This window comes from Paenibacillus sp. GCM10023252, assembly GCF_042653305.1.
Lineage (GTDB): Bacteria > Bacillota > Bacilli > Paenibacillales > Paenibacillaceae > Pristimantibacillus.
Window position 1 is genome coordinate 1 of sequence record NZ_JBHSHW010000010.1, and the last position, 57,671, is coordinate 57,671.

The window sequence follows — 57,671 nt, forward strand, 5'->3', positions numbered from 1 at the left end:
GCGGAGCGAAGGCTCGCGCGGCGGCAGTGAGCAGCGCGGGGAGCGGAGCGAAGGCTCGCGCGGCGGCAGTGAGCAGCGCGGGGAGCGGAGCGAAGGCTCGCGCGGCGACCGTGGTCCGCGTAATCGCAGGCCGAATCACCATGACCGCGAACGCAGCAAGAAGGCGGCGAGGTTGGCAGCTAATCAAGCTGCTGCAGCATCGGAATCTAACCAGCCAAATAGTGACAAAGGACGTTCCAACTAGGAACGTCTTTTTTTTATAAGTAGTTAGAGTGGTGATTGGAGCTGCATAGCACCAGAAACCTGATATCGCCAAAATGAGATGGCGATGATTGAAATGTGCTAGGATTGAGCGTTCTCTAGTCTGCCAGGTATCCCTACTGATTCGTATACTTAACCTATACCGAAGCGGGAGGATGAGAGGGATATGATTACTCAAGGAACAGCATTTTCACTGGAGCAGTATCAAGAGGAAGGGTATTGCGGACCGATACAAGGATTCACTCTGGAGGAGGCAGAGCAGGGGTACAAGAGGTTTTTTGAAGCGGTTGGTCAGTCGCCATTCGAGCCGGGACCGACTGATGCGAATCTGTCTGCTTGGCATCATGACAAGCGCTGGGCCTATGATCTTGCAACACACCCAAGCATTATCAAGGCGATGCAGCAGATTCTAGGCGATGACCTGGTGTTATGGGCCATGCACTTCTGGTACAAGCATCCTGGCAGCGAGAAGTACATTCCCTGGCATCAGGACATCAACTATTGGCCAATGGAGCCAGCCATCAATGCTACGGCGTGGGTTAGCCTCGGCTGGTCCATTGAGGAGAACGGCTGTCTTAAGGTCATTCCGGGCACACATCAGTTAGCCGTAGAGCATGTACAGACAGGTGACGAGGACAGTGCATTTGCTGAAGGCTTGTCAGCGGATCAAGTAGATGAGGCGAAGGCAGTAGCGCTGGAGATGTCGCCTGGTCAGATGGCTTTTTTCAACGAAGCGACGTTCCACGGATCAGGGCCTAACTTCTCGAACATTCCGCGTGTTGCCTTCTCGGTTCGCTATACGACGCCTGAGGTTAAGTTCAAGATAGAGGAATGGTCTGGCGATACGAGCCGCATCAAGACATTCCTCGTACATGGCGAGGATCGTCTGCATCTCAATGATGCGATTGCAGGCTTACCGCCGGAGGAGCGCACTTGATTAGTCAGGCGGAGCTGGATGTGCAGATGTCCTGGTGGGCGATGAGCGGACTTGGCAAGGAGGGTCGTGAGTGGACGATAGAGGAACGATTCGAGAAGCTGGCGGAAGCCGGCTTCTCCGGCATTCTAGCTCCCATGCCACAGGCTGGCTATGATGCCGTGAAGTGGTGCCGACTATTAGACCACTATCGGTTCAGCTATGGTGTCCAGCTCGTTCCCTTCCCGAAGGAAGGCGATGATCTAACCGACCAGCTGCGCCTGGCCAAATCGCTGGGAGCTTGCTATGTCAATGCCCAGGTGATGGGGGCTTATCTGCCTGCGGAACGGGCCTGCCGAATGATCATCTCCTATATCGAGCAGGCAGGAGCGGCTGATATCCCGATCTACTTCGAGACGCATCGCGGACGGGTAACACAGGATCTACTGCGAACGACAGCCCTAGTAGAGGCAGTCCCAGCACTTCGGCTTACGCAGGACCTGTCGCATTATGCCGCTGCATCCGCTATGGAGAAGGAAGGCTGCGAAGTGAGCGAGCCGTTATTGCGGCAGCTGCTAGCTCGGACGTCCTGCATCCATGCCCGTGTCTCGAATGGCCACCAGATACAGATCGACATCGGCGGTCAAGGCGATCACCCGATGGTGCAGCTATATGCCGAATGGTGGGCGTACGGGATGCGCGCCTGGCTGAAGGAGCAGAGGCGCAAGCATAGCCGGGAAGCAGGATGTGGTCCTGCTCCCTTGGCGGCACCGGACACCTCAACCTTGAAGGGGGACCGCTTCCCATTCGTATGCGAGCTCGGGCCAGCGCCATATGCGATAACTTGTACTGATGGCCGGGAGATATCTGATCGGTGGCAGCAATCACTTGTCTTGAAGGAGATTGGGGAGCGTCTGTGGAACCGTATAGCCAGAGAAGACTACTAAGGAGCCGATTAATCCATGCGTCCTCATTCCTTATTCTTAGAATCACTGCAGGTACGATATATCCATATTCAGCCCTATGAATTAGATTATAGATGGAAGCTGTCAGGGCATAGGCTTAAGCACACGGTGCTATGGCATGTACAGGAAGGTCAATTCGTCATGCAAGTTGATGGAACGGGGTACACTTGCCATGCTGGTCAGCTCGCGTTGATTCCCGCCGGAAGTATCCTTACCACCCAAGCTTCAACCGATCGAGTTCGGTTGACCAGCCTTAATCTTGAGGCAACTATTACCTTCCTCGAGACCCGGAGCTGGGCACAAGTCCTTGGTCTGCCTGTGTTGTTCCAAGACCCGTCTGCTCGCATGCAGACGGTTGTTCAAGAGATGCTCGCTCTCTCGAACGGTGAAGCGGGGCTAGACGTGCTGCTGCCCATGCGCATGCAAGCTGAGCTGCTTCGATTAATTGTGCTGCTGCTGGAGGAGTCCAATATTGCCGAGATTGGGTCTAGTTCCGCCGCCGCTTCCTACAACGAAGGCGCTGCCGCTGCGCCGGGCGTCAAGGATAATGCCGCACTCGACCCGCGAGTGCTTACGGTTATTGACTATCTGCTCTGTCATTCGGACTGGATGCCTAAGGTGAGCGAGCTGGCCGAACTGGCGGAGCTGAGCGAATCGCAGCTGCGCAAGCTGTTCATTCGACATACGGGGCAATCTCCGCTCCAGTTCGTTCATCGGCTGAAGATGGAGCTCGCCAAGAAGCTGCTTATACGGACGAGCAAGCCGGTGGCTCAGATTGCCTGCGAGCTGGGACTTGCTGACGCGAACTACTTCACAAGGCTCTTCCGTATGCAGACGAACCTCGCCCCTCTGCATTACCGCAGGCAGTTCCAGCTGTGGGGCGGGGAATAAGCGGGCAATAAGTTAGGGCAATATTCGTCAATCCTTGCTATAATGTGAGTTGCCTCTTACTGGCAAGAGGTATCTATCATATGACGGGGTGATGAGTTGCGGTTGATATGGTTTCCTTCCTCTCTGCGTTATCGATTGTTCGTCAGCTTCCTCTTATTAATCCTTATTCCGTTCTCAATCATTAACTATTCCAACTATCGTACGACGCAGGATCTGCTCCGCGAGAAGATCAGCGAGCAGGATACTCAGACGATGACCTCATTCCGAAGCTCCCTTGAGGACCTCATGGGCATTGCCTCCAAGGCATTGGTCCTATTGGAACGGGATTCGACCGTGCTGGACATGCTGCAGCGGCCGGATACCTATTCCTTCCTGGAGCGTAAGGCAGAGCTGGAGAACAAGGTGCTCAGTATTAGCCACAGCTTCTTGCTGTCCAGTCCGCCCGTCTACTTCACCTTGATGGACATGAGACAGAATGTGTATGCGACCTTTATCCCAAGAGAGCGATTCAATCATGCAGCTCTTCTGGCTGAGCCGTGGTCCATTCGTCTTCAGCAGCAAGAACCAAGTGGGTTCTGGGAAGCGGATACAGTCAACTATTTGTCCAAGGAGACCTCTCGTTCTCCGATTCTCACAACCTTGTATGGCAGTATTCGTGATCACCAGCTGAATGTTGCCGGACTATACCGCGCTAGCATCGATATGCAGGCATGGTTCCATACACTGACTGCCAGCAAGGGACTGCCGCGAACCTCTTATATGCTTCTTGACCGTGAAGGCCGCGTGCTGCTCGCCTCTAATGAGCTGAGAGAGACGGATTCCCAGATTACGACACGTATTGTTGAGTCCGGTCTGGAGAGAGAGTCTTTTACGGATAATAAGGGTTCGAACCTGCTGCATTACACGGTAGTGCCCTCACTCGGCATTTATATTGTCAAGTCCGTGCCTAATGAGGTGCTCTTTGCGGAGCTGAATGAGCTGCAGCAGTCCTCGATTATCACGTTTCTGCTCTTGACCCTGTCATTTGTACTGATTACCTTCTTCTTATCCTCAACGATGACCAAGCCGCTTCAGCTGCTGGAGAGGAAGATGAGCCAGGCAGGGAATAACAACTTGCTGGTGTCCTTGAACGAGGAAGTGTTCAGAGGTGAGCTGCGATCGCTTGCCCGAAGCTTCAATGGAATGATCCAAGATATTCAACATCTGCTGCAGCGATTGAAGCGGGAGGCCAAGGAACGTGAAGCGGTGCGATTCCAGGTGCTGCTTGCGCAGATGAACCCTCACTTCCTGCTGAATACACTGAATACGATCAAAAGCATCTCGGTCCGTCGCAGCGCTCCGGAAATCCATGATATCTGTCTATCACTCGGCCGAGTGCTGGAGGTCAGCCTGAATACGGAGAAGGACATGATCCATCTGCGCAAGGAGATAGAGGTTGTTAAGGCCTATCTCAATATTCAAGCCTTCCGATTCGAGCACGATATTGGGGTGTTCTACGATTATGATGAGGAGCTAGCGTATGCGCTTGTACCGAAGTTCAGCCTTCAGCCGCTGATTGAGAATGCGCTAGTCCATGGCTTCAAGCAGATGACGAGCTCTGGCATCATCCATGTGCGAGCCTACCAGGAAGAGCAGATGCTGGTGCTTGAGGTTGCAGACAATGGTGTTGGGTGGGAAGCGGCCCATTCCAATCGGATGAGAAGGTCCCGTGCCGGCATTAGTCACCAGAACATTCAAGAGCGGTTGAAGCTTATCTTCAAGGAAGATGGGATAATGTCTATTCATCATCTGGAGCAGGGACTGGCTGTCCGGCTGAAGTTCCCGCTGCTGCTCTCTGCACCGCATTAACGAGGAGGCTGGACCATGTGGACGGTATTATTGGTTGAAGACGAGCGCGAGGCGCTCCAATATATTAGGGGTATCATTAACTGGAAGGATTATGGCTTCGTCGTCGTGGACGAGGCGCGCAACGGCGCGGAGGCCCTTCAGAAGATCCGCGACATTCAGCCTCATGTCGTGTTCACAGACATCATCATGCCGGAGATGGACGGTGTCGAGCTGCTGAAGCAAGCGCGCTCGACGGGCTATGAAGGACGATTCGTCATGCTGACCTGCATGAATGAATTCGAGTATGCCCGTCAGGCATTGGAGTACGGGGCAAGCAGTTATATGCTCAAGCTGTCAATGGATCAGCTGACGCTGGTTGATGTGCTGGCCAAGATCACTAGAGAGCTGCAGGAGCAGCACCGTCACCAACAAGCACTGAGCATTATGAAGCATGCTGGCCCGCAGCCGAACGGGCGAATGACGGATCATTCGGGAATTAATCGAATTATCCAGTATGTGCAGCAGCATTACCCGGAAGTGATTACCCTTCAATTAATGGCTGAACTCGTCGTGATGGACGCAAGCTATCTGAGTGATCTGTTTAAGAAAAAAACAGGGGTGTCCCTTATCCATTTCGTCCAGCAGACCCGAGTGGACGCAGCTAAGCTGCTGCTGCAGACGACAGACCTAACGATGCGGGAGATTAGTGAACAGGTCGGATTCGCCAACGAGAACTACTTCAACAAAATATTCAAGCGATGGACCGGTGATACCCCGACTGTCTATAAGCGCAATGGCTAGAGGCAGCCTGATGAACATCCACAACATCCAAAAATCGTTCTAATAAGCCTAAAAACCGTTGAGCCTCTTACCCGATAAGACTTGCTATAATGACATCAGACCAAACAGGGAGGGTTACAACAGATGAAGAACAGGCTCTTGACTCTAGTCGCAATGATGATGATTGTAAGCGTATTTATGACCGCTTGCGGCGGCAGCAACAATGGCGGCCAAGCTACTGGCAACGGGAACAAGGAAGCGGATACGGCAACGAACAAGCAAGAAGATACAAAAGAGCCGGTGAAGCTCGTTATGTGGGGTGCTGTTCCGGAGGAAGCGGGACCGAAGGCTGTTGTCGATGCGTGGAATGCAGCCAATCCTAATATTCAAGTGGAATACGTTCGATACGTGAACGATGATGCGGGCAATCTGAAGCTGGATACGGCTCTCATGACGGGACAGGATGTAGACCTATACGTCAACTACAATATGCAGCTGCTGGAGAAGCGCGCTAACGCCGGCACGGCGCTTGATCTTGGAACCTTCGGCGACTATGACATTGCAGGTAAGATGGGGGAGTTCGCAGGCAGCTGGAAGATCAAGGATAAGTTCCATGCCTTGCCGACAACGGCCAACAAAAACTTCATCTGGCTGAACAAAAACGCATTAGACGAAGCCGGTCTGGAAGTGCCTAAGGAGTGGACGCTAGAGAAGCTTCGTGAATATGCAAAAGCATTGACCAAAGAAGGGCGTTACGGGTATGTAGCGTATGACTGGACAATGTTCCACCAGATGGACGGCGTGTTGCAAGGTAATTATGTAAAAGACGGAAAATCCCAGTTGGACAACGCAGCTGTTAAGCAGTCCCTGCAGACGTACCATGACATGATGCATGTAGACAAATCGATGCCGGCACTTGGCGAGCAGCTGGCTACGAAGATGGACGTATCGACGATGTTCCTCAAAGGCGAGGCAGCTATGCTGGGCGCTGGCAGCTGGATCTTCCGGAGTGCAAGCAATCTGAAGGACTTCCCACGTGACTTCGTCGTTGCAACGGCTCCGATTCCAAGCTTGGCTGGTCAAGAAGCTAACTTCGCTGTCGAGGGTGGTCTAGGGGATGGGGTGTCCATCAACGCCAAGTCCAAGCATACAAAAGAAGCATGGGAGTTCCTGAAATGGTATGCTGACGGAGGGATGCTGCCATTAGTAGCCGGTGGCCGAGTTCCTGCCTCCAATATCGTCGATAAGCAAGCGGCTGTATCCGAGATGATCAAGGGTGTAGAGACTCTCTACGACAAGCCGTCCATTGAGAACACGCTGTTCGTTGAGCGCAAGCAGTTCCAGAATGCGATTGAGAAGAAATTAGCTGATGCACGCAAGGAAGAAGTGGAGAAGTACTTCCTGAAGGATCAGAACGCGGATCAATTCGTAACGAATCTGGTTAAACGACACAACGAGCTGCTGAAACCATAATCGGATGCATGATGATGGAGGAAGTTACCTGTAACTTCCTCCATCTCGTTAGGAGGAACCTATATGAGTATGAATTGGTCCAAGCGGCAGCGGCTGCTCGGTTACGTGTTTGTCGGACCCAGCATGATCGGCGTCCTGTTGTTTTACTTGTTCCCCGCCCTCTATTCCTTTTATTTGATGTTTACGGATTGGGTTTTCTTCAGCGGAGAGTCCCCGACCTTCATCGGTCTGGATAACCTGAAGCGTCTATTCGACGATCCGCTGTTCTACACATCGCTCGGCAATACGCTCTTGTTCGTAACCACGGTTCCGGTCTTTATCGGAATTGCCTTTGTACTGGCGATTGTGCTGAACAACAACGTGTACTTCAAGAATGCGCTGAGATCGATGTTTTTCATCCCCTACGTCATGAACGGTGTTGCCATTGCCTTCGTCTGGATGCTGTTGTTCAAGCCGAATGGCGGACCGATTAACAAGGCCATTGAATGGTTCGGCTTCACAGGCCCGGGCTGGCTGTCTTCAACTGAGACCGCGATGTATGCCATCAACATCATCTACATCTGGTTCCACATCGGCTATGCGTTGATTATTTACCTGGCGGCCTTGCAGGAGATTCCTTCGGAGCTGCTCGAAGCAGCCAAGATAGATGGTGCCAAGTACGGACAGGTCATTCGTCATATTACGCTGCCGCTGGTCAGTCCGACTACGCTTCTGCTGTTCATAACGGGCTTCATATCAACCATCAAGACCTTCGGGCTCATACAGGCGGTAACCGGCGGCGGTCCGGGCGACAGCACAACGTTATTGTCCATCTTCGTATACAAAACGGCATTCCGTTACTACGAGATGGGTTACGCGTCTACCATCTCTTGGGTACTGTTCAGCTGCATCCTTATTATTACGTCGGTTCAGTGGTATGCCCAGAAAAAGTGGGTCCATTATTAGGATGCCAGTATAGGAGTGAACAAGATGCAAACAAATACACATACACAGAGAATAAAACAACCAACCGTCCGTCTCAGAGCCAAGCGTGCCCGACTCAGCGTTAGAAAATGGTTCTTCACCGCTATCATGCTCAGTCTTGGCATCTTGACCGTGCTTCCCTTCTTCTGGATGGTAAGCACATCGTTCAAGACCCCGACAGAAGTATTCGTCTATCCCATCCAGTGGATTCCCGATCAGCCTGTGCTCGAGCATCACATCAGGGTGTGGACGGGCGAGAATAGCTTCGTTAAGTATTACTACAACTCGCTTAAGATCTCAATAATTGGAACGATTGGCGCCGTACTGCTAGCTGCTCTTGCCGCGTATGGCTTCTCGAAGATGGAATTCAGAGGCAGCAAGGCCATGTTCATGGTCTATCTATCGATGATGATGATTCCGCCTCAGATTCTGTTCGTTCCCAAGTTCATCATGTTCAACTGGATGGGCATTTACAATACGCATTGGGCTCTCATTCTGCCCGGTATGATTACCATCTTCGGCGTATTTCTGCTTCGTCAGTTTTTTATGAGAATTCCGCATGAGATTACAGAGTCGGCCTTCATAGACGGAGCGGGACACTTCCGCATCTTCGGGCAGATCATGGTGCCTCTGGCCAAGCCAGCGATTGCCACGCTCGCTATTCTCGACTTCTCCTGGCACTGGAACAACTACGAGGATGCACTGATCTTCCTCATCAGTGAAGAGCTGTACACGGTACCGCTAGGTATGCAGAACTTCGTGATGGAGTTCAATGTCGACTATAACGGTATGATGGCTGCAGCGACGGCCGGTCTCGTGCCGATGATTATTGTATTTCTGATTGGACAGCGATTCATTATTGAGGGCATCTCAAGCTCAGCTGTTAAGGGGTAGTTAGAAGGGCTGTTTTCCTAGCGCAGATCGAATGATCTGAATGCCTGGGGAAGCAGCCTTTTGCAGCCAAAAATCGTACCAATATATCAAAAGAATGTTCCTTACAGAACATTATGAAAGGGCTTACAATTGAGAGGCAGGCTAAGGAAGGAGGCGAATCGTACGAGATGGCGCACAGACCTGCGATCATATATCTTATTAAACAGAGGTGGGAACTTATGAAGCTATCTATGGTGAATCGTAGAAGGATGAGTCTTAGGTATATGGTTGTCGTGTGCATCTGTCTGCTCCTTGCAAGTACAGTGGCCTTGCAGCCAGCGGAGCAGGTGCATGCCGCCGGAACGATCTATTATGTAGATGATGTGGGCGGTAATGACGGCAACAGCGGTACGAGCACAGGAAGTGCTTGGAAGACAATCAGCAAGGTGAATAGTATCACGAGCTTCCAGCCAGGTGATCAGATTCTGTTCAAGCGCGGAGGCACCTTCGCAGGCGCGCTGCAGCCTAAGGGCTCAGGCAGCAGCGGCAGTCCGATCAAGATCGGCGCCTATGGCTCAGGCAGCCTGCCGCTCATCGACGGAAGCGGCGGCACCTTCGGAGTGAAGCTGCTGAACCAGCAATATTGGGAGATCGCCAGCATTGAGGTTAAGGGCGGGAGTGAGTATGGGATCGTCGTCACGTCGGATCTCAACAACCAGACGTATACCTACTTCCGGATTAACAATGTAGTCGTACGGGATGTCACGGGAACGTCTAATGATCCCTATATGGGCGGCATTATATTCAGGCTCTTCAATATTACCGGATCGAAGCTGAACGACGTGATTGTAGACGGGGCTACCGTCTATAACATCAAGCAAGCCCAAGGGATTGCGCTTCGAGGCGCGAACGAGACGAAGAGCAGCGGCATCATCGTCCGCAACAGCACAGCTCACAATACGTACGGCAATGGCATTCTCATTGCTTGTGCAGAGAACGTGCTCATCGAGAACAACGTTGCCTACGAGACAGGCAAGGCAACGACCCCGGGCACTGGCTGGCCGACGCCGAACGGCATCTGGACATGGTGGACGAATAATGCCGTCGTTCAGAACAATGAATCGTATCTTGCTCATTCCTGGGGCGTTGACGGGGGCGGCTTCGATATTGATTATTACAATCAGAATAATACGTATCAGTATAATTACGCCCATGATAATGACGGTTATGGCATCTCTGTATTCGCCGCTAATTCGAAGGGACTTACTAGCAGTGACGCGGTAACAGATCAAGCCATCGTTCGATACAATGTCCTTGCCTATAACGGGCGCGAAGCAGGAGCGAACGGAGCCGGACAAGGCTCCATCTACATTAGTCAATGGGACAATGGCACATTCGGTTCGGTCCGTATCTACAATAATACCGTCTACCATAGCCCGAATACAGGCGGCGCTTACGGCGAAGCATTCGTCGAGAAGAACCCAAGTTACTTAACTGGCAGCTACACCCGGCTGTTCAAGAACAATCTGATCTACTCCACAGTCAGCGGCATGGTGTCCAATCAGAGCAATGTGTACGATAACAATAACAATCTCTATTACTCAACGACGGGAAGCCACAGCTTCCGCTACAACGGCATAAGCTATACTAGCTTCTCGGCTTACAAGTCGGGTAGCGGTAAGGACGGCAGCAGTCTGACGGCGAACCCTCAGCTGAACAATCCGACCTATCACGGCGTAGGGCTCCCGACGACTTCCTTCACGCTGCAATCAGCCTCACCGGCTATCAATGCTGGCGCGAACGTAGGAACGATGGGCAGCCAGGACTTCTTCGGCAATTCCTTGCCAACTGGGAGCGGCTATGACATTGGAGCGCATGAGTTCAGCGGTGCAGTAAGCCTATTGGCGGAAGCCGAGCAGCTGAGCTATACGAATTCAGGTGATTATACAGCGAACTATTCAGACAGCAATGCAAGCGGGGGTTCCTTCAGCGGTTACGATGCTAACGTGGCAGGCGATTACATCGAGTATACGATCCCTGTTAGTGAGACAGGCACCTATGCGCTGGTCGTGGGCAACAAGAATAATTATAATCGAGGCACCTATCAGGTATCGGTAGACGGAGTCAATGTCGGATCCCCGTTCGACCAGTACGGGGCCAGCGCTTCGTATCCGGTGACTGCGGTTGGCAACGTTACCTTCAGCACGACAGGTAATCATACGGTTCGCTTCACCGTGACTGGCAAGCATGCCTCCAGCAGCGATTATGAGCTCGGTATCGACTATATCCGATTAACCAAGTAATAGACTAATAAGGCCTCTCCAGTGATGGGGAGGCCGAATGCTTAGGAGGAACAAGTGATGCAGTTGAGAGGAATAGCCGTACTGCTGTTACTGCTGCTGCTTGGAGAGATAACGAGCGGCTGTGTGCAGAAGGAGTCAAGCAAGCTGCCGGATGCCGGGTCAACTGCGCCAAGCTTCCTGCTCGAGTCCACTCGAGGGGACAAGGTGGATAATCAGACGTATACGGGTAAGCATGTGCTGCTTGCATTCTTAGGAGCGGATAGTCATGATCCGCAATTAGACGCTCCGTCCCGAGCACAGGTCAATCAGTTGAAGAGTGTTCAATTGCAGTATGGAGTGAGAGGAATGCAATCGGTCATCATTGGTGAGCCGTCTGCCGGAGCATCGGCTGCGCAATCAAGAGAAGCCTGGACCAACTTCGAGTATGACTGGAGACTGGCGCCGATCCCTGTACTGGTGGATGAGGGATCGAAGGTCAGGCTTGATTACGGGGCTCGGCAGCTTCCTCATCTGTTCCTGCTAGATGAGAAGGGGGATGTCGTACAGCAGTGGAGAGGACTGCAGCCGTCTCATGTGCTGGCTCAGGCGCTCGAGATGCGGCTTGGAGCGCCTGAGTTCCGTCAGCCTTGAAGGCTGGGTCATTCGGGTCTACTCAGCCCCTTACTTCACTTCCCATCATAATCCAGGAACGCCTCGCGGACGCGGTTCCAGAATGGGAAGGGGCGGTAGCGGGCGAAGCAGATCTTGCGAGTAGCGACACTGCAGCGAATGGAGCGGATATCGCTCCGCTGGATGTTCAAGTGGTCAATCGTCAGCAGCATCCGCTGATCCTTGCTGGACATGATGTCCACATGGTGATGCTGAGGCAGCAGCACGGATGAGCCCAGCGTTCGATAGACGCGGTTGTTAATTGAAGCAATCTCTGCGATCTGCAGTGACTCAATGGAAGGATGCACGACGGCTCCGCCTAGACTCTTATTGTAAGCCGTGCTGCCCGAAGGGGTAGAGATGACGATGCCGTCGCCCCGGAACATCTCGAACAGCTCATCATTAATATTGATCTGAGCGACGAGTGTACCGTCGACGCCCTTCAGCGTGAATTCGTTCACGGCCAGATAGTGCTTCGTGCCCTCCGGTGTCTCCACCTGAATCTCGGCCAGCGGGTAGCGGACCATGCGCGGCTCGTGATCGGTCATCATGCGCACCAATTCCTCCAGCTCATCCGCCTTCCAATCGGCGTAGAACCCGAGATGCCCCGTGTGCACGCCAACGAAGGCGACATCGGTAATCTGATCCACATACGTGTGAAAAGCCTTCAGCAGCGTCCCATCGCCGCCTATAGAAATAACAATCGTAGGCGCATCATCGTTGCGGGATAGTCCCCGTTCAGCAGCAAGCAGGTGGAACTGCTCAGCGAGCTGCTTGGACAACGGATCGCCTCGGTCAATAATGACGTAATTCAAGGAACAAGCCCCTTCCGGTATCATAGCTACCTAAGATGATATCGGAATTCCCTTCGAAATACAATCGACAAAGACAGGTTGTCACGGAGCAGTCACCGGAGCAGTCACTGTGCTGTCACGGAGCAAGCCAGCCCCACAGCACATACACCAAGGCCATAGCCAAGAAGGCATGGACGAGCCTCGCGATCAGCAGCGGCTTGTACCGCAGGTCCGTCCGGCTGAGCAGACTAGCCACTTGGGCGTGAACCGACAAGCCCCCCCATGACAGCACCCATGCGGCAATGGCTGCCTGATGCATTAACCCGGTCCCCGCCTCCCCCGCTGCTCTTGCCCCGAGCGTCACCTCGAACAGTCCGAATACCGCCGCATCCCCAAGCTGCCCCGGCAATCCGAATATCCCGAACACGAGCCGTACCACCTCAGCCAGCCCCTCCACGAACCCAACACGCGTCAGCATCTCCATCACGACAGAGAAGAACACGACAAGTCCGCCTACCACCATCATGAGACGAAGGGCCGATTGGATCGAATCCTGCAGCAGCTTGCCTAAGCCTCGGCCGTCCAGCAGTCTCGCTTCATGCATCGCCTTAATCGCCTCATACAGACGGCTCCGCCTCCGGCTGCCTGCAAGCGCGCCTGTCCCACTAACCCCGTCAGCATGCGGCGGTGGGGTGATTAGCCTCCCCCTAACTCCCTCGCTCGCAGGGGCATGCGGATCATGGAAACGCATGAGCAGGCCGAGCAGGAAGGCACCCCCATAATGGGCTGCCGCGAGCAGCGGAGCGAGCGCCACGTTGTGGAAGAAGCCGACCGAGACGGCGCCAATGAGGAAGATGGGGTCAGAGGTTGTTGTGAAGGCAACTAGGCGCTCCCCCTCCGCCCGGTTGACGAGCTTCTGCTCCCACAGCTGAGCCGTTAGCCTGGCACCGACAGGGTAGCCGGATACATAACCCATCGTCACGACGAACCCGCCGATGCCCGGCAGTCGGAAGAGAGGGCGCATGAGCGGATCGAGGATTCGCCCGAAGAAGTGCACGATACCGAAGCCGAGCAGCAGCTCGGACAGGACGAAGAAGGGGAATAAGGCGGGGAACAGCACTTCCCACCAGATCGACAGGCCTCTTGCAGCGGAAGCCAAGGCTTGTCCAGGATAGAGGGCCATGAGCACAGCAATCAGCAGAGCGCCGAGGCCGGTTACGGAAGCGGGATGAATGAGCACTCTCAACATGACGTCAACCAACCTCCCTAAGCTATGTAGAAAATAGCAGAATAACGAGTCCATGCAGCCGTTCTCTCCCACTATATGCGACAAGCTCTCTATCCATCACTGCCCCTTCGGAGGCTACCCATTAATTGGGATAATTCTCATCCTTCAGGGGCAATCTATGAGTTAGACAGAGGCATCACTTATGGCGGAAGGAGAACCAGCTATGCTCAACCATGTGATTAAGAGAGTAAGGCAAGGGAAGCAAGCCCGCAGCCAGCTGCTGCTGCTCCTCACGATTGCAGCAGTCCTGGCAGCGCTGACGACAGGCTGCGGAGCGAAGAATAATGAAGATGGCGTATCCGCAAGCCAGCAGCAGCTCGACACCATCCAAGACAACGGCAAGATTAGGATTGGGACGGAAGGCACTTACGCGCCTTTTTCCTTCCATGACAGCAATGGAGCTCTTACCGGCTTCGATGTAGAGATCGCCAGCGAGATCGCGAAGCGGATGGGCGTGAAGGCGGAGTTCATCGAGACGAAGTGGGACGGCATGATTGCCGGCCTCGATGCCAATCGATTCGATGCGGTAGCGAACCAGGTATCTATTAATGAAGACAGGCTGAAGAAGTATGACTTCTCCGATCCGTATATCGTCTCCAAGGCTGTGCTCATCGTGCATGAGAGCAATGGCGACATCAAGTCGCTGGCAGATCTCAAGGGGAAGAAGTCCGGGCAGTCGCTGACGAGCAACCTGACGCAGATTGCCAAGGCGAATGGGGCAGAGATCGTGCAGGTGGAAGGGTTCAATCAAGCGATTGACCTGCTGCTCTCGAAGCGCATCGACGCCACCATCAATGATCATCTCTCGTTCCTCGACTTCAAGAAGCAGCGGCCAGACGCGCAGATCAAGGTCGTCGATGAGACGGATGAAGGCAGCACGAGTGCAATCCTGGTACGTAAGGGAAGCAAGGAGCTGGTCGAAGCCATGAATGAAGCCTTAGCTGATATGAAGTCGGACGGAATGTACAACACCATCTCGCAGAAATATTTCGGAGCCGATGTCTCCAAGTAGACGTCGCCATTCTCTCCAATTCATGAAGCAAGGGGATGCCTCCATCCATGAGTGAGCGTACCGAGCATCTTCTCACCATCTTCCTAGATTCCCTGCTGCCGCTGCTAAGAGCAGGAATGGCCTTCACGATTCCGCTCACGATCATCTCCTTCGTGCTCGGGTTCGCTCTGGCCTTCCTGACGGCTGTCGCACAGCTCTCCTCCTGGAGAGTTCTTCATGCGATTGCTCGCTTCTATGTGTGGATCGTTCGAGGAACACCGCTGATCGTTCAGTTGTTTATTATTTTCTACGGATTGCCTAGCTTGGGACTGACCATCGACGCCTTCCCGGCTGCCGTCATCGGATTCTCCATCAGTGTGGGTGCGTACGGCTCCGAGATTATGCGCGCAGCTATTCTCTCCATCCACAAGGGGCAGTGGGAAGCGGCATATGCGATCGGCATGACGAGGACGCAAGCATTGAGACGAATTATATTGCCTCAGGCCGCACGCGTGTCCGTCCCTCCGCTGGCGAATTCCTTCATTAGTCTACTCAAGGATACATCGCTCGCCGCGACACTTACGATGACCGAGCTGTTCCAGAAGGGGCAGCAGATTACTGCCGTCGTCTACGAACCGCTCCTCATCTATTGCGAAGTGGCGCTGATCTACTTGCTGTTCAGCAGCGTACTATCGGTACTGCAGCAGCAGCTAGAGCGGCGGTTCGAACGGTATGCAGGAGGAAGGGGGTAGCGGAGGATGACCATACAGTTCGAGATGCGCAATATCCGCCTAAGCTATGGGAGCAATGAAGTGCTGAAGGGGATCGACCTGAGCGCGGCGAAGGGGGAAGTCATTGTCATCATCGGCCCGTCCGGATCAGGTAAGACGACATTGCTAAGGAGCATTAACCTCCTTGCGAAGCCTACCGAAGGCTCTCTTCGTCTACCTGGCTCCGAGATCCGGTTCACAGAGGGCCAGCCGCCAAGCTCAGCCGAGATCTTGGCCTTCCGCAGAAGGACCGGCATGGTGTTCCAGTCCTATCATCTGTTCCCGCATCTGACCGCGCTGCAGAATGTGATGGAAGGGCAAGTCGTCGTCCAGCGGCGAAGCAAGGCAGAGGCAAGGAGCCGATCGATGGAGCTGCTGACTAAGGTGGGCCTGGGAGAGAAGGCAGACTCCTATCCTCACCAGCTGTCCGGAGGCCAGCAGCAGCGAGTGGGTATTGCCAGAGCGATGGGAACGAGTCCGGAGCTGCTGCTGTTCGATGAGCCGACTTCGGCACTGGATCCCGAGCTGGTCGGCGATGTGCTTGGGGTCATGAAGGCGCTCGCTAGCGAGGGCATGACGATGATCGTCGTTACTCATGAGATGAGGTTCGCGAGCGAGGCGGCGGACCGGGTTATCCTCATCGATAATGGGGTTAAGATAGAGGAAGGGCCTCCTGAGCAAGTGCTTCGTCATCCGCAGCAGGAGCGGACACGGTCGTTCCTATCCCGCATACACCTCCTATGAATGTCATGGGAGGACAAGACTTCTGTAATATAATTGTAAAGAAAACGTTTGCAAAAAAAGCTGGCTTTCGGCATACCTTATGGTACAATAGAATCAATCTAGAATGCTTGGAGTGATGAGAATGAGTATAATCGCCGGCATCCTCGTATGCGCTTTCGTCTATGTTATACGCGAATCTCTTATGGCACCAGGGGAAGAGGACTACGAAGGATAAGAGAAGCCCTATAGGCTCTTGGTCCTAGATGACCAACTATATATGACCACTATTTTTTGTGCGGCTTTCCAGCGGTGTCCACCGTCGGAGGCCGCTTTTATTGTTCACGGGAAGACAAGCTGTCACAATTAATTGTTGACGCTTACATTCCCAGCGCCTATACTATGGGCAAGAGGACGGTGGACCGTCCACTAGAATGCCGTCACTTAGGAGTGTCTGTATGAGAATGGATAACACCATGCTGTATCAGAAGATTAAGCTTCATCTTAGAGAGGAGGTCTTGAAGAAGGCTGAGCTCGGTACCGAGATTCGCTTGGATGCTGAACGCAAGATGGCAGAGGATATGGGGGTTAGCCGCTCCAGTATTAACAAGGCTATATCCGAGCTCACAGCCGAAGGTTATCTCATTAAGAAGCGGGGAATCGGAGTGTACATCCCTTCCAAGGAATATCTCCAGACGAGGGAGTCACAGCTGAATACAATAGCCCTCATACTCCCGAATACGAATGACTACTATTATGCAGAGATTGCAAGGGAGATTGAGAAGATTGCCTTCGAGAGCAATATCCAACTCATCCTCTCTCTCACAGGCAACGATGCCTCCAAGGAGAAGGCTCTGCTCGAAGGTATTACAGCGAATCGTATGGTGAAGGGTGTCATTGCTGTCCCGGTTCTAAGTGATCCGAACACTTCTGCCTATCGGAGGCTGCATCTCTCAGGAATCCCAGTCGTGCTCATTAATCGTATTCATGAATCGATGCTGGATATCCCCTATATCATCTACAATCAAGGAGAAGGCAGTGAACTAGCGGTACAACATCTGGCAGAGCAAGGCAGGAACAATATGCTATTCGTCGGGGATGAACAAGACGGCTATCATGCCCGGCTGCGCAAGCAAGGATTCGATCGAGCGGCAGAGCGGCTAGCAGACATTCATACCTGCCAGTTGTATGACAATGATTCGAATTACGAGCACAAGCTGACTGAGATGGTAGCCCAGCACTCCATTAATGGAATTGTGGCCTTCAATGACATCATTGCAATTAGAGCTATGAACATCTTAATTAATAATGGCTGCTCTATACCCGACCAGGTTGCGATTATCGGTCATGATGATTCTTCCCTATGTGATATTGCCCTCTCGCCGCTAACTTCCGTTAGATTCCCTAAGAAGATGCTGGCCGCTCAGTCATTCGACTTACTATTCAACCTGGTACAGAAGAAGCCATGCAATCCGCAACTGACAATTCCTTCTTCGCTTGAGGTTAGGCAATCCAGCAGCGCAAGGCTGCCCATCTAACTAGCTAAGGGTTACGTGGACAGTCCACCTGCCACGCCTAACCCTGACCTCTGGCAGGTCCATCTCCTCATTATTCCACCCACCCGTCTCACTACTAATCCTCCCAATTGAGCAAGCCAGTCTATCAACCCTTGTAAGCAAGTGTCTGCATGTCTCGTGTCTCAATTAACCTTAAGGGGTGCCTATGATGAGAATACGGATGATGAAGCTTCACACCATCATTGCTCTGTTCATCTGTCTAGTCCTGAGCGCTTGTTCGAATGGAGCTGGCAACTCCTCCAATCAGGTGACCCTCACCTATTGGGGCTCAGCCGACCCGGAATATCAGCAATTCGTCGAGAGCAGAGTATCAGAGCTATACCCGAACATCAAGCTTAAGATCTCAGGCTTCCCTTCCGTCACAGGCGGAGGAGATGCCATCATCAACGCTGCGGCTGCGGGGACGCTGCCTGATCTGTTCGATTCCAACCCGGTCCAAGGAACCTCCTACTCGGATATTGGCATCACGCAACCTCTCAGTACCTTCGATGACTTCGATAAGCTCGTGAAGGATCTGGATCAGACGATTGTAGAGGCTGGCAAGATGGGAGACGGCGAGGTTCATAACTTAATTATATACGGATCGAATCCATCAGCCGTCTATTATAACAAGAAGCTATGGAAGGAAGCAGGGCTTACTGATCAGGATATTCCTAAGACGTGGGACCAACTAGTGGAGGCAGCCAAGAAGCTGACGAAGGATACGAACGGTGACGGCCAAGCTGATCAGTATGGCATTGAAGTGGCAACCTCGGGCAGAGGCGGCTACTTCAACTACAACTTCGGTTATGGACTATACTGGTCGATTACCGGCAATCCCAAGGAAGGCTTCATCTCTGAGGATGGCAAGCAAGTGATTGTAGACAAGGAAGCCTACGCGAAGACCATTGGACTAATTAGCGAGCTTATCCTGAAGCATAAGGTTGCTCCTCCTGAGCGGACACAGGATATCTTCCCAACGGGGACGACGGCCATGATGTTGAACGGTCCTTATATGGCTAAGATTCTGGATGACCCGAACAAGAGCAAGGTCGTGAACGAATGGGGCATCTTCCCGTTCCCTACGCTCGGTCTGGGCAAGGCAACGACGAACTACATGCCGATTGGCGGGCGCACGATCATGATGGCGAAGAATACCGAGCATTCAGAAGAGGCTTGGAAGGTGATTAAGTTCCTCCTATCCGCTGAAGCGCAGCTTAAGATCTATCAGGAGCTCGGGGAGCTGCCGGCACTTAAGTCTGTCTATGATTCGCCGGAGCTGAAGGAAGACAAGGTAGCTGCCATCTATAACAACCTTGAGAATACAGAGATCTACACGAGAGACCCTTACTATTACTCAGCGGTCAATGAGAATCTGTCCCCTGCACTCGATACCGTACTTGCTGGAAGAGCAACTCCGATTGAAGCGGTTACGGAAGCTGTGGATAAGCTTAAGCAGATTGTAGCCGAGGATCAGGTGTCCAAGGAGACGATGTACCAGAAGTAGAGGTGAACATGGATGAATTCGAATCTTGTTAGAAGGTTCAGGAAGCATTGGATTGGCTACGTGTTCGTCTCCCCCTGGTGTATTCTGTTCGCTGTCTTCGGATTGTGGCCAATCCTGTATGCCCTGTATCTATCGCTTCATAATACTAGACTTATGCAGCGGACGAGTGAGTCAGGACTAACTCTCTATAACTACACTTATCTGTTCACAGACTCCTCCAGCGACCTGCTGCTAACGATTCGTAATACGTTAATCTACGTACTCTTCCACATTCCTACTCTATTCCTAACCGCTCTGCTGCTCGCTTATCTATTGAACCGCAAGCTGCGATTCGAGGCAGTGTGGAAGACGATGATCTTCTTGCCTATCGTTACTGCTGGCGTGGTGTATGCCATGATGTGGAAGAGCATCCTCGGATACAATGGGCTGCTGAACGAAGGTCTCCGCTTCCTAGGCTTAGGCAGCTTGAACCTGCTTAGTCATATTCATACCGCGATGCCGACAGTTGCCATTGTGGATGCGCTTAAGCAGGCACCTTACTGGACGATTATTCTTATATCCGCTCTCACCTCTGTCTCTGCTGAGCTGTACGATTCGGCTACGATTGATGGTGCAACGAGTCTGCAGAAGTTCACACGCATTACACTGCCTATGATTGCTCCAGTCATCTTCTTCATGCTGTTCATGCTCAGCATCGGGGCATGGAATGCCTTCGAGCAGGTATTCGTTCTAACCCAAGGCGGACCGGACAATGCCTCGCTGACCATTACCTATTACTTGTACAGCTTATTCTCAAGAGGGAGGATCGGCATGGCAGCAGCAGTTGGCATAGTGATCGGCTTGCTCGTTATGCTGACTACGATACTGGTAAGGCGGTTAGTGAAGACGGAAGACCATTACCAATAAGGATGCGAATGCATATGCCGATGAAGCGGTTCCTGTCACAGAGCTTGCTCTATATGCTGCTCGCGATGATTGCTTTTCTATTTCTCCTCCCCTTCCTATGGATGCTCATCAACACATTCAAGCCATCGATTGAGATTATTGAGATGCGTATTCTGCCATCCAGATTAACGTTGGAGCACTTCGAGCGGCTGACAAGCACGATGCCAATCTGGAGGAATACGATGAACAGCCTGGTTACGGCATGCTCGATAACGGCAGGCACGCTGCTGTTCTCTACGTTGGTGGCTTATGGGATTGCTAAGATTCCTTTTCCCGGAAGGGGGGTTCTGTTCCAATTCATTACGCTTACGTTAATCGTTCCAGGATCGCTAACGCTCATCCCGAGAATTATGATTGTCAATGAATTGGGCTGGATCAACACGTATTACGCCTTAATTGTTCCATCTCTAGTCAGCACGTATAATGTATTCTTCTTCCGACAGTTCTTCATGGGAATTCCAATGGAGCTTAACTATTCTGCTCATATTGACGGGGCCAGTGAGTTCCAGATCTATTATCGCATTGTTCTGCCCCTCGCTAAGCCGGCACTGATTACTCTTGGCATATTCAGCTTCCTGGCTGCTTGGGACGACTTCATGTGGCCGCTGATGGTGACGAATTCGGATGAGATGCGTACGCTGCCGATTGTGGTTGCTCTGTTCGCGCAGCAGTTCGATGTGAATCTAGGCGAGGTCATGACGATTGGCAGCATTACCGCCCTTCCTATGATTGTGGTGTACCTTGCCTTCCAGAAGCACTTCGTTAACGGATTAGTGACAACCGGGTTGAAGATGTAATTCCACAGAATCGAGGGTATCATGTCATGAAAATAGGCATTGCCGATTACGGACTAAACGTATGGGACGGAGGCTGTTACGACTCGGAGGAACGATGGCTTAAGCTGAAGAGGATAGGATATGCCGGCATAGAGCGGCTATCCGTATGGGGGGCGGAGGAAGCGCTGAGAGGAGCTTCCCTGCTTCGCCGAATGGGAATGGACTATGCGACGGTTCGCTGCCCTAGCCCGGAGCTGTCTATCCAATGGACAGCTGCGCTAGGCAAGGGGTACGTATGGACAGCAGCTGCTGCCGATTGGGATATGGATACTGTATGCAGGCAGATTAATAGACAGGCAGAGGCTTGCAAGCGCTGGGGAATTCGAGTGGCTCATCATAATCATATGGGAACAAGTGTGGAGACGGAGGAGCAGCTGGAGCAGCTGTTAGAGCGAAGTCCAGCGTGTAAGTTAATATTGGATGTGGCCCATCTGGCAGCGGCGGGCGGAGATTGCGTGGAGATTGTGAAGAAGTATGGGGATCGAATAGAAGTCATTCATGTGAAGGACTGGTTCTCCGTGTCGGAATCTGAGCCGGTCTGGAGCGAGCGGGGGAGGTTCTGCATCTTAGGAGAAGGCAACATCGGACTTGATGTTGTTGAAGTTCTGAGACAGGCCGAGATGGCGGGGTTCGATGGATGGGTGTTCGTAGAGCAGGATGAGCATCAGGCAGATCCATTCCAGGAGCTTGCTGCAAGCAGAGCGTATCTCAGGCGGGCCGGGTACTGATCATAGGGATGCATCGCTTCGCTGGAAGCGAGCATCCCTATTAGGCTGTGATAGGCGATATGGTATAATACTTATTACCTAACTTATGGAGTTGATTATGACGATGAATCAGTATAACACAATTTATGAAGCAATAGGCGGGGCGGAGACGGTGAGACGCATGGTGGAGGCGTTCTATCCGAAGGTTCAGCAGAATGAGCTGCTTGGGCCGCTTTTTCCCCAGGATATAGATCCCGTGATGGACAAGCAGTACCAGTTCCTGACTCAATTCCTAGGAGGACCTTCCTTGTACTCGGATGCCTATGGCCACCCGATGATGCGTGCGCGGCATCTTCCCTTCCCGATAACTCCGGAGCGGGCGGAAGCTTGGCTCGGCTGTATGAGAAGTGCGCTCGTGGAGATTGGCATGCCTGCCGAGCTCAGAGACCTATTAATTGATCGGCTGTCCGGACCTGCCCATCACTTCGTGAACACACCAGCAGACTAGGAGACGTGAACCGAAGATGGAACCGCTATATGAGACTAATCAGAATTGCCTCTGCTGCAGCAGAGCCTATACGACGTCCAAGGTTAGACCAAGCTTCAAGAAGCCGAAGAGGGTGGATGCTGACTTCTGCGGGCATTACAAGCCAGAGGTTAACCCCGACTATTATGTCGTGAAGGTATGCCCCTATTGCGGCTTCGCCTCGACTGAGAACGGGATGGCAGCGATCAGCGAGCAGCAGAAGCAGGCGTATATGGCTCGGATCGGCTCGCGGTGGACGGCAGGAAGAGAGTATGGCGGAGAGAGAAGTCTGGAGCAGGCGCTGGAGTGTTACAAGCTGGCCTTGCTGACCGCTCAGGCCATAGGGGAGAAGGAGCGGATCATCGCAGGCATCCTTCACCATCTCGGCTGGCTCTATCGGTATGATGAGAATGGGCAGCAGGAGGCAAGGTTCCTGCAGTACGCGATGGAATCGTACATAGAAGTGTTCGAGAATGAAGCGGATTCGCTGAATGATGCGAAGCTGATGTTCCTGATCGGGGAGCTGAACCGCAGGCTGGACAAGCCGAATGAGGCGGTTCGCTGGTTCTCGCGGGTAGTTAATGATAAGCGAATCACGGACGCTGGGATGATTCGAGCGTCCCGGGAGCAGTGGACGGTCATTCGTGAGGAGCAGGAGGCGAAGGCGGCCGCGGAGCTGGCCGCCTTGACCGCGCTCGCCGGCGAGGCTGGCGGGGCGCCCAAGCAGGGGCGAAACTGGCTTAGCTCGCGGAATGGGTAAGGAGTGGAGGAGCTGTATGGCGGGCATGGTGCCCGCTTGCAGCTCCTCTTGGTATGTGGATTAGCTGCTCTGTGGGCGTGACGCCTCTTGCAGCTGTTAGAGTAAATCGAATTAGCAGCTGTAAGGGTCGTGACGCCCCTTGCAGCCCTCCAAGTAACCCAAATCTGTGGCTCTAAGGGTCGAGACGCCCCTTGCAGCACCTCAAGTAACCCAAATCAGTGGCTGTAAGGGTCGCGACGCCCCTTACAGCACCTCAAGTAACCCAAATCAGTGGCTGTAAGGGTCGCGACGCCCCTTACAGCACCTCAAGTAACCCAAATCAGTGGCTGTAAGGGTCGAGACGCCCCTTGCAGCACCTCAAGTAACCCAAATCAGTGGCTCTAAGGGTCGAGACGCCCCTTACAGCACCTCAAGTAACCCAAATCAGTGGCTCTAAGGGTCTTGACGCCCCTTGCAGCACCTCAAGTAACCCAAATCAGTGGCTGTAAGGGTCGCGACGCCCCTTACAGCACCTCAAGTAACCCAAATCAGTGGCTGTAAGGGTCGCGACGCCCCTTACAGCACCTCAAGTAACCCAAATCAGTAGCTGTAAGGGTCGCGACGCCCCTTACAGCACCTCAAGTAACCCAAATCAGTAGCTGTAAGGGTCGCGACGCCCCTTGCAGCTCTCCAACTAACCAAAATCAGTAGTTGCAGGCGTCGGAGGAGGTTAGTTAGGAGCATTAGCGCCAAAATTTGGCGTTGCAGGCATCAGAGTAGGTTAGTTTGGAGCAATAGCGCCAAAATTTGGCGTTGCAGGCGTCAGAGGAGGTTAGTTAGGAGCAATAGCGCCAGAATCTGGCGTTGCAGGCGTCGGAGGAGGTTAGTTAGGAGCAATAACGCCAGAATCTGGCGTTATTGCTCAGGAGTAAGTTAGTTGGGAGCAATAGCGCCAGAATCTGGCGTTGCAGGCGTCAGAGTAGGTTAGTTTGGAGCAATAGCGCCAAAATCTGGCGTTGCAGCGTCTGAAGGAGGCTTCACCGAAGACGTAGCATCAGGATGTGATGCTACAGCCCCAGCGTCAGACCCCCCTCCGCCGCAAAGCCTCACTGTCCCAGCTTGCGCAGTGTCTGCGTAGTCAGCAGGTAATCGCGGTCGGCATCGACAAGTGTGACCTTGTTGCGGCAGCACGGGAAGATGAGCAGCCGCTTCTTGCCCTCCTGAACTTCCTTAATCTCTTCCGGACGCAGTGCGACGAGCACATTGTCCTCCCCACAGAAGGGGCAATTCGGAATGTACACATCATTCATAATGAGATCATAAGGCCAGGCTCGCTCGAATGGAATCATGATTCAGCAGAGCCTTTTGCAGCGTCTGGACCTGTCGATTCACCCGCGGCGGCTGCATCGGCATCGGCCTTGGCCAATGCAGTAAGCTTCTCGAACAGAATATGCTTAGGCATATGCATCAGGTGCTCCACGGGCACATTCAACTGCTTGGACAGCTTAAGCGCGGTCTCTGCAGATATTTGTAATGGTAGTGTCATTGGTGATTTCCCTCCGCTATCGATATAATTAAGTTATACACCGCCCGCGAGGATTGCGCAAATTAACCTCACAATAGACGAATCCTGGTCGTCTTCCTCACATGGAAGACCTGCCCTGGGCGGCACTTATAGCATGCAATTATGGAAGGGAGATTACATAAGATGACCAATCAAGCACAGAAGTACCCGCAGGTATGGAATCTGGAATCTATCTACTCAGGAGGCTCCACCTCACAAGCTCTCTCAGATGAACTGAAGGGGCTCCATACGGATGTAACGAAGCTCGAAGAGCTTATTCATACAGCTGCTGGTGATGCGAATAACGAAGCGCTGGAAGGTCAGCTAACCGAGATGACCGAGCTGCTGCAATCTATCCTGCTCCGTCTGCGCGAGGCTGAATCGTTCATCGCCTGCTTGATGGCGCAGAATATGCGCGATACAGCGGCAAGCAGCTGGAATGGCAAGGCCAAGACGCTCTCTGCGAAGTTCCTCGGCGTACTGACGAAGTATGATGACTTGCTGCGTAAGATTGATGATGAACGATGGGAGCGGTGGATTAGCAAGGGAGCTCCTTCAACAGTAGCCTTCAATCTCAGCGAGCGCAGAGAGCAGGCGAAGGAGAAGCTAGCTCCAGAGCTTGAAGCTCTAGCAGGCGATCTGGCAGTCGATGGCTATCATGGCTGGGGAGATCTATACAATGTGATCGTGTCTCGTGCCAAGTTCAATTGGCAGGGGGAGCAGTTGTCTGCAGGGCAGATGTACAACAAGCTGTCCGAAGCGAGCCGCGAGGAGCGCACAGCAGCCTTCGCAGAGTGGGAGCGCGAGTGGAGTGAGCAGGCCGACCTAGCCGCCGACACGCTGAACCGGATTGCTGGATTCCGTCTGAAGCTGTATGAGAAGAGAGGCTGGACTTCCCCGCTGAAGGAGCCGCTGCAGATCAACCGAATGAGTGAAGCGACCTTGGATGCGATGTGGTCCGCGATTGAGGAAGGCAAGCCTGCGTTGGTGCAGTACCTCGAGCGCAAGGCGAAGCTGCTCGGCGTTGACCAGCTTGACTGGCATGATGTAGAGGCACCACTAGGAGCATCTGCACGAATTATGCCATACGATGAAGCTGCTGACTTCATTGTGGAGCAGTTCCGGAGCTTCAGCCCAGACCTGGCTGAATTCTCGGAGATGGCCTTCCGCGAAGGCTGGATAGAGGCCGAAGACCGTTCAGGCAAGCGGCCTGGAGGGTTCTGTACGTCGCTGCCTAAGAGCGAGCAGACGAGGATTTTCATGACCTATTCGGGTACAGCCTCTAACGTGTCGACGCTTGCGCATGAGCTGGGTCACGCCTACCACCAGCATGTGATGAACGATATGCCGGCGCTCTCGCAGGAATATGCGATGAATGTTGCGGAGACGGCGTCCACATTCGCAGAGCTCATCGTGTCTGATTCGGCTATGCGCACAGCGACGGACAAGGAAGAGAAGCTGGCTCTCCTGGAGAGCAAGATTCAGAATTCTGTCGCGTTCTTCATGAACATCCGTGCCAGATTCCTCTTCGAGACCCGATTCTACGAGCAGCGCCGCGATGGAATGGTGACGACGGAGCAGCTGAACGAGCTGATGGTTGAAGCACAGCGTGAGGCGTACAGCGGCGTACTTGGCGAGCTGCACCCACACTTCTGGGCGGCTAAGCTGCACTTCTACCTGACGGATGTGCCATTCTACAACTTCCCATATACCTTCGGCTACCTGTTCAGTGCTGGAATCTACGCTCGTGCGCTGAAGGAAGGCCCGGCCTTCGCTGAGAAGTATGTTGGCTTGCTTCGAGATACGGGAAGTATGACGGTGGAGCAGCTGGCGGAGAAGCATCTCGGCGTTAAGCTCGACGGCCCAGACTTCTGGCGTGATGCGGTGGCGTTAACGGCTGAGGATGTGAAGCTGTTCTTGGAGATGACGGAATAGCGTATATTCGTTAGTGTATAAAAAAAAAAGTAACCGCTTGGGGCTTACCCAAGCGGTTACTTCGTGTGCTGTAAGGAGCATCGCTACCCACATCCAGTATCCCCATAGCTCAGCTAGCAGCGCTGCTCATTGTCTGCATCGCTACCCACATCCAGTATCCCCTTAGCTCAGTTAGCATCGCTCCTCATAGCTACCATCCCCTACCCTATCTCTACTCCTCATCCTCATCCAGCAGGACAATATCCAATCGTGTAACGCCATCTACGACGATCTGAGGGCGACCGAGCACGGGGATCTTGTTCGGGAAGGAGAAGTACGCAGGCAGGATGCCCGCTGGCAGATTGGTCACCGCATAATTGCCCGCTTGATCTGAGATGACCGCTCTGAGGAGCGGGGATTCAGACCTTGCCGCTCCGTTCACGGTAGTAGTGCTGAGCGCTGCCGCCTCACGGGCAGTACTCTTGCGACTCCTCTGGCGCACGCGACTAGGGGAGGCAGGGCTAACGCCTGCTTGATCGGCAGGGGCAGCAATCGGCTGGAACACCTCGACGAGAGCTTTGCGAATTGGTATTCCTCGAGCATCTGTAATGACGCCGATGAGGGTACCGAATCCGGGGTTCAAGGCGATAGGGATAGCGGTCTGCGCATCCCCATCTGCAACCGATATACGGGCGGACGACGAAGCGTAGAAGGGATTCGAGACGATGACCGTGTATGTCCCGCTTGAGAATCCTCTTAGCAGGAACACCCCGGATGCATTCGTCAGATGAGTGGCGACGAGTACATCGTTGACGTCAAGCACATGGACAGTTACCCCAGGGACTGGGGAACCTGTCACCTCATCGGTCATCTGCCCGGTGAAGGTCTTCGGTCCCGGAGGCAGGGACAGGTTCAGACGACTGGGCAGCCCTGGTCGCACAGTGACCGGTTCCGTTGCAATCTGCTGAACAGGAGTGATAGCGGTCACGAAGGTCTCACCTGCACTGCTGCTCTCCACCCGGTACTCCCCAGCTGGATTGGTAATGACCGATTGAATCAGCACCTTGTTCGCATCCGATACGATGATGACGGCTCCTGGAACGGGGAGAGGATTCGGCAAGGTCGTGACGACTTGACCCTCGATGACGGTATTCACCTTGACCAGCGCCACATCCAGAGTGACCGTCTGTCCGGCTCCTACTAGTGCGGAGGACTGCTCGGCTACGTAGCCTGGCTGGGTAATGGACAAGGCGTAGTTGCCAGGCGAGAGGTCGAGCAGCTCGTAGACACCGGCAGCATCCGTCTCGATCGTAGAGAGAGGAGGGCCGAAGTTGTTGAACTGTCTCACCTCTACGGTTGCTCCTGCTACCGGCGACCCGCTGCCCTGCTCACGAATCGTTCCGACAATGGAGCCTGGCAGAGGCTGCAGCGCGAAGCTGTAGCGGGAAGTCTGATTCGGCAGGATGATGAATCCTCCCAGGCTCGCAGCATACTTATCGAGCGTCGCGATGATGACATAGACGCCGGCCGTTAATCCCTCGAAGGAATAGGAGCCATCGCTTCCGCTGACTGCAGTGCCGATCAAGGCGACCTTGGAATCCAGGATTCGAATATTGGCGCCGGATAGAGCCGTGCTCGTAGAGAGATCCGTTACCGTACCAACCAATCGTCCGGGCTGAGGAATGAGCTTGAGCGAAGTCTGGGCACTCTCCCCGGCACGAAGGACGACTCCCTGGGTCAGGGTGCCGAATCCGGTCAGCACAGCGGTCAAGGAGTAGGTACCAGGCGGCAGATTAGGGAGCGTGAAGGCGCCGAATTGATTAGAAGTCGTAGCGCCAATGGGAAGGCCGGTCTGGCCATTGATGTTAATTAACACCCCTGACAGGAATGCCCCGCTGCTGTCAGTGACCGTACCGCTCAAGCTGGACAGCTGCTGCTCAAGTATGGCAGTTAAGGAAGTCGTCACCTTGCTCGCGATATTGACAGTGAAGTTGCCGCTCGTGAAGCCCGGAACGACTACATTAATGGTGTAGGCGCCTGGCAGGAGATTGTCGATGAAGAAGCCGCCCTTGGAATCAGAGAATAGAGTCTCGAGCAGCACGCCTCCGTTCGTATATAGCTTAATCTGCGTAGAGTTGTTCACGATGGGCTGGCTGCTCGCTCCGTCGATGACGACTCCGGATAGGCTCCCGAATTCGAACGGGAGGGAAGTGCTCGCGCCAGTCACTCTGCCGCTCTCTACCGGGGCGCCGACGACCGTCGTCGTGTAGCCCGGGGCAGAGACAATGACACAATAAGCGCCAGGCGACAGATTCTCGATGAGATAATTGCCGAACGGACTGGAGGACACAGAGACGACCGCGATACCAGTCGCGTCAGGTGTGCGAATCTGAATACTGGCGCCTGGGATAGGCTCTCCCGTCAACCGATCCGTAATCTGTCCGCTGATTCCTCCAGGAAGCGGAGCGAGCACGAAGTCAACATCCCTAACGACCAGTCCAGGGGTGATGCTCACACCGAGAGTCGCTGATCCGAAGCCAGGAGCGCTGGCGACTAGTGTGTAAGACCGAGGAGCTAAGCCTCCTACGACATATACGCCTGAAGCATCAGCCTGCCCGACGCCGAAGGGGGTCTCATTCTCATCCAATACACGGACGGACGCTTGAGGTACAGGATTGCCTGAGGTGTCCTTCACCCCACCGCTAATCTCCCCTGGCAGAGGACTAAGTGTAATCGTCACGTCAGATACTCCGTCTCTCACAACGACAGCACCCTCTGCACTGGAGCTGTAGAGCTGGGAAGAGGCCTTGACCAAGTAACTGCCTTCACCAAGGTCATTGAACTGGAAGGTGCCGTCTGCCAGCGTGATGGTGTTCTGAATAAGCAGATTACGTATATTGTACAGCTCAACCGCGACTACCCCGACTGGAGGGGAGACGACGCCACTGATGCGGCCTGGACGAGCAGCTAACCGTAATGACACCGGGGTCGTTGTGTCTGACAACACAATCGCCCCGAACGTCTGGCTCTGATAGCCGCTGGCGGCAGCGACCAGCGTATAGTTGCCAGGGGATAGATTCCCGATCCAGTACGTACCGTCGCCGCTCGTAATGAAGGTGCCGACGACGAAGCCTGATGTGTCGAGGAGATTAATGGAGACATTGCCTAAGGCCGCTCCCGTAGCATCATCCACTACCGTTCCCTGCACCGCCCCGGGATTCGGGAACAGGACGAAGCCTACTTCCTCAGTGGCGCCAGCGCGCAGGAAGGTAGAGCCGGCCGCCCCTTGACGCCCAGCGATTGAAGCGAAGACGATATAGTTGCCTGGTGCCAGATTAGGAATGACATAGGCGCCTGTTGAATCGGTAACCTGCCCGCTCATGACGATTCCGCCGAAGGCCGTGCGGGCCTCGACCGTAGCCCCCGAGAGCGGACTGCCATTCTCATCCCTGACTATGCCGATAACCTGCCCCGGCAAGGGGCTGAGTGTGAAGGAGAGCTCGCTTACCTGCTCGGCCTTCACCAGGGCCGCTGCGAAGGCGCTCTGGAAGTCGGATGCACCTATCGTGACGATATAGTTCGCAGGATTGAGATTCGTCGCGCTATATCTGCCCTCGGTATCGGTAATGATGCGGACCAGGATGGCGGTGCCGATCGGGGAATCCTGTTGAATCGTAATCAGGGCACCGCTGATCGGCTCGCCGGCAGTGCTGATGATTCTCCCAGATATCGTGCCGACCAGCCGCTTCAGCTTGAAGTCCAGTACCGTCGTCTGCTGGGCAATGACCACCGTACCTTGCACGACGCGGCCATAGTCGACTGCAACCGCAGCAGCATTGTAGCTCCCCGGGCTCAAGTTCGCGATTGTATACACACCCTCATTGTTCGTAGCAATACGGGCTACGAACACATTGCCGAGGATGAGACGAATGACTGCATCCACGAGCGGTACACCGTTCTCATCCGTAACCTGACCTGTAATGACCCCAGCCAATCGAGTTAGAGTAATCGTGTTCAGCGTCGTCTGGTTCGCGAGGATACGTGCTCCGATCGTCTGGCTGGCATAGCCCTCCTCCGAGTAGAGGACCGTATAGGTACCCGGAGCCAGCGATTCGATCGTATAGGCCCCGTCCAATCCACTGACCGCAGTCTGGATCGTCAGTCCCTCGCTGTTGAACACTCGAATACTTACGCTCCCCAGAGGCAATCCGTTCGAGCTGTCGAATATCGTACCGCTGAGCTGCCCCGGCTGGGACGCCAGCGTTACGTCTGCCTTCGTGAGCCCCCCGGCCCTGATGGAGAATCCAACGACCTTCGTCACATAGTTCGTCTGAGAGGCGCGCAGCCGGTAGTTCGGATCAGGCGCGAGACCGACGAACGAGTAGACACCGTTGGCATTCGAGGTCAGGATCGTAACGGTATTGTTCCGATTATCCAACACATCGAGAGAGGCACCGGCGATAGGAACACCACTCTCATCCGTAACGATACCGGTCAGGGTGCCGGGATTGATACGAAGCGGTATGTTGAATGCGAGTGTCTCACCCGATCCGAGGACCGCTTGCAGGTTGGCAGACTGATAGCTGCTCTGGGAGACTCCGACGCGGAAGCTGCCGGATATAAGGCCTGACACGATATAGAACCCGGCGGCATCCGTCACGGCGGATCCGGCTACGACACCGACCGAATTGGTCAGGACGACGAGCGCCCCTTCGATCGGAGCTCCGCCTGCAGCGCTCGTCACATACCCCTGCAGGGTGGACGGGAGCGGGGTGAGCAGCACATCCTCTGTTCGGACAAGGCCAGGAATAACCTCCGTCTGCCGCTTCTCTGTGACATACGCGGGCAAGGAGTAAGTCGTCACATACACATCCTTAGGGAGATTAGCGAACCCGTAGACGCCCCCCTTGTCGGTAGCTGTGACGGCGGAATAACCCCCGTTCAGTCCGGTGGTCACGACTTCCACACCGCCGAGCGGAAGTCCAGTTGACTTGTCTTGGAGGAGACCGGATAATCCTCCAAGCCTGGATATCACCTCCACATTCAGCACGCTTGCAGCAGGTGTCAGCCGATTGCCGGTGAAGGAATCTACGCCTGTAGCTTCAGCTGCATTCAGCTGGCGGGTTCCCCCTTCGACATAGACAGCGGCCAACGAATAGGCGAGCTCCACAGACTGCCCCGCCGCCAGATTGCCAATATTCCAGCTAAGTATCTCCCGATCTGAATCATAGACGGCCTTCCCGAGTGACAGGCCGAGGATCGCGAAGTCCGTCACCAGATCCGGAGTGAAGCGGGTCGTGATGAATACCGTCGTTGCAGGGCTCTTGCCGGTGTTCGTGACAGACAGGACTCCGGTAATCTTCGTATTCTGCCCCCCAATGACATCCCCGCCGGTATCTGCCTTCTGTACGATGCTTAGGCTGGCCTGAACGCTGCCGCCTTCCAAGGAGAATGGGTCGCAGAATAAGTCTGCCGGCGAAGTGCCGGTTCCAATCACATCCTTGTTGATATTGTTCACATTAGCCGACGTGTAGTACAGCAATCTCAGGGGCGAGGAGGCAGTCACGCCTAGTGCACCAAGCAGCACACTCGCCGAGATCGTGAAGTCGAGGAAGGTATCGACCTTCTCCCCGCCCAAGGCTGAGTTGTCCCCGGCAGCGACCGCTCGAACGATATCGAAGTTGCAGATGGGAATCGATGCATTAGGCTTGCCCTTGCCGTCGACGCCTTCGCCCGCATCCCTTAGATTGCCTGCTTGCTTCACGGTATTGCGAATGAGATCAAGCGTCTGTGACTTGCCATTGACCGCGAGGAACCAATCGATCGTGCTGCCGTCCCCATCCGTATCGAACGCCACTCCCCAGATGAAGTTATCGAAGCCAGTCTTGAAGACAGGGTTGCCAGCCAGCCGCAGACGGAAGTAGACAGCCAGGCCATCATACGCATAATACGCAGCAGGGAACTGGCTATTGCCGACTATGTCTACTCGATTAGGCGACTCATCCTTCACTGGATCGCCAAGAGGCACCCCGCCTCTAGTTAGAGCCACATACTGATTGTCCGCAGGGAATCCCATTAAGTCATTGCTCCTCTCCTCACTACATTCCGTAATGTATATGGAGGGAAGCCTGTTCATTATACCCCGTTCAATCATCCACACTATTAAGATATATAGTGCACACTATTACACTAATGTGATATATTATTGGCGACTTCATTGGTCATATATTCCACTCAGGGAGGGGCGACAACGTATTAATCTATCGGCCAGACAATTACAGTTAATAGACTTAGTGAAGCAGCATGCGCCGATTACCGGTGAAGGGCTGGCCGAGAGGCTGGGTGTCAGCCGTCCTACGCTGCGCTCCGACTTGTCCCTGCTCGTCATGCTGGGGCTGCTCGATGCGAAGCCGAAGGTTGGTTATTTCCTAGGCAATACCTATCAACAAGAGAATGCCGCTGTACAGCGAATGAAGAGCATGAAGGTACTTGAGATTAGCGGAGTGCCTGTTAATGTGCCGGACACGCTGTCGGTGCAGGATGCGGTCATTACGCTGTTCACCGAGAATGCGGACACGCTCCTCGTCATTAACGATCAGCAGCAGTTCGCGGGCATTGTCACGCCTAAGGATCTGCTCAAGATCACATTAGGCAATCCGGCAGCCGGCAGCATCCCCGTCTCGATGGTCATGACCCGCTACCCGAACATTACAGCGCTCGTTCCTGAGGAATCAGTCGTAGATGCCCTTCGCAAAATGATCCTGCAACAAGTCGACTGCCTGCCCATCCTCCAGAGAGCCGCACGAGGGGGGAGCGAAGTGGTCGGTTGGGTGACGAAGTCAAATGTCATTCACCTCATGTCAGATCTCATTACAGAGTCCGGCGAGCCGCCGGGCCCCTGACTTAAGGTTCCAGCCCAATGCCATTCGTCTCATGTCGAGTCCAGCTACTGAAGGATGAATAGGAGGAGCACATAGGAATGAGTACGCAGCAGCAGATCATCTATATCTGTTCGGATGCAATCGGCGAGACAGCGGAGGCGGTCGCGAAGGCGACACTGCGTCAATTCTCCTCCGAGCAGGTCCAATTGAAGCGCTATGGACATATCAAGTCCGAAGACGAAGTCATCTCCATCGTAGATAAGGCGGAACGAAGCGGCGGCTTCATCGCCTATACGCTCGTACAGCCGGAGCTGCGCGAGCTCATGAAGGAAGAAGCGCAGCATCGAGGCGTCCGCGCAGTGGATGTGATGGGGCCGATGATGCAGGCCTACATCGATACATTCGGCTCCTACCCGAGCCGGGAGCCGGGCCGCCTTCACTCCATTGACGACAGCTACTATCGCCGGATGGAGGCCATGGAGTTCGCCGTCAAGTACGACGACGGCAAGGACACGAGAGGATTGACCGAGGCCCAGGTCATCCTCATCGGGGTATCGAGGACGTCGAAGACGCCTCTCTCGATCTTCCTCTCCCACAAGGGCATCAAGACGGCGAACCTGCCGCTCATGCCTGAGGTCAAGCCGCCTCAGGAGCTTCTCATGCTCACCTCAGTGACCACACCACTCACACCTACATCACAGACCTCACATACACCGCTCATCGTCGGCTTAACGATGCAGCCCCAGCTCCTGCTCGACATCAGATCTGAGCGGCTAATCGCACTCGGCCTGCCCGATACGGCGAAGTATGCGACACTTCAGCGCATTCATGAAGAGCTCGCCTATGCCGCCCAGATTATGGACGAGCTGGGCTGCCCGGTCATTGACGTATCTGGCCGTGCGATCGAAGAGACGGCAGGCATCATTACGAGCTGGCTGGACAGCAGACGGTATGAATCTGTACAAATATTGGCAACCTGATAGAATGGGGGCTTCCTAATCATGGAACGCGAATTAGCGCTTGAACTGGTAAGAGTGACTGAGTTAGCCGCCCTCGCCTCCTCCCCTTGGATGGGGAGAGGGGATAAGAACAGTGCAGATGGCGCTGCGACGGAAGCGATGCGCAGCATGTTCGATTCCGTCTCCATCCGCGGAACCGTCGTAATTGGCGAAGGCGAGATGGACGAAGCACCGATGCTGTACATAGGGGAGCAAGTGGGCTCCATGCAAGGACCGGAGGTAGACGTGGCCGTCGATCCACTGGAGGGAACAGAGATTGTAGCCAAGGGGCTCAACAATGCGCTCGCTGTCCTTGCAGTTGCCCCTAAGGGACAGCTGCTGCATGCACCTGACATGTATATGGAGAAGCTGGCGGTCGGGCCTGCCTTGGCAGGCAAGCTGAGTCTGCGCGACTCCATACGAACCACGATAGAGAAGGCCGCGCTCGCGCTGGCCAAGCCTATTCCGGACCTGACGGTCATGATTCTCGACCGTCCGCGGCATGCGGATACGATTGCCGAGCTCCGCGAGGCGGGCGTGAGGATTAAGTTTTTGTCCGACGGGGACGTGGCGGGAGCGATGGCGCCTTCTTTTGCCGAGACGGGCATTGATCTGTATGTAGGCTCGGGCGGTGCGCCCGAAGGGGTGCTGGCGGCAGCGGCGCTGAAGTGTCTGGGCGGAGAGATTCAGGGGCGGCTCATGCCGGAGAATGAAGAGCAGCATCAGCGATGCCTCTCGATGGGGATCACGGATCCGCGGAAGATTCTATACGTCGATGATATGGTAGGGACTGGGGACGTCATCTTCGCAGCGACTGGCGTCACACCGGGCGAATTCCTGGGCGGAGTACGTTACCTGCCCGATCAGCGTGCCGAGACTCACTCCATGGTCATGCGGGCGAAGACGCGGACGATCAGGTACGTGAAGTCCTTGCATTACTTGCCGAACAAGCCGCTCCTGCGGAAGTAGACAACACACATCACACATCACACATCACATAGCTAACGACAAGGAGAGTGCACACATGGAACGTACATTCGTAATGGTGAAGCCGGATGGGGTTAAGCGCGGATTAATCGGGAGTATCATGGCCAGATTCGAGAGCAAGGGCTTCGAGCTGGTTGAAGCGAGGCTGATGACGGTTACAAGGGCTGTCGCCGAGGAGCATTACCGCGAGCATGCACACAAGTCCTTCTTCGGTGAACTGGTCGATTACATCACATCAGGCCCTGTATTCGCGATGATCATGACCGGACCGGATGCCGTCAAGAATGCCAGATCTCTGATCGGCAAGACGAATCCGTCTGACGCAGCGCCGGGAACCATTCGAGGCGATTATGCCATCGATGTAGCGAGCAATGTCGTGCACGGATCCGACTCACCAGAGAGCGCGGAGCGGGAGATCAGAATTTTCTTTCATTAATATAGTGTCGAATGTAGCGCTTCCATAATTGCCAAATGGTTCGTCCGCATGGAATGCGTGTAAGCTATTGTGGAGCTCATAACCTAACCTGAAGGAGTGAAGATATCATGAAGTTCTTCTTGGATACAGCTAATGTGGAGGAGATTAAGCGTATTGCGAAGCTAGGCCTGGTGGATGGGGTCACGACCAACCCTTCCCTGATCGCGAAGGAAGGACGTGACTTCCAGCAGGTCATTCAAGAGATCTGTTCCATTGTCTCAGGTCCGGTTAGTGCGGAGGTCATCGGAACGAAGGCTGAGGATATGCTGAAGGAAGCGTTCGAGATTGCGGAGTGGGCGCCGAATGTAGTCATCAAGCTGCCTATGACCGAGGACGGGCTGTATGCTTGCCATGCTCTGACCGAGAAGGGGATCAAGACGAATGTCACCCTCATCTTCTCCGCGGCACAGGGGCTCATGGCAGCCAAGGCAGGAGCTACCTTCATCTCCCCGTTCGTAGGACGTCTGGATGATATCGGGGTGGAGGGGATGCAGCTCATTCGTGACCTAAGCACCATCCTTCGCAACTATGATTACACCTCAGAGATCATTACCGCGAGCATCCGCCATATCGGACATCTGGAGGCTGCAGCTGTAGCCGGTGCCCATATTGCAACCATTCCAGGATCGATCCTGCCTTCGCTCTGGAAGCATCCGCTGACGGATATTGGGATTGACAAGTTCCTGGCGGACTGGGGCAAGATGCAGAAGTAACCTGATCATATCCTGCTCGTTCATCGCTCCAGCTCTATGGCTGGGGCGTTTTTATTTTTCCCCTGAGGGGGACGACCTCGTTCGACACCTTCTGCATCTAGGAGCTTATATAATAAGGTCGCTTAGTTACGTAACGTATCATATAACCCCAATTCCTGCTATGAAAACAATTACAGAAAGGAAATGACTTCCAATAGTTTTTTCAAAAAAGTGGTTTACAAGAAGGAGTTGTGTGATCTATAATGACATACATAAGCGATACAGATTGTATCATTATACAAGTAAGACTCACCCACACCACGAGAGAAGCACACAAGCAAGGAGTCAGGTAATGTCTCCCGCACCTCTATCACTGGGGACACTCGGCTATGCTGTGGGTCAGATATGACCTTAGACGTGAATCGTCGGTGGTGTAGCGTGAGGAAGGGTTCAATGCCCATTCACAGGGATTGGAATAGATGATCTAACAGCACGAGCTATACTTTATTCCGCTTAGGGGAACAAGGTATAGCTCGTACTATTAGCAACAGGTCGAGACTAGGATAGAGAGAATAATACATGGATAGGGTAGGGTGATTGGATGAAAAAAGTTCGTAAAGCAATAATCCCAGCTGCTGGTCTCGGAACAAGATTCTTACCTGCAACGAAAGCCATGCCGAAGGAAATGCTCCCCATCGTCGATAAGCCAACCATTCAGTACATCGTGGAAGAAGCGATTGCTTCAGGAATTGAAGATATTATCATCGTAACCGGCAAGGGCAAGCGGGCAATCGAGGATCACTTCGATATCGCGTTCGAGCTGGAGCACTCCCTGGTAGAGAAGGGCAAGTATGAGCTGCTTGAAGCGGTTCAGCGTTCCTCTAATGTAGACATTCATTATATTAGGCAGAAGGAAGCGAAGGGACTCGGCCATGCTGTATGGTGCGCTCGCAACTTCATCGGAGATGAGCCGTTCGCCGTCCTGCTCGGAGATGACATCGTCGAAGCCGAGGTGCCTTGCACCAGACAGCTAATTGAGCAATATGAACGTACAGGCAAGTCGGTCATTGGGGTGCAGGCAGTCGGCGTCGATCAGACACATCGTTACGGCATCGTAGATCCAGCCTCAGAGCCAGATGGAAGACTGGTGGAAGTGACTAGATTCGTGGAGAAGCCTGCTCAAGGCCATGCCCCCTCGAACCTGGCCATCATGGGCAGATATGTGCTCACGCCAGATATCTTCGAGTTCCTCGAGCTGCAGGAACGCGGAGCCGGCAACGAGGTTCAGCTGACGGATGCCATCCAACGATTGAATGAAGCTTACGGAGTCTATGCCTATGACTTCGAGGGCATTCGATATGATGTGGGCGAGAAGCTCGGATTCATCCTAACTACGATCGACTTCGCCCTAAGGAACGGCGAGCTGCGATTACCCCTAGTTACAGCATTGGAGGAATTACTGGACCGGGAGAGATCCCAACAACTTCTAATATCAGGGAGAGATAACTAATGAGTGCGATGAATAATAGGCAACCGCAGATGGAGTCAGAGATTGCTGCTGCTGTGCAGCAATATAGCACGACTGGGCATACAGAGTCCCAGTCACTCAATATGACATTGAATGCTGCAGCCAAGAGAGTCATGGACATCTCTGGTGCCCTGGTTGGCCTTATTATTCTGCTTCCTGTATTCATCATCCTCGCTATCATCATTAAGTGGAGTGACCCGAAGGGCTCTGTCTTCTTCAAGCAGAAGCGTATCGGCAAGGACTCGAATATCTTCAGCATCATTAAGTTCCGCTCTATGGTACATAACGCAGAGGAGAGGCTTAAGTCGGATCCGGTGCTTCATACGAAGTATATCGCGAACAGCTACAAGCTAGATCCATCCGAAGATCCTCGTATTACCCCCATCGGACGTATCTTACGCAAGACCAGCTTAGATGAGCTTCCTCAATTAATTAACGTGCTGCGTGGCGAGATGAGCCTCGTCGGCCCGCGACCTATCGTGAGGGATGAACTCCAGGAGTATGGAGACAAGGTTGACGATTTTCTCTCCGCTAAGCCTGGCGTCACCGGTTACTGGCAGGTCAGCGGCCGCAGCAACGTCAACTACCCCGAACGTGTCGATCTCGAACTTCATTATGTCTATAACCAGTCGGTCTGGTTTGATATTAAGATTTTACTCAAGACAGTATGGATTGTTGTTTTGAAAAGAGGGGCTTATTAATTTCCGAAAAAATAGAAAATAGGGAGCATGGAGGATGTCAAACAAGCTGAAAATTGTATTCGCAAGTCATACCTACATTGGTGGTCCATATGTAGTGGGTTCGCATCACTTAGCGCGAGAACTTTCAAAGATGGGGCATGAAGTGTTGCACATAAGCACACCAATTACTCCATTTCACATATTAAAAAGGAAAGATAGTTCAACTTCTAAGAGGCTAAAATTGTGGCGTGAGATGTCTATAGAGAATGAAGATCTTATTAATTGTGTTCCACTCTCATTAATTCCATGGAGAATAGCTGGAGAGATATTCAGAAAAACAAAAGAGAATCATTTGTTGACTACTATTTTGTTGCCTTCACTAAAGAAAATATTAAATAAAACTTTTAAAGGTCCAGTCGATGTATTACTTATTGATCAGCCTTATTTTGTTGGTATTAACAAATACATCAATGCAAAAAAGATAATTTACAGGGCTACAGATCTCTATCCTGAAATGACTGGTGATAAAAATGTATCAATTGCCGAGGAAGAGATAATTAAAATTGCAGATGGACTCGTAGCAACTTCAGAACCAGTAAGAGAATACATTCAGTCTTATGATGAGAATCTTCCGAGTCTCTTACTTGAGAATGGTGTAGAGTTTGAGCATTTCAATAAACCATGTGAAGAGCCTAATGAAATAAAACATTTGTCACATCCAAGAGCTGTCTACCTTGGAGCTATAGATCAAAGATTAGATCTGAATGCAATTCATCAGCTAGCAGTATCTCGTCCAGATCTAAATATAATAATTATTGGACCTGCAACTACAGAGAATATCCTGCAATTCAAGGCAGAAACTAATGTGCATTTTTTAGGAGCAATATCTTATTCTAAAATTCCTTCATACCTACAGTTTATGGATATTGCATTACTGCCTTTATCTAAGCATGCATCTAACAACGGAAGAAGCCCAATGAAACTATATGAATATGCTGCATCTGGACTTCCTATCGTAGTAAGAGAAACTCCAGAGATACTAAGGAGAAATGAGTCATACATATTTACTTACAAAAACAGTGAAGATATTACTTCTGCTGTTAAGATGGCGGAAAAAAACCTGAGCGTTTTAACACGGCAATCAATTAGTAATAGTGCTGAAGAACACTCTTGGAAAACTAAAGCAATGATACTTATGACATTTATAGAGAATTTGAAATCTAAAATAAGATTGAAAAGTGGGTAATTCATCATTAATTATAGAAAAGGTGGAAATATGAAAATTAATATTATGGATAAATTACTAAGACCGTATAACATACTGATGTTAACTGTAATATTAAGTTTCATAGCTTGGATCTATCCTAATGAAAACATAAGAAGAGGATTTCATATTAAGGAATCATTAACAAGTGAAGCGATAGTAATATTAATTATCTGGTATTTTTTAATTTACTTCTTTTCAAGGATAAGCTACCTTCTAGGTAGAAAAATGAAAAAGAATAGCGATATCGATGTTATCCCTGATATTAACTACTATAAAGTTATAAGTCTTATAAGTTTTATTGGAGTGTCGTATGTGTATTTAACAATCCTAACTACTAATCCTGATTTTCTCATGTACGTCTCTGATAGTAGTGTAAACCTAATTAAACAATCGTTATATGATAATTATGAGACAGGACTTCACTCACTAAGATATGTATCAATTCTTGGTGGAGCAATTGCTCTATATCGAATAACAACTTTAAGAAAAATCAGTGTACTTGATATTATAAACCTTATTCTACTGTTTATGACCTCATTCATATCCTCAAGACTATCCATTATTCTAGCTACACTAATATTTTTGGGAATATTGATTCATAGAAAACATAAAATATCAAAGAAGAGTATTGTAACACTCGGGATTGTATTATTCTCACTGCTAACCATAATGAACTTCTATAGGAATGCAAACTATTATAAGGATTATTACAATTTAGAAAATCCAGTGTTGATGAACATTTCAGAAATAGTTACTTACCTTGGTTCACCATTTCAAGTTAGTGTAGGGGTAGCGAATAACATAGGTAGGATGGATTTTAACGGGAATTCCGATAATGTGTTCTCGTATTTAGTCCCAACATATTTACATGGGATATTTAATATTCAATCTACATATGCGAATAATTACAGAAACTATGTAGATATAGATGAAGGATTAACTACAAATTCAGCATTCGCAGATATGAATTCTAATGTTGGAGGATACTCATTCATAATTATTTTAATGATTGTGTCTTTGTTCTCTTATATTGCTGGGACATTCTATAATTATAACAGCTTAATTTTTATATTTAATTATGTTATATGTTATTGTTTTGCGGAACTATGGAGGACATTCCTATTTAATACCGGAATAATACATTCGCTGTTATTGACGCTAGTCCTCGTAGTTATTCTCAATAAGATATATGTCAACAATAGAATAAGAAAAAAGAAAGTTATGAGAGGAGAAGTACATGCTTACAATTGATTTAAGAATGCTTAATCACTCTGGTATTGGTACGTATCTACAAAATTTAGTTCCAGTAGTGATAAACAACTTAAGGGACATAGAGATTTGTATGTTAGGTAATAAAGAGCAACTTGAAAAATTAGCAATAGATAATTTAACCACCATAGACAATATTAAAATAGTTGCTATGGATTCACCTATATATTCTATAAAAGAGCAAAAGGAGTTGCTTGAGAAGATTCCTAAGCAAACAAAATTATTCTGGTCTCCCCATTTCAATATACCAATTTTTTATAGAGGAAAATTATTAGTCACAATCCATGACGTTTTTCATTTAGTAATGAAGGAACATATAGGAGGGATACACAAACAACTATATGCAAAGTTAATGTTTAAAGCGATTAAAAACAGAGCTAGCAGCATAATTTGTGTCTCTGAGTTCACAAAACAAGAACTAATTAATCACAATGGTTCTGGTAAGCAAAAAATAGTAGCTATCCATAATGGTATTAATAAAAACTGGTTAGAAGTGATAAAAAGCGATTCTCTTAAAGAAGAGGATCCTTTTTTATTATACGTTGGTAATGTAAAGCCTCACAAAAACTTATCTACTCTAATCAATGCATTTAACTTAATTAAGGATGAGATACCACATAACTTAATTATTATTGGAAAAAAGGAAGGGTTCTTGACAGGTGATAGCAAAATTTTTGATGAAGTGCAAAAAACGAATGGTCGAGTTAAATTCACTGGTTTCATTGAACAAGACACATTAGAACAGTATTATGCTAATGCAGATTGTTTGGTGTTTCCTTCCTTATATGAAGGGTTTGGTTTTCCTCCATTGGAGGCTATGGCTACAGGTTGCCCAGTTATATCTTCAAACGCAGCATCGCTCCCTGAGGTATGTGAAGATGCTGTAGTTTATATTAATCCGTTAGATTCAGATGATATTGCCTCAAAGATTGTTAAAACGTTAGGTGATAATAAATTAAGAGAAGAAATCGTAATTAAAGGAAAGAAACAGGCGAAAAAATTTACATGGGATAATTGCGCTAAAGAAACAATCAACGTGATTAAGGAAGTGGTTAATCAATGAAAGTAGCAATAGTTCATGATTGGTTGGTTACATATGCAGGAGCAGAAAAGGTTCTTGAGGAGTTACTAAATGTTTTTCCTGAAGCAGATTTATTTAGTGTCGTAGATTTTTTGAGTGATAGAAGGTTTATAAAAGATAAAAAAGTAAAAACATCATTTATTCAGGATATACCGTTTTCAAAGAAAATATATCGAAATTTATTACCTTTAATGCCATTAGCAGTCGAACAATTTGATTTATCATCATACTCATTAATTATCTCAAGTTCTCATGCAGTAGCAAAAGGTGTTATTACTGGACCTAACCAACTTCATATATCATACGTTCATACTCCAATTAGATATGCATGGGATTTACAACATCAGTATCTTAGAGAGGCAAATCTAACTAAAGGTTTTAAATCATTAGTAACTAAGCAGTTACTTCATAAAATAAGACAATGGGACATTAGAACTGCTAACGGCGTGGATTACTTCATATCCAACTCTAATTATATATCTAGACGTATATGGAAAACTTACAGAAGAGAAGCTGAGGTGATATACCCACCTGTTGATGTCGAATCATTTAATTTGGACGAAAATAAAGAAGAGTATTATTTGACAGCTTCAAGAATGGTACCATACAAAAAAATGGATATCATTGTTGAAGCATTTTCGAAAATGCCTGATAAAAAACTAATTGTTATTGGTACTGGACCTGAAATGAATAAGATAAAAAAGTTCCAGTCAAGCAATATTAAGCTGCTAGGATATCAAAGTAACGAAGTTTTAAAGCATCATATGCAAAAAGCAAAAGCTTTTGTATTTGCAGCAGAAGAGGATTTTGGGATAACACCTGTGGAAGCACAAGCATGCGGAACACCAGTTATTGCATTTGGCAAAGGTGGTGCTTTAGAGACAGTTCAAGAAAAGAATAACAAGTATCCAACGGGAATTTTCTTTGAAGAACAAACTGCATCATCTATAATTCAGGCAGTTAAAGAATTTGAGAGTGAATCATATTTATATACACCAATAAACTGCAGAAATAATGCTGAAAAATTCTCGAAATCTAATTTCAGATATAACATAAAGTCATTCATTGATAATAAACTACTGGAAAGTAGATTGTTGGAACCTAAATCTCTTGAGGAACACCTTGTACTAGTTAGATGAATAGGGATCAGCAGTAAGGAGTTGCATCATGTCTCTATATAAAAGTTCTATGTGGTCAATAATTCAAACGATTGCAACACAGATTGTAACATTGGTATCAAATGTATTATTAGCTAGATTATTAGCTCCTGAAGTATTCGGGCTTCTAGGTATGGCTACTTTATTTACAGGGTTGATTATAATAATTCAAGAGGTCGGAGTAAGTTCTTATTTAATATATAAACAAGGTATAAATGAAGAATTCTTATCTACTATTACAAAAATGAATTTAATATTATCTCTTCTATTGGCATCCTTGCTTTATTACTTCTCATACCCAATTGCAGAATTTTATAATACTCCAGAAATTGAAAGTATTATTAAGTACATCTCCTTAGGAGTTGTACTTGGCTCATTTGGAATAACTACGAGAGCAATACTGCAAAAAGAAATGAAGTTCAAAAAAATCGCACAAATTGATGTTGTTGCGGAAGTAATAACTACTATTGCATCCGTCGCTTTAGCGATTTATGGTTATAGTTTGTTGGCGATAACTTCTAAGCTGTTGTTTCGACCTGCAATTCAATCAGTTTTGTTCCTCCGCTCTGGTGGGTTTAAGCATTTAATTTCAAGGGCTTTTAGGTTTGATATTTTAAGAGACATGTTTAATTACTCCTATAAGGTATTAGGAGGTCAGATTCTAGTTTATTTTAGTGGTATCTGTGATTACTTCTTAATTGGTAAGTTCATGGGTAGTAGAGAACTTGGTCTTTACACGATGGCTTTTAACTGGAGTTTCATTGTTAGAAATTTAATATCTTATGCGGTAAGTAAGGCTGTTTTCTCTGAATTCTCAAAGCTACAAGACAATTTAATAGTATTAAGTGAAAAATATTTAAAACTAATAAAAATTATGGCGTTTTTCCTTATGCCAATTTGCATTGGCCTTTCTTATGTTGCATCAGAATTTATTAATATTTTGTATGGTCAAGAGTGGAAAGAATCAATTGAATTACTACAGGTGCTTATGATAGCAGGGCTATTTAGTGGTATTAGTACGATGAGTAATTCCTTATTTAAAAGTATTGGAAGACCAGATCTAGAGATTAAGTTATATTCGATTGCTATCGTATTTATAATTATTTTTGTTTACTTAGGTTCAATTTACGGTCTTCTAGGTGTTTGCTATGCAATGTTGATAGTGAATGTTGGGATTTTCTTTGTTAGAAGTATAATGAGTTGCAAATTATTAAATATATCAATTTTAAGTTATTTTAAGTCATTTACTCCTAGTTTGATTTGCACTCTAAGCATGTTTGGTATTCATTTGATTTTAAAGTTAAGTATATTTACTTTATTAAACGAGTTAGTTAATTTGTGCATTTCTGTAATTATCTCGATAGTATCTTATATAATACTCTCTTACTATTTCAATAGAGAATGTTATAACTTAGTACTTCCAAGAATAATAGCAGTAAGAACCAAGTTGAGCAGAAGAACGGAAAGAGCGTACTGAATGCATATTTAGCACCACTCAAAAATCATTAGAGTTACTATTAATACCCAACAAGGAATCGCAAGTAGAATCCCCCACAGACATCCTGTTGGAAAAGAGCCTTCATTCGATCTCATAGCAACAACCTCCGTCTTACGAACAACCTATAGATAAATATAGTATACCCGGGAGTGAGAGAAATGAACATTACGGTTATTGGAACTGGTTATGTCGGTCTAGTATCTGGTGTCTGCTATGCAGAGATCGGGAATAAAGTCACCTGTGTGGACAAGGATGAGAACAAGATTAAGCTGCTTAATCGCGGAGGCATTCCGATCTATGAGCCTGGACTGCAAGAGCTGCTCATGGTGAATGCGGATGCCGGTAAGCTAACCTTCACTACCGATCTGGAGAGTGCTGTTCGAAGCGCGGACCTTGTCATCATAGCTGTCGGGACTCCACCGCTGCCAAGCGGAGAGGCGGATCTTCGATACATCGAGGGAGCCGTACGTGAAGTAGCAAGCTCTATTCATGGCTATACCATCGTTGCGGTGAAGAGCACCGTTCCTGTCGGAACGAATGACCGTGTGAGACAGATAATCGCAGAGGGCACAACTCAGGAGTTCGATGTCGTGTCGGTCCCAGAGTTCCTAAGAGAAGGTTCTGCCGTTAAGGACACCTTGAATCCGGACCGTATCGTCATCGGTGCGGACAACAAGAGAGCAGCAGATATCTTGGTAGAGCTGCACATTCCTCTCACCGAAGAGATTGTGGTGACGGATATCCGTAGTGCCGAGATGATTAAGTATGCTTCGAATGCCTTCCTGGCCACGAAGATCTCCTTCATTAACGAGATTGCGAACATCTGCGAGAAGATGGGAGCAGACGTAGGAGAGGTTGCGAAGGGTATGGGACTGGACCGCCGAATCGGACCTGCCTTCTTGAAGGCGGGGATTGGTTACGGCGGTTCTTGTTTTCCCAAGGATACGAAGGCTCTCATACAGATCGCTGGCAATGTGGAATATGACTTCAAGCTGCTGAAGTCGGTCGTAGAGGTGAATCAGACGCAGCGTTGGGGTGTCATTGATAAGCTCTATCGTGCGCTAGGGTCCCTCTCCGGTCGGAAAATCGCCATCTGGGGCCTGGCCTTCAAGCCAGGAACAGATGATGTGCGTGAAGCACCGGCAATTGAGATTATTGAGAAGCTGATTGAGCTTGGAGCTACGCCGAAGGTGTACGATCCGGTCGCGATGGATAACTTCCGTGAACTGATGGATCATCCGTCTATCTCTTGGTGTCTCAATGAGTGGGATGCGGTGTCGGGCTGTGATGCGGTGTGCTTGCTGACGGAGTGGGAAGAATTCTGCAACATTGACCTCCACAAGGTGGAGCAGCTGATGGCTCGCCCCGTAATGGTCGATGGTCGCAATGTGTTCGGAGCGGAGCAGATCAAGCAGACGTCCATCGCGTATTATCCAGTTGGCCGCCCCCCTATTAATGACAAGATTGAAGAGATTGTGTAGATCTACCTATTAGAGAAGGAGCAGATGTCGTTGAAATCTATTATTGCTGGATTCGCAGCCGTTATATTGTTCATAGGATTATTGCTGCCGCAAGGGCAGGGGGCTCAAGCAGCTAGTGTGACCTACTCGGATATCGACAAGCATTGGGCGAAGGATACGATCCTCGCTATGGCGAGTCAAGGCTATGTCGCTGGGTATGAGGACGGGACGTTCCGGCCTGATGCGCCTGTGACGCGTGCGGAATGGGTTACGCTGGTGAATAAGGTCATTGGTTATGAGCAGGAATCTAAGGAAGTGTTCACCGATGTGCCCGCTGACAGCTGGTACAGCAAGGAAGTGAGCAAGGCGAGCCAGGCCGGCTACATCTCCGGTTATCCTGGCAACCTGTTCAAGCCTGATGCTCCCATTCGCCGCTCTGAGACTGCTGCGGTGTTGACCAAGCTGACGCAATATCGCGTCGATGGGACAGACAGCGCTGATTCCTTCACGGATGTGAAGCAGGCGGCGGCATGGGTGAAGGGAGCGGTAGCTGTCGCAGCCGAGCATAACCTCATGCAGGGTCAAGGTCAGGCATTCTGGCCGAATGGCAGTCTGACCCGCGCAGAGGCAGTCGTCATCTTGAGCCGTCTTACGCAGCAGATTCAGATCTACCACAAGCCGGGAACCTATGGACCGGAGCAGGTGGCAACGAAGCTGAAGCAAGACGTCCTGATTGATGTGGATGGGGTTCATCTGCAGAATGTGCAGATTGAGGGCGATCTCATTCTTGGAGCCCATGTAGGCGAAGGGGATGTGAAGCTGACGAATGTGACCGTGAAGGGAACGACCTATGTGTACGGCGGCGGAGTGAACAGCATTCACTTCAAGGGAGCGAAGATTGGACATCTCATCGTTGACAAAAGCACCCCAGTCCGCCTAACCTTCAGTCATTCCTCAGTCACGCGCATCACGGCAAGGACGAAGGCTATCATCGTTAACCTCGATGATTCCAAGCTTGGTAAGCAAGAGGGGGCTATCGAGACCCAAGAAGGGCCTCCGTCTCCTACTCCATCTCCGAAGCCGACTGTGACGCCGACTCCATCCCCTGGAGGCGGGAGCGGCGGTAATGGCGGAGGCGGCGGTACAGGAAGCACACCGACGCCAACACCATCAGCGACACCTTATGATATCGGACTGACGGCTGAGGCTTATTTTTACGAAGGGTACTTCAATATCGATACTCAGGTTGTGAACTTCGGAGAAGACGTGGATGGTCTGAAGTACGGGGTCAAGCTTGAAGTGGAAGGTATTGAAGGGGATGACATCCTCGCGGTAGATTCCGATCCGGATAGTGAGGAAGAGTTCGAGCTGCACCGAGTAGCAGGTACGGATACATTCGTAGGCTATTATGGCGGAGAAGCTGGCGTATCCATGGATACCGAGAGCTGGGAGAATCATTGGACGATCTTCGGACTGACGCTGGATGATGTGCGGGAGCATCCCCAGATCGGCTTCACCGTATGGCTCGCTCCGAAGGGATCTCCGGGAGAAGAGCATGCGATCGTATCTGCTGAAGGGATTCATGAGCTGACCGAAGGCGAAGTGATGCTGGACATCTGGACGGAGTACCCTACGATAGAGGACGGGGTTATTCGGGTCGCAGGACAGGCTGTGAACCTGAAGCTACAAGAGTATGAGGATACGACAGCTGGCTTGTATGTGTACCTGGAAGGGGTAGAGGGTGATTCTCTGACGGTGACCTATGGAGATGGTGAGGAGACTTCGCTCGCACGTATAGGTGATACCGATGAATTCACCGGCTATCTGGATCAGGTGGGCAGCTCGCTGAGCTATGGATACAACAGCCAGTTCGAACTGAATATTCAAGCGGGTGATGCAGCTGACGTCGTCCAGTTAGGGCTAGTCGAGCTGTGGATCGGTGAGGGAGATACTCCATCGCTTGATGATGCTCTAGCCAGTGATTACATCGATCTGGATATTAATAAGCTGGATCTGAACATCGGAGAGCCGCAGGTGGTCGGACGGACCATTGACTTCCCGGTCACCGTCGTGAATTCGGATGGCGAGAGTTACGAGTACGCACGTTATGCGGTGTACCTCTACGCTGAAGGTGTAGTAGGCAATGAGCTGACAGTGACAGATGAGACCGGCAAGGAGCTGGCGGTGCTGACCAGACAGGATGATAGCGATCTGTTCCTAGGCTATATTGGCGACGAGGCAGGAACTCCTATTGAACCAGGCACATCGACGTTCACTGTCCGTACTAACCTGAGCGGTCAGCCTGATGTCGACTATGTCGCCCTGCTGCTCGTGCTGGGGCAGGCGCCTGAGCCAGACTCCCCTTATCTGACCGGTATCATCGATTCGGTAGAGGTAGAGTTAGATTAGAGGCAAGTCGCAGAGGATAGAGCAAGAGTACTAAGGAACAAGAACAATGAAGCCCAAGAACTTAAGGTCGAATGACCTTAGGCTCTTGGGCTTTTTTGTAGTGTTATACAGATTAATTCTAAGAGGAGCTGTGTATAGTTGCCGAAACCCCTAGTATTTCCTGAGCTTGTTACCGCTTCAATTACCCGATGTAAGCATGAGGGTGAGGTCTTATCAGTACGTCATTCTACGCACATTCAACTAGGTGATTCAAGCTCAGATGAGCTGCTTGGCATTGTGGTTATGACTAATCCAGGGAGTTATACATTTAAGGATAATTCGGAGTGGGATAAGTCTGCAAGTCAACCAGACGGGAAGAAGGCGGAGGACTATCATAAGAAAGTAGAACATTTCATTTCCTCCACCAAGGAAATTAATCGTTCTTTGTTAGAAGATCCAGTAACACATGAGAGAGATAGATTCCTGGAGGAATGCAGTAGCTCTAAGTTTGTAATCATGGGATTTGTTAAAAAAGTTTTCATGGAAAGAATGAGAGAAGTGCAAGAGTGGTCTAAGGAATCGGATAAAATCGTATGTGCCATAGACTCTAAAGGCCATCAATCTCACCCGTTCAGTTGGGGACTGAATCCTGAGCTTAAGAATAAAGCTATTGAATCCTTAGTAAATGTACTGCGGAGGTGAAATAGCAGTCTATTGAACACGTTCAACTTCTGATATAATGACTATAAGCATTAATAGAATGGCTGTAAGGGCGGTTGGTAATCTCCCCTGAAAGGGGGTGATGCCAGTGATCGAAGTCACAAGAAAAAGTAGGCCCCCTCAGCAAAGGTTAGCCTACTTTTCTTAGTTCGCACCCTTTGACCAAGCCAACCGCCCTTAAAAGCGGCTATTGACGAGGGGAACGGTGTTAGCGCACCGTTCCTGTAATTAAGTATAATCATAGCATGAAGGATTTATAACTTCAATATGGTTAGCAGTCTATTAAACACTGATACAACGACTATAAGCGTTGATTACGAAAGACTTCTACGACAAGGAGTGATACAGATATGGATGTTATTAATCGGAATATAAGCAGTTGGAATGAGAAGGTGAACAGCGGCAGCCCGTGGAGTATTCCAGTTAGCAGCGAAGTGATTCAGAAGGCGAAGGAGGGTGTATGGGAGATTACGGTTACTGCTACCAAGCCAGTACCCAGAGGTTGGTTCCCCTCTCTCCAAGGGAAAACTATATTATGCCTTGCATCTGGAGGAGGACAGCAAGGTCCAGTGTTGGCAGCTGCTGGAGGGAATGTGACTGTACTAGACTTCTCAGAGGGGCAACTGAAGCAGGACAGACTTGTGGCAGAGAGAGAGGGACTCACGATCAATACCGTATTAGGGGACATGACTGATCTGAGTGAATTCGCAGATGAACAATTCGATCTGATCATTCATCCTGTGTCTAATCTCTACATACCTGATATTGAAGTCGTCTGGAACCAAGCATATCGTATTATTCGTACAGGGGGTACTCTCATCAGTGGGTTCATGAACCCCGTCTTCTACCTGTTCGATTGGTCACTTCAAGAGCAAGGAGTCCTCCAAGTGAAGCATCCTCTCCCGTACTCTGATCTGGAATATCTTGCTGATCATGAGGAGGGGGCTGCCATAGAATTCGGTCATACGCTGGAAGCTCAGATACAGGGTCAGCTCTCAGCAGGGTTCGTTATTAACGGATTCTACGAAGATACCTATGGAGGCGAGCGGCTGCTGGACACCTATACCAGTTCATTCCTAGCAACACGAGCAGTTAAGTAAGGAGGCTGATTAGATGAGCTATGAGCCCACGAGGCAGGTCATGCTGCGGCTGAGGAACTGACACTGCAGCAGACAAGCACTAGCACGGGAGATTTTGATAATACCAACCTCCGAGCACGTAACGATCCACACCGAACCACTTACTTGGCTCGATTAGAGGTACTGCTCAACTCCGTATGGCATGTAGGTAGTTATTCAGAGAGTCCCTCACGGAGCTTGTGATAAATGTAATAAATGGTGTTCGATCTCTAGTTGAGTGATAATGTTCAAGGGAACTATAGTATTCCCTAAGCTTCTCATCAGACACCCGGATCATAGCAGGCGGGTAGCCGTTCTTCATTAGGATGAAGTCCAGAGATAGGCGTGCGGTTCGGCCGTTACCGTCCTGGAATGGATGAATATTAACAAAGTCCTGATGAAATACAGCTCCGAGTTCTACAGGGTGCAGAGTAGACTTGTTCTCCTCATACCAGTCGAACAGGGCTTCCATCCTATAAGGCGTCTCGAAGGGAGAGGCTGGGACCATCTCTGATCCGACAATACGATTAGCATACTGCTTATAGGTCCCCTTGTGCTTCTCATGATTGCAAATAATAAAGTGAAAGTCCCTAATCAGCTTATCACTCAAATCTCCAGTCTTAACAACGTCCTCCATGTATTCCATCGCTTCAGCTAAGTTGACTGCCTCAAGATGATCCTTGAGCGGCTTACCGCCGATGGTTATCCCTTTCTCTAATACCAGCGCCGTTTCCAGCAGGGTCAGTGTATTACCTTCTATGGCGTTCGAGTGATATACTCGTTCAACGAAGTAATGTTTCTGTAAGCTAGCAAGGTCATTTTTTTTGAGTGGACGCAGCTCGTCTAATCGTTGATTTAATTGGTCAATCTCCGTATAGCTACCCATCGCACTCACTCCGTTCATATATTTTATACATATAGTAACACATGCTTGAACCGAATACATGCACATAGTATACTCGATAGTAATAGACATGGCGAAGCACGCCCCGGACATCCTCATAGAGGCAAGTTCGGGGCGTGCTGTGTTAAGGAGGCTGATTAGATGAGCTATGAACCTAAGAGGCAGGTCACACCGCAGATGAAGGAATCGGGCTGGACGTATGAGGACTATGCAGAGCTGCCTGAAGACGGGAACCAGTATGAGATTATAGGAGGCAGGCTGGAGCTTAAGCCAGGGCCAGGGACAGCTCATCAGCGAATTAGTGTAGAGCTGGAGCGCAGCCTGACGGATAGCTGTGACAGTCAGTACATTATGATGCACGCTCCGGTGGATGTCATCTTTGATACCGGTGAGACTCGTCAGCCAGATATCCTAATGATTCACAGAAGTCGAATTCACATCATTGAGGAACATGCAGTTGTTGGGCCGCCCGACTTGGTTATAGAGATCTTGTCTCCGAACAGTGCGAAGCGCGATCGGATTATGAAGAAGGAGTCATATGCCAGATTCGGGGTGCCTGAGTACTGGATTGTGGATCCGGGTAACCTGACTATTGAACAGTATGTGCTAGTGGAGGAAGGTCAGCCCTATGAGCTGCTCCAGCTGTTCGAGCAGGGAGATACGATACACTCGGAGCGAGTCCCCTGCGTAGGCTTCGTTGTGGAGGATGTGCTGCGGCTGAGGAACTGAAGATAGCAGCAGTGTGTTAGGCAGCTTGTTAGGTAGAGGCTGTCAAGCAGAGGCTTGACGTCCTCATCCGTTATATGGTAGATTTACCTCGAACTTAACAGAATACTCTAGTTAGGATACGGAAGCACCGTGAATGCTCGCAGATTACTGCGGCATTTACGGTGCTTTTTTTGTTGTCACAAGTGAATGGTTAGCTAGCGGGGTCATGTGAGCGAGGATAGGGTATAAATTGCACCTATTGGTTAGCTAGTGAGGTCATGCGAGCGAGGATAGGGTATAAATTGCACCTATCGGTTAGCTAGTGAGGTCATGCGAGCGAGGATAGGGTATAAATTACACCTATCGGTTAGCTAGTGAGGTCATGCGAGCGAGGATAGGGTATGAATTGCACCTATTGGCTAGCGGGCAAGGAGGTACCTAAGTAGTAACGTTTTTATTTTTTATTTTGCTAGGGAGATTAGGAGGGATTGGCTCTGAGAAGATTACAGCTCATCGTTGCGATTAAGGAAGAGGAGTACATCAGGCGGTTCACGGAGTATATGGGGGCGAGCAGCTACAGCAGGCAATGGCAGGTGACGGCGTTCACGAATCCGATGGCGCTGAGGCAGTTCCTGCGAGGGGAATATCCGGTGGATCTCATTGCAGCGCAGCCGCTCATGCTGACGGAATGCCGGGATGCGCTGCCGGCTGCTGTGCCAACTGCTGCAATTGTCGGGCGTTACAGGGAAGCTGCAGGTACCAGCGCGGAAGGCAGAGAGGTGCTCCAGTACCAGCCTCTGCCAGAGCTGCTCAGAGAGCTGATCGCTCATCATGCAGCAGCGTCTGCGGCCCATGGCAGTACGGCTGCACCACAGCTGGTTGGCGGCACCAAGGTCATTGGCGTCTACTCTCCTGCAGGAGGAGCGGGCTCGACGACTCTTGCCCTGCATCTGGCTGGACAAGCCGGACTAGGCTCGCTTCGAGCATTCTATCTCAATCTCGAGACATGGAACGCGAGTGAGGCTTGGGTGGCAGACCGTGAGATGGCTGGAGAGCTGGGGAGCCGGGACAGAGGCGCCAGCTGGGCTGACCAGGATAGCAAGGTGAGAGGGGCGAGCAGGGCTGACCAGGATAGCAAGGTGAGAGGGGTGAGCAGGGGTGACCAGGAGAGCGAGGTGAGAGGAGCGAGCAAGGCTAACCAGAATAGCAGGGAGAGCAAGGCTGGATTGTCTGAGCTGCTCTATCAGCTGAAGTCGGCAGCCGATCCGGCCACCGTCCATATAGGTCCCTACTGCTCCAGACATCCCTCACTGCAAGCGGATTATGTAGCTCCCGTGAACCATATGGAGGACCGTCTGACCCTTGATCCGGGGGATGCAGCGAAGCTCGTGCAGGTCATCGCGGGCTCAGGCAGCTATGATCTAGTCGTCGTCGACATGGACAGCGGCGGCTTAACCGAGCTGCATCTAGCCGTATTCGAGCAATGCAGCAGCATCCTATGGACCCAGTCCAACCACCCCGCCCCCCAGTTGAAAACAACCCAAGCCCTCCGCTGTGCCCAGCAAAAATGGCCCGACCGCTTCAAGCAGGTCGCCGGCAGGTTCAGTGCGGTATGGCGAGGCGGCGGAGGGAGCGGAAGCTCCGCTGGAGCAGGGCGCACCGGCGGGAGTATGGCCTGGGAGGCAGGCCTGAGCGCCGGTGGCGGAGGGAGCGGAAGCACCGCGGGTGCAGACGCGGGTGCGCTGCCCCTTGCCTGGCGCGAGCGTCCCATTGGCGTGCTGCCGGAAGTGCCCGAGTGGCGGGCCGGCGGCTTCGCTGCCGGATTGTTCTCATCGGCACCCTATCGGGCGGCGGTGGAGCAGCTGTTAGCCAGACTGCTCCGCGATGAAGGAGGTGCTACCCCTCATGCTTACCGAGCAAGCGGTGCTGGCGCTGCGCAATCAGGTTCGTTCAGCCATTGACAGCAGCGGGTCTCTATCTGACGCGGAGCTCATGGCTACCGTGGAGCGAATGGTGTTCACCTGGTGCGAGCAGCACCCGCTCACGGCAGCGGACAAGGTGAAGCTTGTCCGCCGGTTGTACCATTCCTTCCGCGGCCTCGACATCTTGCAGCCGCTGATGGAGGATCCGGAGGTGACGGAGATTATGATTAATCATTATCGGGAGATTTTCATAGAGAAGTTGGGGGAACTGCAGCTATTGCCTGTCGCCTTCGAGAGCAAGGAGCGGCTGGAGGATCTCATTCAAGCGGTAGTCGCTGGGGTGAACCGTGTCGTCAATGAGTCCTCCCCGATCGTGGATGCACGGCTGAAGGATGGTTCGCGTGTCCACGTCGTGCTGCCGCCTATCGCTCTGCGCGGACCGGCGATGACGATACGGAAGTTCCCGGATCAGCCTCTGACGATGGAGCAGCTCGTTCGGCTCGGTTCGCTGACGGAGGAAGCGGCGGGGCTGCTGCAGGTGCTCATCGCGGCGAAGTACAACGTGTTCATCAGCGGCGGGACTGGAACCGGCAAGACGACGTTCCTCAATGCCTTGTCCCAGTACATCCCCTCGGACGAGCGGATCGTCACGATCGAGGATTCGGCTGAGCTGCAGATTCGCACCGTGCCTAACCTCGTCTCGCTGGAGACGAGGAATGCGAATACGGAGGGCAAGGGGGAGATTCCGATTCGAGAGCTCATTCGCGCCTCGCTCCGCATGCGGCCAAGCCGCATTATTGTCGGGGAAGTCCGCGGGGGAGAGGCGCTGGATATGCTGCAAGCGCTGAATACCGGACATGCAGGAAGCATGTCGACGGGGCATAGCAATGGAGCGAAGGATATGCTGGCACGGCTGGAGACGATGGTGCTTGGCGCAGCCGACATCCCGGTGGCGGTCATTAGACAGCAGCTGGTGTCAGCGCTCGACATCGTCATCCATCTGGATCGTCTGCGTGATCGCTCCCGCCGAGTGACGGAGATCGCTGAGGTCATCGGGATGAAGGACGGTGAGGTAGTGATGGAGCCGCTGTTCCTGTTCGAAGAGACCGGAGTGAATCTAGACGGCAGAGTGCTCGGTCAACTCGTGCGGACGAGTCATAAGCTGAAGCACCGGGACAAGCTGCACATGGCCGGGCTGATGGAGAGAGGAGGGAGTCTGGTATGAAGAGGATTCTTACCTGGTGCGGCTGGGAGGGGGAGGAGGGCGGCCGGGAAGCTGACAGGCATGAAGGGTTGACCGATTACTCGGTATACCGCTTGTCTCGCAAGCAATTCCTTACAGGAGCAGCGGCGGGGTACTTGGGTGCGGCAGGGGCTGTATACCTGTTCTACCACTCGATTGTACTGTCTCTGCTGCTGGGCTGGGCTGGCCTCGCGGCGCCTCGGCTGTGGCGTCATTCCTTGCTGAAGGGAAGGCAGGAGAGGCTGAAGCTGCAGTTCAAGGAGGCACTCTACTCACTCATGTCCTCACTGGCAGCAGGGCGCTCCGTCGACAATTCCTTCCTATCCGTCCACCAGGATCTGAAGTTGCTCTACCCCGACTCTCGGACGGAGGTCGTCCGGGAGTTCAGTATCATTCGCTATCGCCTTGAGAACGGCGAGCCGCTTGAATTCGCACTTCGCGATCTGGCTCGCCGAGCGTGTGTGGATGACATTACGCAGTTCGCTGATGTCCTATCTGCGTGCAAGCGAACGGGCGGCGACTTGGTCGAGGTGACGAAGCGGACCTCCCAGATGATTGGCGAGAAGCTGGAGGTGCAGCAGGAGATCAGCGTCATGATGGCTCAGAAGCGGTGGGAAGCAAGGATGATGATGGGGGTTCCTTTTATTTTCATAGGGGTGCTGGGGGTGGCGGCTCCTGATTATATGGCTCCGCTGTACAGCGGGCTGGGCTATGTGCTCATTACCGTGGTGTTGATTGGACTGGCGATATGCTACTACTTCATTCATAGAGTGATGGACATTCGGATCTAGGAGGCGGAGGGTCGGATGGGAGTTGCCATGGTAATTGGGGTTACGATGGGGTGGATGGTGCTGCTGGGACGGGAGGCGATGAGCAGGCTGTTCCGGGTGAGGAGGGCAGAGGAGCTGAATCAGCTGCTGGTAGTAGACCCGTTCCTCAGGCTGATGGAGAAGGAGCAGCTCGATGACTACATTCAGACGTTCGTAGGCAATCATCACGTGAAGCTGGCTATTCTGCATGGGGCAGGATGGACGATTGCTAGTACGAAGAGGGAGATCGCGAGTGCTGCTGGGAATGGACTGGCAGCCATGTACGCATGTGCGTGGCTAGGTCTGCTGGCAGAGGAGCCCGTGCTCGTGCTGTTCGGCGGGGTGATCGGTGTGCTGCTCGTGCTGCGTCCCTTCCTGGAGGGGGCTCGCCAGGTCGAACGCCGCAGGCAGGACATAGTGCTGGAGCTTCCCGAGATGTTAAGCAAGCTGATGCTCCTCGTCGGAGCCGGCGAGACGGTGCAGGGGGCGCTGGCACGCTGTATGGAAGGGAAGGAGGCCCCGGAGGGGGCGGCGGTGAGGGGCACGGGGGGCATGGGTGCTGCTGGGATGGTGGCGGCGGGTGGTGGCGTGGCCGGGATGGGCATGGGAGCTGCAGGTGGGAAGGCGACAGGGCGAGGCAAGCTGCATGTGAGTGCCAAGGCTGCCGCGGTGCACCCGCTGTACCAGGAGCTTGGGGCGGTCGTGCAGGCGCTGCGCAACGGGGAGTCGCTGGACTGGGCGATGGAGAGGTTCAATCGGCGCTGTGCGGTGCAGGAGGCATCTATCTTCACGACGGTGCTGCTGCTGAACTATCGGCGGGGCGGAGAGCACTTCGTGCTGGCCTTGCGCCAGCTGTCCTACACGCTGTGGGAGAAGCGGAAGGCAACCGCCCGCAAGCGCGGGGAAGAGGCTTCATCGAAGCTGGTGTTCCCACTCGTCGGGCTGCTGCTCGTCATGATGTTGCTGGTCGCTGCGCCTGCTATGCTGCTGATGAGCTGAATGATGCTGCATAACTAATTGGAGAGAGGAAGTTGTTCAGATGAGGGAGAGAAGCAAGGGGAGCAAGGAGAGCAAGAGGAGCAAGCTGCGGCGTGCACTGAGGTCGTTCTGGAAGTCGGAGGAGGGGCTCGGC

At 51.4% G+C, this 57,671-nt stretch carries 50 protein-coding genes (1 of these 50 running past the window's edge); 44 read left to right on the forward strand and 6 right to left on the reverse strand.

What is annotated here, in order from left to right; translation table 11 throughout:
- From ACFO9Q_RS08210 to ACFO9Q_RS08260, 11 genes are all read left to right on the forward strand, one after another.
- Positions 1-244, forward strand: a 244-nt coding sequence (locus tag ACFO9Q_RS08210) for a hypothetical protein (protein ID WP_379180648.1), incomplete at its 5' end; no start/stop codon positions are given.
- 183 nt (positions 245-427) lie between these two features.
- Positions 428-1,198, forward strand: coding sequence for a phytanoyl-CoA dioxygenase family protein (locus ACFO9Q_RS08215; RefSeq protein WP_379180650.1), 771 nt, complete (start codon positions 428-430; stop codon positions 1,196-1,198).
- A complete protein-coding gene (locus ACFO9Q_RS08220) occupies positions 1,195-2,121 on the forward strand; it encodes a sugar phosphate isomerase/epimerase family protein (RefSeq protein WP_379180652.1) in 927 nt (308 codons plus the stop codon). Before ACFO9Q_RS08215 ends, ACFO9Q_RS08220 begins: the two co-directional genes overlap by 4 nt.
- A 15-nt stretch (positions 2,122-2,136) precedes the next feature.
- The gene (locus ACFO9Q_RS08225; protein ID WP_379180654.1) at positions 2,137-3,030 is read left to right on the forward strand and encodes a helix-turn-helix domain-containing protein; all 894 of its coding nucleotides are present in this window, start codon (positions 2,137-2,139) and stop codon (positions 3,028-3,030) included.
- A gap of 102 nt (positions 3,031-3,132) precedes the next feature.
- Positions 3,133-4,878 carry a sensor histidine kinase gene (locus ACFO9Q_RS08230; RefSeq protein WP_379180656.1) on the forward strand — a complete coding sequence of 582 codons (1,746 nt, stop codon included), beginning with the start codon at positions 3,133-3,135 and terminating at the stop codon, positions 4,876-4,878.
- Positions 4,879-4,893: 15 nt separating this feature from the next.
- On the forward strand, positions 4,894-5,658 hold the full coding sequence (locus tag ACFO9Q_RS08235; protein ID WP_379180658.1) for a response regulator transcription factor: 765 nt from the start codon (positions 4,894-4,896) through the stop codon (positions 5,656-5,658).
- 123 nt (positions 5,659-5,781) lie between these two features.
- On the forward strand, positions 5,782-7,110 hold the full coding sequence (locus ACFO9Q_RS08240) for an ABC transporter substrate-binding protein (protein WP_379180660.1): 1,329 nt from the start codon (positions 5,782-5,784) through the stop codon (positions 7,108-7,110).
- A 63-nt stretch (positions 7,111-7,173) separates the two neighbouring features.
- Positions 7,174-8,055 carry a carbohydrate ABC transporter permease gene (locus tag ACFO9Q_RS08245; protein ID WP_379180662.1) on the forward strand — a complete coding sequence of 294 codons (882 nt, stop codon included), beginning with the start codon at positions 7,174-7,176 and terminating at the stop codon, positions 8,053-8,055.
- A 24-nt stretch (positions 8,056-8,079) separates the two neighbouring features.
- Positions 8,080-8,967 carry a carbohydrate ABC transporter permease gene (locus ACFO9Q_RS08250; protein WP_379180664.1) on the forward strand — a complete coding sequence of 296 codons (888 nt, stop codon included), beginning with the start codon at positions 8,080-8,082 and terminating at the stop codon, positions 8,965-8,967.
- Between the two features lie 218 nt (positions 8,968-9,185).
- Complete coding sequence (locus ACFO9Q_RS08255) at positions 9,186-11,249, forward strand: choice-of-anchor Q domain-containing protein (protein ID WP_379180666.1); 2,064 nt, start codon at positions 9,186-9,188, stop codon at positions 11,247-11,249.
- Positions 11,250-11,306: 57 nt separating this feature from the next.
- Complete coding sequence (locus ACFO9Q_RS08260; RefSeq protein ID WP_379180668.1) at positions 11,307-11,879, forward strand: peroxiredoxin family protein; 573 nt, start codon at positions 11,307-11,309, stop codon at positions 11,877-11,879.
- Between the two features lie 35 nt (positions 11,880-11,914).
- Here ACFO9Q_RS08260 and ACFO9Q_RS08265 read toward each other — a convergent pair whose 3' ends face one another.
- Positions 11,915-12,712: an NAD kinase gene (locus ACFO9Q_RS08265; protein WP_379180670.1), complete on the reverse strand. Its 798-nt coding sequence runs from the start codon at positions 12,710-12,712 to the stop codon at positions 11,915-11,917.
- A gap of 115 nt (positions 12,713-12,827) precedes the next feature.
- On the reverse strand, positions 12,828-13,940 hold the full coding sequence (locus tag ACFO9Q_RS08270) for a nucleoside recognition domain-containing protein (RefSeq protein ID WP_379180672.1): 1,113 nt from the start codon (positions 13,938-13,940) through the stop codon (positions 12,828-12,830).
- 202 nt (positions 13,941-14,142) lie between these two features.
- Between ACFO9Q_RS08270 and ACFO9Q_RS08275 the strand changes: the two genes are divergently transcribed.
- The 10 genes from ACFO9Q_RS08275 (at position 14,143) to ACFO9Q_RS08320 (ending at position 23,297) form a co-directional block, all read left to right on the forward strand.
- Positions 14,143-14,991 carry a transporter substrate-binding domain-containing protein gene (locus tag ACFO9Q_RS08275; RefSeq protein WP_379180674.1) on the forward strand — a complete coding sequence of 283 codons (849 nt, stop codon included), beginning with the start codon at positions 14,143-14,145 and terminating at the stop codon, positions 14,989-14,991.
- 47 nt (positions 14,992-15,038) lie between these two features.
- The gene (locus ACFO9Q_RS08280) at positions 15,039-15,722 is read left to right on the forward strand and encodes an amino acid ABC transporter permease (protein WP_379180676.1); all 684 of its coding nucleotides are present in this window, start codon (positions 15,039-15,041) and stop codon (positions 15,720-15,722) included.
- Between the two features lie 6 nt (positions 15,723-15,728).
- The gene (locus ACFO9Q_RS08285) at positions 15,729-16,484 is read left to right on the forward strand and encodes an amino acid ABC transporter ATP-binding protein (RefSeq protein WP_379180678.1); all 756 of its coding nucleotides are present in this window, start codon (positions 15,729-15,731) and stop codon (positions 16,482-16,484) included.
- A 434-nt stretch (positions 16,485-16,918) separates the two neighbouring features.
- Positions 16,919-17,998 (forward strand): GntR family transcriptional regulator, encoded by a 1,080-nt coding sequence (locus ACFO9Q_RS08290; protein ID WP_379180680.1) that lies wholly within the window; start codon positions 16,919-16,921, stop codon positions 17,996-17,998.
- 184 nt (positions 17,999-18,182) lie between these two features.
- Positions 18,183-19,523: a sugar ABC transporter substrate-binding protein gene (locus tag ACFO9Q_RS08295; RefSeq protein ID WP_379180682.1), complete on the forward strand. Its 1,341-nt coding sequence runs from the start codon at positions 18,183-18,185 to the stop codon at positions 19,521-19,523.
- A gap of 12 nt (positions 19,524-19,535) precedes the next feature.
- Positions 19,536-20,429: a carbohydrate ABC transporter permease gene (locus ACFO9Q_RS08300; protein WP_379180684.1), complete on the forward strand. Its 894-nt coding sequence runs from the start codon at positions 19,536-19,538 to the stop codon at positions 20,427-20,429.
- Between the two features lie 14 nt (positions 20,430-20,443).
- A complete protein-coding gene (locus ACFO9Q_RS08305; protein ID WP_379180686.1) occupies positions 20,444-21,265 on the forward strand; it encodes a carbohydrate ABC transporter permease in 822 nt (273 codons plus the stop codon).
- 26 nt (positions 21,266-21,291) lie between these two features.
- Positions 21,292-22,032 (forward strand): sugar phosphate isomerase/epimerase family protein, encoded by a 741-nt coding sequence (locus tag ACFO9Q_RS08310; protein WP_379180688.1) that lies wholly within the window; start codon positions 21,292-21,294, stop codon positions 22,030-22,032.
- Between the two features lie 103 nt (positions 22,033-22,135).
- Positions 22,136-22,519, forward strand: coding sequence for a globin (locus ACFO9Q_RS08315; RefSeq protein WP_379180690.1), 384 nt, complete (start codon positions 22,136-22,138; stop codon positions 22,517-22,519).
- Positions 22,520-22,535: 16 nt separating this feature from the next.
- Positions 22,536-23,297, forward strand: coding sequence for a DUF2225 domain-containing protein (locus ACFO9Q_RS08320; RefSeq protein WP_379180692.1), 762 nt, complete (start codon positions 22,536-22,538; stop codon positions 23,295-23,297).
- A 1,085-nt stretch (positions 23,298-24,382) separates the two neighbouring features.
- Here the strand turns inward: ACFO9Q_RS08320 and ACFO9Q_RS08325 are convergent.
- Positions 24,383-24,625 carry a hypothetical protein gene (locus tag ACFO9Q_RS08325; protein WP_379180694.1) on the reverse strand — a complete coding sequence of 81 codons (243 nt, stop codon included), beginning with the start codon at positions 24,623-24,625 and terminating at the stop codon, positions 24,383-24,385.
- Complete coding sequence (locus ACFO9Q_RS08330; RefSeq protein WP_379180696.1) at positions 24,622-24,822, reverse strand: YycC family protein; 201 nt, start codon at positions 24,820-24,822, stop codon at positions 24,622-24,624. The genes ACFO9Q_RS08325 and ACFO9Q_RS08330 overlap by 4 nt, the downstream gene beginning before the upstream one ends.
- Positions 24,823-24,984: 162 nt before the next feature.
- Between ACFO9Q_RS08330 and ACFO9Q_RS08335 the strand changes: the two genes are divergently transcribed.
- On the forward strand, positions 24,985-26,775 hold the full coding sequence (locus tag ACFO9Q_RS08335) for a M3 family oligoendopeptidase (protein WP_379180699.1): 1,791 nt from the start codon (positions 24,985-24,987) through the stop codon (positions 26,773-26,775).
- A gap of 211 nt (positions 26,776-26,986) precedes the next feature.
- Here ACFO9Q_RS08335 and ACFO9Q_RS08340 read toward each other — a convergent pair whose 3' ends face one another.
- A complete protein-coding gene (locus tag ACFO9Q_RS08340) occupies positions 26,987-32,830 on the reverse strand; it encodes a carboxypeptidase regulatory-like domain-containing protein (RefSeq protein WP_379180701.1) in 5,844 nt (1,947 codons plus the stop codon).
- Positions 32,831-32,948: 118 nt separating this feature from the next.
- Between ACFO9Q_RS08340 and ACFO9Q_RS08345 the strand changes: the two genes are divergently transcribed.
- The 16 genes from ACFO9Q_RS08345 to ACFO9Q_RS08420 all read left to right on the forward strand — a co-directional run bounded on the left by ACFO9Q_RS08345 (position 32,949) and on the right by ACFO9Q_RS08420 (position 50,935).
- Complete coding sequence (locus ACFO9Q_RS08345; RefSeq protein ID WP_379180703.1) at positions 32,949-33,656, forward strand: CBS domain-containing protein; 708 nt, start codon at positions 32,949-32,951, stop codon at positions 33,654-33,656.
- A 77-nt stretch (positions 33,657-33,733) separates the two neighbouring features.
- A complete protein-coding gene (locus ACFO9Q_RS08350; protein WP_379180706.1) occupies positions 33,734-34,615 on the forward strand; it encodes a pyruvate, water dikinase regulatory protein in 882 nt (293 codons plus the stop codon).
- 21 nt (positions 34,616-34,636) lie between these two features.
- A complete protein-coding gene (glpX, locus tag ACFO9Q_RS08355; RefSeq protein WP_379180708.1) occupies positions 34,637-35,602 on the forward strand; it encodes a class II fructose-bisphosphatase in 966 nt (321 codons plus the stop codon).
- Positions 35,603-35,657: 55 nt separating this feature from the next.
- Positions 35,658-36,056 (forward strand): nucleoside-diphosphate kinase, encoded by a 399-nt coding sequence (gene ndk / locus ACFO9Q_RS08360; protein WP_379180710.1) that lies wholly within the window; start codon positions 35,658-35,660, stop codon positions 36,054-36,056.
- A 107-nt stretch (positions 36,057-36,163) separates the two neighbouring features.
- Positions 36,164-36,808, forward strand: a complete 645-nt coding sequence (gene fsa, locus ACFO9Q_RS08365; RefSeq protein ID WP_379180712.1) for a fructose-6-phosphate aldolase — start codon at positions 36,164-36,166, stop codon at positions 36,806-36,808.
- Positions 36,809-37,388: 580 nt separating this feature from the next.
- Positions 37,389-38,297 carry a UTP--glucose-1-phosphate uridylyltransferase GalU gene (gene galU, locus ACFO9Q_RS08370; RefSeq protein ID WP_379180714.1) on the forward strand — a complete coding sequence of 303 codons (909 nt, stop codon included), beginning with the start codon at positions 37,389-37,391 and terminating at the stop codon, positions 38,295-38,297.
- A gap of 101 nt (positions 38,298-38,398) precedes the next feature.
- Positions 38,399-39,016, forward strand: a complete 618-nt coding sequence (locus ACFO9Q_RS08375; RefSeq protein ID WP_379181281.1) for a sugar transferase — start codon at positions 38,399-38,401, stop codon at positions 39,014-39,016.
- 34 nt (positions 39,017-39,050) lie between these two features.
- Entirely contained in the window at positions 39,051-40,241 is a 1,191-nt protein-coding gene (locus tag ACFO9Q_RS08380) for a glycosyltransferase (RefSeq protein WP_379180716.1), read from the forward strand.
- A 30-nt stretch (positions 40,242-40,271) separates the two neighbouring features.
- Complete coding sequence (locus tag ACFO9Q_RS08385; protein ID WP_379180718.1) at positions 40,272-41,513, forward strand: O-antigen polymerase; 1,242 nt, start codon at positions 40,272-40,274, stop codon at positions 41,511-41,513.
- A complete protein-coding gene (locus tag ACFO9Q_RS08390; RefSeq protein WP_379180720.1) occupies positions 41,500-42,594 on the forward strand; it encodes a glycosyltransferase family 4 protein in 1,095 nt (364 codons plus the stop codon). Before ACFO9Q_RS08385 ends, ACFO9Q_RS08390 begins: the two co-directional genes overlap by 14 nt.
- A complete protein-coding gene (locus tag ACFO9Q_RS08395; protein WP_379180722.1) occupies positions 42,591-43,751 on the forward strand; it encodes a glycosyltransferase family 4 protein in 1,161 nt (386 codons plus the stop codon). The genes ACFO9Q_RS08390 and ACFO9Q_RS08395 overlap by 4 nt, the downstream gene beginning before the upstream one ends.
- 28 nt (positions 43,752-43,779) lie before the next feature.
- On the forward strand, positions 43,780-45,246 hold the full coding sequence (locus ACFO9Q_RS08400; RefSeq protein ID WP_379180724.1) for a lipopolysaccharide biosynthesis protein: 1,467 nt from the start codon (positions 43,780-43,782) through the stop codon (positions 45,244-45,246).
- A 179-nt stretch (positions 45,247-45,425) separates the two neighbouring features.
- The gene (locus ACFO9Q_RS08405; RefSeq protein WP_379180726.1) at positions 45,426-46,748 is read left to right on the forward strand and encodes a UDP-glucose dehydrogenase family protein; all 1,323 of its coding nucleotides are present in this window, start codon (positions 45,426-45,428) and stop codon (positions 46,746-46,748) included.
- Positions 46,749-46,778: 30 nt separating this feature from the next.
- The gene (locus tag ACFO9Q_RS08410; protein WP_379180728.1) at positions 46,779-49,136 is read left to right on the forward strand and encodes an S-layer homology domain-containing protein; all 2,358 of its coding nucleotides are present in this window, start codon (positions 46,779-46,781) and stop codon (positions 49,134-49,136) included.
- A gap of 138 nt (positions 49,137-49,274) precedes the next feature.
- Positions 49,275-49,817 carry a hypothetical protein gene (locus ACFO9Q_RS08415; protein WP_379180730.1) on the forward strand — a complete coding sequence of 181 codons (543 nt, stop codon included), beginning with the start codon at positions 49,275-49,277 and terminating at the stop codon, positions 49,815-49,817.
- A gap of 368 nt (positions 49,818-50,185) precedes the next feature.
- On the forward strand, positions 50,186-50,935 hold the full coding sequence (locus ACFO9Q_RS08420) for a class I SAM-dependent methyltransferase (RefSeq protein WP_379180732.1): 750 nt from the start codon (positions 50,186-50,188) through the stop codon (positions 50,933-50,935).
- A 166-nt stretch (positions 50,936-51,101) separates the two neighbouring features.
- On the opposite strand, the gene ACFO9Q_RS08425 is transcribed toward ACFO9Q_RS08420, so the two are convergent.
- Positions 51,102-51,839 (reverse strand): Fic family protein, encoded by a 738-nt coding sequence (locus ACFO9Q_RS08425; protein ID WP_379180734.1) that lies wholly within the window; start codon positions 51,837-51,839, stop codon positions 51,102-51,104.
- 159 nt (positions 51,840-51,998) lie between these two features.
- On the opposite strand from ACFO9Q_RS08425, the gene ACFO9Q_RS08430 reads away from it, so the two are divergent.
- The 6 genes from ACFO9Q_RS08430 to ACFO9Q_RS08455 all read left to right on the forward strand — a co-directional run.
- On the forward strand, positions 51,999-52,586 hold the full coding sequence (locus ACFO9Q_RS08430; protein ID WP_379180736.1) for a Uma2 family endonuclease: 588 nt from the start codon (positions 51,999-52,001) through the stop codon (positions 52,584-52,586).
- Positions 52,587-53,053: 467 nt separating this feature from the next.
- Positions 53,054-54,526: a hypothetical protein gene (locus ACFO9Q_RS08435; protein WP_379180738.1), complete on the forward strand. Its 1,473-nt coding sequence runs from the start codon at positions 53,054-53,056 to the stop codon at positions 54,524-54,526.
- On the forward strand, positions 54,471-55,712 hold the full coding sequence (locus tag ACFO9Q_RS08440; protein WP_379180740.1) for a CpaF family protein: 1,242 nt from the start codon (positions 54,471-54,473) through the stop codon (positions 55,710-55,712). Before ACFO9Q_RS08435 ends, ACFO9Q_RS08440 begins: the two co-directional genes overlap by 56 nt.
- The gene (locus ACFO9Q_RS08445) at positions 55,709-56,521 is read left to right on the forward strand and encodes a type II secretion system F family protein (protein ID WP_379180742.1); all 813 of its coding nucleotides are present in this window, start codon (positions 55,709-55,711) and stop codon (positions 56,519-56,521) included. Before ACFO9Q_RS08440 ends, ACFO9Q_RS08445 begins: the two co-directional genes overlap by 4 nt.
- A 15-nt stretch (positions 56,522-56,536) precedes the next feature.
- Positions 56,537-57,538 (forward strand): type II secretion system F family protein, encoded by a 1,002-nt coding sequence (locus ACFO9Q_RS08450; protein ID WP_379180745.1) that lies wholly within the window; start codon positions 56,537-56,539, stop codon positions 57,536-57,538.
- A gap of 40 nt (positions 57,539-57,578) precedes the next feature.
- On the forward strand, positions 57,579-57,671 hold the 5' end (the start) of the coding sequence (locus tag ACFO9Q_RS08455; protein ID WP_379180747.1) for a Flp1 family type IVb pilin. The gene runs 129 nt beyond the window's last position; the window shows 93 of its 222 coding nt (coding positions 1-93); it begins with the start codon at positions 57,579-57,581; its stop codon lies off the right edge, out of view.

Bases quoted from the DNA above. Each gene is read 5' to 3' on its own strand.
- ACFO9Q_RS08270 (WP_379180672.1), bottom strand. From the start codon at position 13,940: ATGTTGAGAGTGCTCATTCATCCCGCTTCCGTAACCGGCCTCGGCGCT.
- ACFO9Q_RS08225 (WP_379180654.1), top strand. From the start codon at position 2,137: ATGCGTCCTCATTCCTTATTCTTAGAATCACTGCAGGTACGATATATC.
- ACFO9Q_RS08250 (WP_379180664.1), top strand. From the start codon at position 8,080: ATGCAAACAAATACACATACACAGAGAATAAAACAACCAACCGTCCGT.
- ACFO9Q_RS08320 (WP_379180692.1), top strand. From the start codon at position 22,536: ATGGAACCGCTATATGAGACTAATCAGAATTGCCTCTGCTGCAGCAGA.
- ACFO9Q_RS08305 (WP_379180686.1), top strand. From the start codon at position 20,444: ATGCCGATGAAGCGGTTCCTGTCACAGAGCTTGCTCTATATGCTGCTC.
- ACFO9Q_RS08390 (WP_379180720.1), top strand. From the start codon at position 41,500: ATGCTTACAATTGATTTAAGAATGCTTAATCACTCTGGTATTGGTACG.
- glpX (WP_379180708.1), top strand. From the start codon at position 34,637: ATGGAACGCGAATTAGCGCTTGAACTGGTAAGAGTGACTGAGTTAGCC.
- ACFO9Q_RS08325 (WP_379180694.1), bottom strand. From the start codon at position 24,625: ATGATTCCATTCGAGCGAGCCTGGCCTTATGATCTCATTATGAATGAT.
- ACFO9Q_RS08330 (WP_379180696.1), bottom strand. From the start codon at position 24,822: ATGACACTACCATTACAAATATCTGCAGAGACCGCGCTTAAGCTGTCC.
- ACFO9Q_RS08395 (WP_379180722.1), top strand. From the start codon at position 42,591: ATGAAAGTAGCAATAGTTCATGATTGGTTGGTTACATATGCAGGAGCA.
- ACFO9Q_RS08315 (WP_379180690.1), top strand. From the start codon at position 22,136: ATGAATCAGTATAACACAATTTATGAAGCAATAGGCGGGGCGGAGACG.
- ACFO9Q_RS08430 (WP_379180736.1), top strand. From the start codon at position 51,999: ATGAGCTATGAACCTAAGAGGCAGGTCACACCGCAGATGAAGGAATCG.
- ACFO9Q_RS08405 (WP_379180726.1), top strand. From the start codon at position 45,426: ATGAACATTACGGTTATTGGAACTGGTTATGTCGGTCTAGTATCTGGT.
- galU (WP_379180714.1), top strand. From the start codon at position 37,389: ATGAAAAAAGTTCGTAAAGCAATAATCCCAGCTGCTGGTCTCGGAACA.
- ACFO9Q_RS08340 (WP_379180701.1), bottom strand. From the start codon at position 32,830: ATGGGATTCCCTGCGGACAATCAGTATGTGGCTCTAACTAGAGGCGGG.
- ACFO9Q_RS08375 (WP_379181281.1), top strand. From the start codon at position 38,399: ATGACATTGAATGCTGCAGCCAAGAGAGTCATGGACATCTCTGGTGCC.
- ACFO9Q_RS08310 (WP_379180688.1), top strand. From the start codon at position 21,292: ATGAAAATAGGCATTGCCGATTACGGACTAAACGTATGGGACGGAGGC.
- ACFO9Q_RS08255 (WP_379180666.1), top strand. From the start codon at position 9,186: ATGAAGCTATCTATGGTGAATCGTAGAAGGATGAGTCTTAGGTATATG.
- ACFO9Q_RS08215 (WP_379180650.1), top strand. From the start codon at position 428: ATGATTACTCAAGGAACAGCATTTTCACTGGAGCAGTATCAAGAGGAA.
- ACFO9Q_RS08400 (WP_379180724.1), top strand. From the start codon at position 43,780: ATGTCTCTATATAAAAGTTCTATGTGGTCAATAATTCAAACGATTGCA.
- ACFO9Q_RS08280 (WP_379180676.1), top strand. From the start codon at position 15,039: ATGAGTGAGCGTACCGAGCATCTTCTCACCATCTTCCTAGATTCCCTG.
- ACFO9Q_RS08235 (WP_379180658.1), top strand. From the start codon at position 4,894: ATGTGGACGGTATTATTGGTTGAAGACGAGCGCGAGGCGCTCCAATAT.
- ACFO9Q_RS08380 (WP_379180716.1), top strand. From the start codon at position 39,051: ATGTCAAACAAGCTGAAAATTGTATTCGCAAGTCATACCTACATTGGT.
- ACFO9Q_RS08275 (WP_379180674.1), top strand. From the start codon at position 14,143: ATGCTCAACCATGTGATTAAGAGAGTAAGGCAAGGGAAGCAAGCCCGC.
- ACFO9Q_RS08285 (WP_379180678.1), top strand. From the start codon at position 15,729: ATGACCATACAGTTCGAGATGCGCAATATCCGCCTAAGCTATGGGAGC.
- ndk (WP_379180710.1), top strand. From the start codon at position 35,658: ATGGAACGTACATTCGTAATGGTGAAGCCGGATGGGGTTAAGCGCGGA.
- ACFO9Q_RS08290 (WP_379180680.1), top strand. From the start codon at position 16,919: ATGAGAATGGATAACACCATGCTGTATCAGAAGATTAAGCTTCATCTT.
- fsa (WP_379180712.1), top strand. From the start codon at position 36,164: ATGAAGTTCTTCTTGGATACAGCTAATGTGGAGGAGATTAAGCGTATT.
- ACFO9Q_RS08300 (WP_379180684.1), top strand. From the start codon at position 19,536: ATGAATTCGAATCTTGTTAGAAGGTTCAGGAAGCATTGGATTGGCTAC.
- ACFO9Q_RS08260 (WP_379180668.1), top strand. From the start codon at position 11,307: ATGCAGTTGAGAGGAATAGCCGTACTGCTGTTACTGCTGCTGCTTGGA.
- ACFO9Q_RS08445 (WP_379180742.1), top strand. From the start codon at position 55,709: ATGAAGAGGATTCTTACCTGGTGCGGCTGGGAGGGGGAGGAGGGCGGC.
- ACFO9Q_RS08350 (WP_379180706.1), top strand. From the start codon at position 33,734: ATGAGTACGCAGCAGCAGATCATCTATATCTGTTCGGATGCAATCGGC.
- ACFO9Q_RS08425 (WP_379180734.1), bottom strand. From the start codon at position 51,839: ATGGGTAGCTATACGGAGATTGACCAATTAAATCAACGATTAGACGAG.
- ACFO9Q_RS08450 (WP_379180745.1), top strand. From the start codon at position 56,537: ATGGGAGTTGCCATGGTAATTGGGGTTACGATGGGGTGGATGGTGCTG.
- ACFO9Q_RS08385 (WP_379180718.1), top strand. From the start codon at position 40,272: ATGAAAATTAATATTATGGATAAATTACTAAGACCGTATAACATACTG.
- ACFO9Q_RS08440 (WP_379180740.1), top strand. From the start codon at position 54,471: ATGCTTACCGAGCAAGCGGTGCTGGCGCTGCGCAATCAGGTTCGTTCA.
- ACFO9Q_RS08245 (WP_379180662.1), top strand. From the start codon at position 7,174: ATGAGTATGAATTGGTCCAAGCGGCAGCGGCTGCTCGGTTACGTGTTT.
- ACFO9Q_RS08420 (WP_379180732.1), top strand. From the start codon at position 50,186: ATGGATGTTATTAATCGGAATATAAGCAGTTGGAATGAGAAGGTGAAC.
- ACFO9Q_RS08240 (WP_379180660.1), top strand. From the start codon at position 5,782: ATGAAGAACAGGCTCTTGACTCTAGTCGCAATGATGATGATTGTAAGC.
- ACFO9Q_RS08295 (WP_379180682.1), top strand. From the start codon at position 18,183: ATGATGAGAATACGGATGATGAAGCTTCACACCATCATTGCTCTGTTC.
- ACFO9Q_RS08335 (WP_379180699.1), top strand. From the start codon at position 24,985: ATGACCAATCAAGCACAGAAGTACCCGCAGGTATGGAATCTGGAATCT.